Annotated in this window: 47 protein-coding genes and 1 tRNA gene; 30 read left to right on the top strand and 18 right to left on the bottom strand. The window is 57.8% G+C overall.

Annotated elements, in window-relative coordinates; translation table 11 throughout:
* Positions 1 to 239 precede the first annotated feature (239 nt).
* The 3 genes from VHB22_RS13250 to VHB22_RS13240 all read left to right on the top strand — a co-directional run bounded on the left by VHB22_RS13250 (position 240) and on the right by VHB22_RS13240 (position 4,748).
* The gene (locus VHB22_RS13250) at positions 240 to 2,855 is read left to right on the top strand and encodes a sel1 repeat family protein (RefSeq protein WP_325457457.1); all 2,616 of its coding nucleotides are present in this window, start codon (positions 240 to 242) and stop codon (positions 2,853 to 2,855) included.
* Positions 2,856 to 3,030: 175 nt separating this feature from the next.
* Complete coding sequence (locus VHB22_RS13245) at positions 3,031 to 3,954, top strand: sulfite exporter TauE/SafE family protein (protein ID WP_325457456.1); 924 nt, start codon at positions 3,031 to 3,033, stop codon at positions 3,952 to 3,954.
* Positions 3,951 to 4,748, top strand: a complete 798-nt coding sequence (locus VHB22_RS13240) for a TIGR02186 family protein (RefSeq protein WP_325457455.1) — start codon at positions 3,951 to 3,953, stop codon at positions 4,746 to 4,748. Before VHB22_RS13245 ends, VHB22_RS13240 begins: the two co-directional genes overlap by 4 nt.
* A gap of 4 nt (positions 4,749 to 4,752) precedes the next feature.
* Here the strand turns inward: VHB22_RS13240 and pdeM are convergent, their stop codons facing one another.
* The 4 genes from pdeM to VHB22_RS13220 form a co-directional block, all read right to left on the bottom strand.
* The gene (gene pdeM / locus VHB22_RS13235; protein ID WP_325457454.1) at positions 4,753 to 5,475 is read right to left on the bottom strand and encodes a ligase-associated DNA damage response endonuclease PdeM; all 723 of its coding nucleotides are present in this window, start codon (positions 5,473 to 5,475) and stop codon (positions 4,753 to 4,755) included.
* 2 nt (positions 5,476 to 5,477) lie between these two features.
* Complete coding sequence (locus tag VHB22_RS13230) at positions 5,478 to 8,042, bottom strand: ligase-associated DNA damage response DEXH box helicase (RefSeq protein ID WP_325457453.1); 2,565 nt, start codon at positions 8,040 to 8,042, stop codon at positions 5,478 to 5,480.
* Between the two features lie 84 nt (positions 8,043 to 8,126).
* Positions 8,127 to 9,215 (bottom strand): quinone-dependent dihydroorotate dehydrogenase, encoded by a 1,089-nt coding sequence (locus VHB22_RS13225; protein ID WP_325457533.1) that lies wholly within the window; start codon positions 9,213 to 9,215, stop codon positions 8,127 to 8,129.
* Positions 9,209 to 9,553, bottom strand: a complete 345-nt coding sequence (locus VHB22_RS13220; RefSeq protein WP_325457452.1) for a DUF952 domain-containing protein — start codon at positions 9,551 to 9,553, stop codon at positions 9,209 to 9,211. Before VHB22_RS13220 ends, VHB22_RS13225 begins: the two co-directional genes overlap by 7 nt.
* Before the next feature lie 204 nt (positions 9,554 to 9,757).
* On the opposite strand from VHB22_RS13220, the gene VHB22_RS13215 reads away from it, so the two are divergent.
* On the top strand, positions 9,758 to 11,533 hold the full coding sequence (locus VHB22_RS13215) for a DUF262 domain-containing HNH endonuclease family protein (protein ID WP_325457451.1): 1,776 nt from the start codon (positions 9,758 to 9,760) through the stop codon (positions 11,531 to 11,533).
* 11 nt (positions 11,534 to 11,544) lie between these two features.
* Here the strand turns inward: VHB22_RS13215 and VHB22_RS13210 are convergent, their stop codons facing one another.
* Both VHB22_RS13210 and VHB22_RS13205 read right to left on the bottom strand, forming a co-directional pair.
* Positions 11,545 to 13,197 carry a lysine--tRNA ligase gene (locus VHB22_RS13210; protein ID WP_325457450.1) on the bottom strand — a complete coding sequence of 551 codons (1,653 nt, stop codon included), beginning with the start codon at positions 13,195 to 13,197 and terminating at the stop codon, positions 11,545 to 11,547.
* 100 nt (positions 13,198 to 13,297) lie between these two features.
* Positions 13,298 to 13,951 (bottom strand): alpha/beta family hydrolase, encoded by a 654-nt coding sequence (locus VHB22_RS13205; protein WP_325457449.1) that lies wholly within the window; start codon positions 13,949 to 13,951, stop codon positions 13,298 to 13,300.
* 265 nt (positions 13,952 to 14,216) lie between these two features.
* Here VHB22_RS13205 and mepA point away from each other — a divergent pair, with 265 nt between their 5' ends.
* Entirely contained in the window at positions 14,217 to 15,584 is a 1,368-nt protein-coding gene (gene mepA, locus VHB22_RS13200) for a penicillin-insensitive murein endopeptidase (protein ID WP_325457448.1), read from the top strand.
* A 146-nt stretch (positions 15,585 to 15,730) separates the two neighbouring features.
* Here mepA and VHB22_RS13195 read toward each other — a convergent pair whose 3' ends face one another.
* Positions 15,731 to 16,228 (bottom strand): hypothetical protein, encoded by a 498-nt coding sequence (locus VHB22_RS13195; RefSeq protein ID WP_325457447.1) that lies wholly within the window; start codon positions 16,226 to 16,228, stop codon positions 15,731 to 15,733.
* 144 nt (positions 16,229 to 16,372) lie between these two features.
* Between VHB22_RS13195 and VHB22_RS13190 the strand changes: the two genes are divergently transcribed.
* Positions 16,373 to 16,462 (top strand) — tRNA-Ser (locus VHB22_RS13190).
* 312 nt (positions 16,463 to 16,774) lie between these two features.
* Here the strand turns inward: VHB22_RS13190 and VHB22_RS13185 are convergent.
* The 6 genes from VHB22_RS13185 to VHB22_RS13160 form a co-directional block, all read right to left on the bottom strand.
* A complete protein-coding gene (locus VHB22_RS13185; protein WP_325457446.1) occupies positions 16,775 to 17,422 on the bottom strand; it encodes a hypothetical protein in 648 nt (215 codons plus the stop codon).
* Between the two features lie 236 nt (positions 17,423 to 17,658).
* Complete coding sequence (locus VHB22_RS13180) at positions 17,659 to 19,125, bottom strand: efflux transporter outer membrane subunit (RefSeq protein ID WP_325457445.1); 1,467 nt, start codon at positions 19,123 to 19,125, stop codon at positions 17,659 to 17,661.
* A complete protein-coding gene (locus VHB22_RS13175) occupies positions 19,122 to 20,009 on the bottom strand; it encodes an efflux RND transporter periplasmic adaptor subunit (RefSeq protein WP_325457444.1) in 888 nt (295 codons plus the stop codon). The genes VHB22_RS13180 and VHB22_RS13175 overlap by 4 nt, the downstream gene beginning before the upstream one ends.
* A 5-nt stretch (positions 20,010 to 20,014) precedes the next feature.
* On the bottom strand, positions 20,015 to 20,245 hold the full coding sequence (locus tag VHB22_RS13170; protein ID WP_325457443.1) for a DUF1656 domain-containing protein: 231 nt from the start codon (positions 20,243 to 20,245) through the stop codon (positions 20,015 to 20,017).
* Positions 20,242 to 22,314, bottom strand: a complete 2,073-nt coding sequence (locus VHB22_RS13165; RefSeq protein WP_325457442.1) for an FUSC family protein — start codon at positions 22,312 to 22,314, stop codon at positions 20,242 to 20,244. The genes VHB22_RS13170 and VHB22_RS13165 overlap by 4 nt, the downstream gene beginning before the upstream one ends.
* Positions 22,315 to 22,483: 169 nt before the next feature.
* Entirely contained in the window at positions 22,484 to 23,332 is an 849-nt protein-coding gene (locus tag VHB22_RS13160) for a LysR family transcriptional regulator (protein ID WP_325457441.1), read from the bottom strand.
* Between the two features lie 433 nt (positions 23,333 to 23,765).
* Between VHB22_RS13160 and VHB22_RS13155 the strand changes: the two genes are divergently transcribed.
* The 5 genes from VHB22_RS13155 (at position 23,766) to VHB22_RS13135 (ending at position 30,204) form a co-directional block, all read left to right on the top strand.
* Positions 23,766 to 24,302 carry a hypothetical protein gene (locus VHB22_RS13155; protein WP_325457440.1) on the top strand — a complete coding sequence of 179 codons (537 nt, stop codon included), beginning with the start codon at positions 23,766 to 23,768 and terminating at the stop codon, positions 24,300 to 24,302.
* 61 nt (positions 24,303 to 24,363) lie between these two features.
* Positions 24,364 to 25,098: a fimbrial biogenesis chaperone gene (locus VHB22_RS13150; RefSeq protein ID WP_325457439.1), complete on the top strand. Its 735-nt coding sequence runs from the start codon at positions 24,364 to 24,366 to the stop codon at positions 25,096 to 25,098.
* A 250-nt stretch (positions 25,099 to 25,348) separates the two neighbouring features.
* Entirely contained in the window at positions 25,349 to 27,829 is a 2,481-nt protein-coding gene (locus VHB22_RS13145; RefSeq protein ID WP_325457438.1) for a fimbrial biogenesis outer membrane usher protein, read from the top strand.
* Positions 27,826 to 28,824 (top strand): hypothetical protein, encoded by a 999-nt coding sequence (locus VHB22_RS13140; protein ID WP_325457437.1) that lies wholly within the window; start codon positions 27,826 to 27,828, stop codon positions 28,822 to 28,824. The genes VHB22_RS13145 and VHB22_RS13140 overlap by 4 nt, the downstream gene beginning before the upstream one ends.
* 174 nt (positions 28,825 to 28,998) lie before the next feature.
* A complete protein-coding gene (locus VHB22_RS13135) occupies positions 28,999 to 30,204 on the top strand; it encodes a glycosyltransferase (RefSeq protein WP_325457436.1) in 1,206 nt (401 codons plus the stop codon).
* A 21-nt stretch (positions 30,205 to 30,225) separates the two neighbouring features.
* Here VHB22_RS13135 and VHB22_RS13130 read toward each other — a convergent pair whose 3' ends face one another.
* Positions 30,226 to 32,019, bottom strand: coding sequence for an AAA family ATPase (locus VHB22_RS13130; RefSeq protein WP_325457435.1), 1,794 nt, complete (start codon positions 32,017 to 32,019; stop codon positions 30,226 to 30,228).
* A 478-nt stretch (positions 32,020 to 32,497) separates the two neighbouring features.
* Between VHB22_RS13130 and VHB22_RS13125 the strand changes: the two genes are divergently transcribed.
* Positions 32,498 to 33,796 (top strand): polysaccharide biosynthesis/export family protein, encoded by a 1,299-nt coding sequence (locus tag VHB22_RS13125; RefSeq protein ID WP_325457434.1) that lies wholly within the window; start codon positions 32,498 to 32,500, stop codon positions 33,794 to 33,796.
* Positions 33,797 to 33,803: 7 nt separating this feature from the next.
* Positions 33,804 to 34,832, top strand: a complete 1,029-nt coding sequence (locus VHB22_RS13120; protein ID WP_325457433.1) for a glycosyltransferase family 2 protein — start codon at positions 33,804 to 33,806, stop codon at positions 34,830 to 34,832.
* Here VHB22_RS13120 and VHB22_RS13115 read toward each other — a convergent pair.
* The 3 genes from VHB22_RS13115 to VHB22_RS13105 are packed head-to-tail and all read right to left on the bottom strand — an operon-like array spanning position 34,807 to position 38,095.
* On the bottom strand, positions 34,807 to 36,282 hold the full coding sequence (locus VHB22_RS13115; protein ID WP_325457432.1) for a lipopolysaccharide biosynthesis protein: 1,476 nt from the start codon (positions 36,280 to 36,282) through the stop codon (positions 34,807 to 34,809). The genes VHB22_RS13120 and VHB22_RS13115 overlap by 26 nt on opposite strands.
* A gap of 47 nt (positions 36,283 to 36,329) precedes the next feature.
* A complete protein-coding gene (locus VHB22_RS13110; RefSeq protein WP_325457431.1) occupies positions 36,330 to 37,361 on the bottom strand; it encodes a phosphoribosyltransferase in 1,032 nt (343 codons plus the stop codon).
* Between the two features lie 20 nt (positions 37,362 to 37,381).
* Positions 37,382 to 38,095, bottom strand: a complete 714-nt coding sequence (locus VHB22_RS13105) for a sugar transferase (protein ID WP_325457430.1) — start codon at positions 38,093 to 38,095, stop codon at positions 37,382 to 37,384.
* Positions 38,096 to 38,389: 294 nt separating this feature from the next.
* Between VHB22_RS13105 and VHB22_RS13100 the strand changes: the two genes are divergently transcribed.
* The 7 genes from VHB22_RS13100 (at position 38,390) to VHB22_RS13070 (ending at position 46,505) form a co-directional block, all read left to right on the top strand.
* Positions 38,390 to 40,057, top strand: coding sequence for a GNVR domain-containing protein (locus tag VHB22_RS13100; protein ID WP_325457429.1), 1,668 nt, complete (start codon positions 38,390 to 38,392; stop codon positions 40,055 to 40,057).
* A gap of 28 nt (positions 40,058 to 40,085) precedes the next feature.
* Positions 40,086 to 41,936, top strand: coding sequence for a WecB/TagA/CpsF family glycosyltransferase (locus VHB22_RS13095; RefSeq protein ID WP_325457428.1), 1,851 nt, complete (start codon positions 40,086 to 40,088; stop codon positions 41,934 to 41,936).
* Positions 41,933 to 43,246, top strand: coding sequence for a polysaccharide biosynthesis protein GumE (locus tag VHB22_RS13090; protein ID WP_325457427.1), 1,314 nt, complete (start codon positions 41,933 to 41,935; stop codon positions 43,244 to 43,246). The genes VHB22_RS13095 and VHB22_RS13090 overlap by 4 nt, the downstream gene beginning before the upstream one ends.
* Positions 43,237 to 44,127 carry a glycosyltransferase family A protein gene (locus VHB22_RS13085; RefSeq protein WP_325457426.1) on the top strand — a complete coding sequence of 297 codons (891 nt, stop codon included), beginning with the start codon at positions 43,237 to 43,239 and terminating at the stop codon, positions 44,125 to 44,127. Before VHB22_RS13090 ends, VHB22_RS13085 begins: the two co-directional genes overlap by 10 nt.
* Positions 44,117 to 45,187 carry a glycoside hydrolase family 5 protein gene (locus tag VHB22_RS13080; RefSeq protein ID WP_325457425.1) on the top strand — a complete coding sequence of 357 codons (1,071 nt, stop codon included), beginning with the start codon at positions 44,117 to 44,119 and terminating at the stop codon, positions 45,185 to 45,187. The genes VHB22_RS13085 and VHB22_RS13080 overlap by 11 nt, the downstream gene beginning before the upstream one ends.
* Positions 45,188 to 45,271: 84 nt before the next feature.
* Complete coding sequence (locus VHB22_RS13075; RefSeq protein WP_325457424.1) at positions 45,272 to 46,033, top strand: class I SAM-dependent methyltransferase; 762 nt, start codon at positions 45,272 to 45,274, stop codon at positions 46,031 to 46,033.
* 208 nt (positions 46,034 to 46,241) lie between these two features.
* Complete coding sequence (locus tag VHB22_RS13070) at positions 46,242 to 46,505, top strand: hypothetical protein (RefSeq protein WP_325457423.1); 264 nt, start codon at positions 46,242 to 46,244, stop codon at positions 46,503 to 46,505.
* A 17-nt stretch (positions 46,506 to 46,522) separates the two neighbouring features.
* Here VHB22_RS13070 and VHB22_RS13065 read toward each other — a convergent pair whose 3' ends face one another.
* The gene (locus VHB22_RS13065) at positions 46,523 to 46,816 is read right to left on the bottom strand and encodes an MliC family protein (RefSeq protein ID WP_325457422.1); all 294 of its coding nucleotides are present in this window, start codon (positions 46,814 to 46,816) and stop codon (positions 46,523 to 46,525) included.
* A gap of 308 nt (positions 46,817 to 47,124) precedes the next feature.
* Between VHB22_RS13065 and VHB22_RS13060 the strand changes: the two genes are divergently transcribed.
* From VHB22_RS13060 to VHB22_RS13015, 10 genes are all read left to right on the top strand, one after another.
* On the top strand, positions 47,125 to 47,526 hold the full coding sequence (locus VHB22_RS13060; protein ID WP_325457421.1) for a response regulator: 402 nt from the start codon (positions 47,125 to 47,127) through the stop codon (positions 47,524 to 47,526).
* Between the two features lie 6 nt (positions 47,527 to 47,532).
* The gene (locus VHB22_RS13055) at positions 47,533 to 47,943 is read left to right on the top strand and encodes a response regulator (RefSeq protein WP_325457420.1); all 411 of its coding nucleotides are present in this window, start codon (positions 47,533 to 47,535) and stop codon (positions 47,941 to 47,943) included.
* Between the two features lie 377 nt (positions 47,944 to 48,320).
* Positions 48,321 to 48,443 carry a hypothetical protein gene (locus tag VHB22_RS13050; RefSeq protein ID WP_325457419.1) on the top strand — a complete coding sequence of 41 codons (123 nt, stop codon included), beginning with the start codon at positions 48,321 to 48,323 and terminating at the stop codon, positions 48,441 to 48,443.
* Between the two features lie 148 nt (positions 48,444 to 48,591).
* Entirely contained in the window at positions 48,592 to 48,921 is a 330-nt protein-coding gene (locus VHB22_RS13045; protein ID WP_325457418.1) for a hypothetical protein, read from the top strand.
* 87 nt (positions 48,922 to 49,008) lie between these two features.
* The gene (locus VHB22_RS13040) at positions 49,009 to 49,200 is read left to right on the top strand and encodes a CsbD family protein (RefSeq protein WP_325457417.1); all 192 of its coding nucleotides are present in this window, start codon (positions 49,009 to 49,011) and stop codon (positions 49,198 to 49,200) included.
* 68 nt (positions 49,201 to 49,268) lie between these two features.
* Entirely contained in the window at positions 49,269 to 49,469 is a 201-nt protein-coding gene (locus tag VHB22_RS13035) for an aa3-type cytochrome c oxidase subunit IV (RefSeq protein WP_325457416.1), read from the top strand.
* A gap of 460 nt (positions 49,470 to 49,929) precedes the next feature.
* The gene (locus VHB22_RS13030) at positions 49,930 to 50,298 is read left to right on the top strand and encodes a hypothetical protein (RefSeq protein ID WP_325457415.1); all 369 of its coding nucleotides are present in this window, start codon (positions 49,930 to 49,932) and stop codon (positions 50,296 to 50,298) included.
* Positions 50,282 to 52,090, top strand: a complete 1,809-nt coding sequence (locus tag VHB22_RS13025) for an ATP-binding protein (RefSeq protein WP_325457414.1) — start codon at positions 50,282 to 50,284, stop codon at positions 52,088 to 52,090. Before VHB22_RS13030 ends, VHB22_RS13025 begins: the two co-directional genes overlap by 17 nt.
* Before the next feature lie 1,102 nt (positions 52,091 to 53,192).
* The gene (locus tag VHB22_RS13020) at positions 53,193 to 56,357 is read left to right on the top strand and encodes a multidrug efflux RND transporter permease subunit (RefSeq protein WP_325457413.1); all 3,165 of its coding nucleotides are present in this window, start codon (positions 53,193 to 53,195) and stop codon (positions 56,355 to 56,357) included.
* 15 nt (positions 56,358 to 56,372) lie between these two features.
* The gene (locus tag VHB22_RS13015) at positions 56,373 to 57,572 is read left to right on the top strand and encodes an efflux RND transporter periplasmic adaptor subunit (RefSeq protein ID WP_325457412.1); all 1,200 of its coding nucleotides are present in this window, start codon (positions 56,373 to 56,375) and stop codon (positions 57,570 to 57,572) included.
* Positions 57,573 to 57,671: the final 99 nt, after the last annotated feature.

The raw sequence follows: 57,671 nt of genomic DNA, 5'->3' as shown, positions 1-57,671 counted from the left end.
CGTGCTTGCGCGGGATCGGGGCACATCGCGCGGGGTACGTGCCTTGGAAATGCGCCCTATCCTGCCTGAAGCCCAAGGTCTTAACGCGGTATTTACTGGCGTTCCTCAACGTACCCCAAACTGATTTGTGCTGCGTCTGACGAGATCGCGATTTTTCGCGCGGCACGGATGATCTCCAAATGTCCCCCGCTCGATCACGCGACTGCGCCGGACCGCCAGCGCCGGGCATCGAGGGGACTATGTCAAATCCGGAATTGAGCGCAAATGACGATGCTGGCGGCGCTTCGCCTGGCGCGTTCGGTCAAGAGGATGGCCAAAGCGAACTCAAAGCGCTCATCGATGCAATTGCCGATCAGCTTACCGACGCCGATCGCCGTCACAGCGCGACGCTTGACGAAATGCAAAATCGCATTTCGACGATGGAACATGAAACCGAAACGCTTCGACAGCATGTTCCAGAGCAATTTTCTTCCGCTTTCGATTTGATCGAATCTGGCGTTGCGGAACTCGCCAGACGGCTTGCAGGCTCGGAAGAGGATGCATCTACGAGTGCGTTGAACGCAAAAGCTTCGAACTCCGATGCGATTTCAAGTTCGTTTGAGGATACCGATCCGTGGGATCCTAATGCGGCTGTGGCTCTAACAGATCTCTATGAATCGGGCGCCGGCGACTTTGCTCCGGATTCGCCGCATCCGCGGCGCGCCGCCGGTTCGGCCACACGTGCGGATATCGATCCAGCGTGGCTCGAAAATCGTTTTGCGGAAATCGCCAAAGGGATCGAGCAATCGTTAGCGGAGATCCATCCCGAGCGGGGGTTCCGCGCTATCGGCGATCGGCTCGATCAATTCGAACAGCAGTTCAGCAAAATGTTCGAAGGGGTTGCCAAGCGCTCTGATCTCGATGCGGTACGCCTCATCGAATCGCACGTCGGAGAAGTGGTCAATCATCTCGTCGAAACGCACGATCAATTGACACGTCTCAATGTCATTGAGGAGCAGCTTGCCGGCATTACGCGAAGTCTTGCCGGGATGCCGAATGGTGCATCTGGCGCGCCGATGCCGTTTTCGGATGCGGAGCACAAAGATCCCGTCAGCGAGCTTCGTCCGCTTCTTGAACGTATGAGGTCGGAAAGCCGGAGCGGGGATGAAAATACTGCCGCGCTCCTCGATACGATGCAACAGGCGATGATCCGTCTCTTGGATCGCGTCGACGCGATCGAGATGGCGCAGCATATAAATTCTGATCCTTTCGCCGTGACGAGCCGTCGCGAGGGAACTCAGCCGGAAAATGATGCTTCGGAACGTCCTGCCCTTGAGGTCGACGAGGTCGGTGAAGTGAAAGATTTCGCCGAGCCAGCGAATGGCTTTGAGCAGCAACGCACCGACACGGCTTTTGCAGACGAAGACACAATCGAGCCGGTGAGTGGCGATAGCGAAAAGTTGCGACAGGATTTCATCGCACAAGCGCGGCGCGCCAAAATGAGGCTTTCGGCCGCCGTTGACGACGAAATCGTCATTACATCGCCGTCCGAATCCGACGGGTTCTCTATGTCGTCTTCGGAGGCTGCTCGCGGTTCGGAGGGTGGGCGCCCAATCCGTCCGGCTGCGGTGCGTTCGAAAGCTTCGGGCCCATCCGGACCATCTCCGCGCCTCGTGGTGCTTGCGGTCGCCGCGCTACTGGCGCTAAGCGGGCTATGGTACACGCTTGGTTGGGAGTCCCCTAAACCTGTAAGCGGCCATTCATCGTCACTTGCGCCTTCGCCATCGATATCCGGACCAGCGGCAAGTGCGCGGAGCGAAGGTGCCAAATCAGCGCCAGACCAGGACGGGCAGGCAAACGGCGGGCGGCAGCCAAAGGGATCGGCGCCGCGCGAAGAGGCGGCTCCGAAAGGCGACCAGCAAGGACAGTTGACGCCGAGCGATACGCATGCCGCCAAGACGACTTTGCCTATGATGGGTGTTGCGGTCGATCTCAACGAGCCGGTGACTAAAGCCAGCCTGCAAAAAGCCGAACGCCATCAGGCAATGGCAACTGTATCCGGCGAACTAGGTGACGCGGCCGCGCGGGAAAGCAATTCCTCGATCATTCCCGCTTCGATCGTTCCGACAGAAGCCGAAACGGAGGGCTCGGATGCATCAGCGGACCATCATGATTTGCCGCAACGGATGTCACGCAACGCTCCACTCGACATCCCTCCGGCGACCGTCGGGCCGCTGTCGCTGAGACTAGCCGCAGCCAAAGGCGATCCGTCTGCGGAATTCGAGGTAGGCGCGCGCATGGCCGAGGGGAAAGGTACGCCACAGAACTTCAAGGACGCTGCAAAATGGTACGCGCGTTCGGCTGATCGCGGCTTCGCGCAGGCGCAATATCGATTGGGTACATTATACGAACGTGGTCTGGGGCTAAAGCCGGACCGTAAGCTTGCCGCGGACTGGTATCGCCGCGCGGCGGATCAAGGAAACATCAAGGCGATGCATAACCTTGCCGTACTCAGCGCCAATAAGACCGATGAAGCCCCGGATTACACGACGGCGGCGCAATGGTTCGAGCGGGCGGCCGAGCGTGGTCTGGTCGACAGTGAATTTAACCTCGCAATCCTGTATGAGAACGGACTCGGGGTGAAGCGCGATCTCCGGCAAGCGTTCATGTGGCTATCTCTTGCGGCACGGAACAACGATCCGGCCGCCGTACGGAGGCGGGACATCCTTCGCGGGAAGCTTGCGGCTGATGACATTGCTGCCGCCGAACGCATGATTGCAAATTGGCGGCCTCTCCCGGTTGATCGCCGCGCCAATGACCCGCGCTTGGCAGGCGAAGAGTGGAAGAATAACCCGAAGAACGGTATCGCCGGTTAGCGGAATGCGAGGGTCGCGGGTTGAATGTTCGTCCTGGTTTTGCGTTAGGCTGGCAGTAGGATCGCGTCGAAGTTGACTTGTGCGGCTTGCGGTGCCGGGCGGTTTGGTGTCCCTTAGATGCAGTCTCCGTAACGCCGTCGCTTCCGCCGGCTACCCTGCCGATTAGAACCGCTTGATGACGCTCTATCTGCCGATTGCCGAAATGTCGGTTTCCGTGGCCGTCTTTCTCGCCCTCGGCGCGGCCGTTGGTTTTATCTCGGGACTTTTCGGCATCGGCGGCGGTTTTCTCTTGACGCCGCTTCTGACCTTTCTGGGCGTTCCGCCTGCGGTCGCGGTTGCGACGTGCAACGTTCACGTGGCAGCATCTTCGGTGTCAGGCGCGGTTGTCCATTATCGCCGAAAAAACATCGATGTAAAAATGGCGCTTGTCATGCTGTCGGCGGGACTGGTTGGTACCTCTCTCGGTGTAGAGGTGGTGCGTCTTCTGCGCAAAGCGGGGCTGTTCGAGTTTACCGTTTCGCTCGCTTACGTGACTTTTCTTGGCGTCGTCGGCACATTGACTTTAATCGAGGGGATCAATGCTTGGCGCCATGCGCAAACCGTCGGCGTCCATTCCCCGCGTAAATCCGGACGGCATAACTGGATGGACGGACTGCCATTCAAAATGCGTTTCGTGCGTTCCAAGCTGTACATCAGCATGGTACCGCCGATGGTGATCGGTATGTTCGTCGGATTCGTCTCGGCGATCATGGGGATCGGAGGCGGGTTCATTTTCATCCCGGCAATGATCTATATCCTGAGGATGCCGACGAGCGTCGTGGTCGGGACGTCGCTATTTCAAATCGTTTTCGTTGCGGCTTTCGCGACGGTCCTGCATGCGTGGCAAAACAAGACGGTCGACGTCGTGCTGGCCGCTATCCTGCTGGTCGGTGGTGTGATCGGGGCTCAATTCGGAACCTCCGCAGGAGAGAAATTGAGAAGCGATCATATGCGCATCCTTCTCGGTATGCTGGTGCTCATCGTGGCAGCGCGCATGGGATACGATCTGGTGGCGCCGCCGGCAGATCTCTATTCGCTTGCGCCTCTGAGGGGATCATGAGGCGCTTGCTCAGCTTGGCCCTTTTCGTGCCGCTGTTCTGCTTTGCTGGTACGGCTATTGCCGCCGATGCCAAGGAAAGTGTGGAGGCGGATGCATCGACGCGGCAGGTCGCCATCACGTCAAGCTTCACGGGTACCGAGATTCTGGTTTTCGGAGCGGTGGAGAACAGTGTGCAGCCGAGTGCGGGAGCGGGCACGTACGATGTTGTTGTCGTGGCCGAGGGAACGCCCGCGCCGGTTGTGGTTCGTCGAAAATCGAGGGTCGGCGGATTGTGGATCAATACGGCCTCAATGCGCTTTGCATCCCTTCCGAGCTATTATGCCATCGCTTCGACACGGCCGATTGACGAAATTGCCGATGCGGCGGTGCTTGATGCGAATGCTATCGGTTTTGAGCACGTCCGGATGGTCCCGGCATCGACTGGTGGGACCGCACCCACGGACGCCGATGAGGTTGCAGGATTTAAAAAGGCACTGATCCGTTTGAAGGAGAAGGAGCGTCTGTTCATAAAGTCCGATTTTGGCGTTGCGTTCATTGGCCGGAGTCTTTTTCGCGCAACAGTCGCTTTGCCGCCCAATGTTCCTGTGGGTCCATTGGCGGCACGTATCTATCTTTTCCGGGACGGCAAACTTCTCGGCCAATACAAGAGTAAAGTCACGCTCGAACGCGAAGGGGTCGAACGCTATATTCACGATGCTGCGCAGACACGGCCGTTGTTGTACGGTTTGGTGACTGTGTTCTTGGCAATTACTGCGGGACTGGCAGCAGCGTTCGCGTTTCCGCGATCCGTCTAGCCGCTCAATCGTCTTTCAACAGACGCGGGGCGACCGGATAAAGCCCTTCGTGGCCGAGCATCCAGACGGCGAGCCCGTCCATCCCGAACAAAGGCTCGAAGGCGAGATCGAGAATATTGAGACCGCCGGTGTATGCGCCGAACGCCGGCATCACGAGCCTGCGGCCGTTACCGACGAAGCAAGGCCGGCGCAGCGAGGTTCCGTGTAGCATAAGGCGCGCAGCCGGATGGAAGTGACCTGCGATTTCGTGAGTGACGGCTCCAGGACGCGGTTCGTGACGAAGTGCAATGCCCTCGACCACGATTTCCGGGACGACGTACCCCGCAAGCATACGATCAATCTTCGGATCGTGGTTTCCCGTGATCCAGATCCAATCGCGATCCTCCTGCAGCACGTGCAGGCTTTCGACATCGCTGCGGTCCATTCGTGCGGCGCCGTCGGGGTCGTGAAGGCTGTCGCCGAGTGCGATGACGGTTTCAGGATCGTAACGGTCGATCAAGGCGGCAAGTTTCGCGAGCGTCTCGCGCGTATCGTAGGGTGGCAGCATTTGACCGCGCGCGGCGAAGGCCGAACCCTTCTCAAGATGCAGATCAGCGACGATCAGCGCGCGCTCGGCGGGCCAATAGAGAGCGCCAGATTTGTGCGCTAGGAACGCCTTGCCGCAAATCGAGACGTGCTGGTCTGCGAAGTCATCGAGCCCCATACGCTCCGGCTTCAGCATTCCCATGCTCAGCAATCTCCAATCGCATCGTGTATGAGTACCTCGGCGGCTTCGCGCAGCAATGAGTCGTGAGCATGACCGGCGACGACCTCGCGACCGATCTCAAGCAGCACAGGCACCGACAAAGGCGATACGCGCGGCAACGATTGATGCCTGATTCGGTTCTTGACGCGCGCAAGAAAGTCTCCCAGCCGCCGAATGTCGAGCAATCCTGTTGCCGCGTCGGCCCAAGCGGCTTCGAGCAGGAGGTGGTTCGGATCGTGACGGCGCAGGACGTCATAAATAAGGTCGGTCGACATCGTCACTTGGCGGCCCGATTTGACCTTGCCAGGGTGCCGCCGCTCGATCAGCCCCGCGATCACGGCGGCCAAACGAAATGTGCGCTTCATCAGGTTGCTTTCGGCGAGCCATGCGTCGAGGTCGTCGCCGAGCATATCCTCATCGAATAGACTGCTGAGCGATAGGCGGCCTTGCGCGATCATGTCCGACATGTCGCCGACCGTCCAAAGCGCAAGGGCATAGTCGTTGGCGACGAAGCCGAGCGGTTGGGCGTCCGCCCTGTGCAGACGGCGTGTCAGAAGCATTCCGAGCGTCTGGTGCGCGAGCCGGCCTTCGAACGGGTAAGCGACAAGAAAGTGTCGACCAGCGCGAGGGAACGTCTCGATGAGGACTTCGTCCGTTGCCGGAAGCACCGAGCGCTCGCTTTGCAGGGTCAGCCAGTGGGCAACCGCAGGCGGCAGGCTTGGCCAATCGCGCGGATTGGCTAGCATCGCTCTGACGCGCGCGGCAAGATGTGTCGAAAGGGGGAATTTGTTGCCGCCATAGCTCGGCACCATCGGGTCCTGGGCCGAGGCACGGGACACAAAGACCTCGGTATCCCGCATACCTTCGAAACGAAGAACCTCGCCCGCGAAAACGAACGTCGCGCCGGGCGGCAGTTGCTCGGCGAAGTATTCATCGACTTCGCCAAGAACACGTCCGCCTTGCCGCGCACGTCCAGCCCCGCGGCGCGCCGAGACGAGGTGCACTTTGAGCATCGGGGAGTCAACGATCGTTCCGACGTTCAATCGGTACTGCTGGGCGATGCGCGGATTGGCGACGCGCAACTTGCCGTCGCCGGTTGGTTTGAGCTTGGCGAAGCGGTCATAGTTTTTGAGAGCGTAGCCGCCTGTCGAAACGAATTCGACGGCTCTGTCGAATTGGTTTCGACTTAGTCCGGCGTAGGGAAGCGCGGAGCGGATCTCGGAAAAAAGGGTCGCCGGATCGAACTGTGCTTGGCATGCCATCCCAAGAATATGCTGGGCGAGCACGTCGAGCGCACCCGAGCGCGACAGCACCGCGTCTTGCGCGCCAACTTCCGCCGCTTGTTGCGCGGCGCGGCATTCCAGAACCTCGAAGCGGTTTCCCGGCACGAGGATGCCGCGAGATGGTTCGTCCATGCGATGGTTGGCGCGGCCGATGCGCTGCAGGAAGCGGCTCGCGCCTTTCGGTGCGCCCAGATGGATGACGAGATCGACGTCGCCCCAGTCGATGCCGAGGTCCAGCGTCGACGTGGCGACGACGGCGCGAAGCTTGCCTGCGGCCATCGCGGATTCGACCTTTCTCCGCTGAAGTGCATCAAGCGAGCCGTGGTGAAGGCCAATAGGCAAATTGTCTTCGTTGATGCGCCAAAGCTCCTGAAACGCCACTTCGGCTTGTAAACGGGCGTTGACGAAAACGAGCGTCAGCTTATGGGCGCGAATGGCATTGTAGACCTCGTGCATGGCATAGCGTGCCGTGTGTCCCGACCAGGGGATTTCGTCCTCGACTTCGAGGATGCTGATGTCCGGCTTGGCCCCTCCCTCGACGGTCACGAGATCGGAGAGAAGCGTGGCCGTTTCCGGATGGGTTTGGGAAACGAGATAGCCGCGTAGTTCGCTTGGACGGGCGACAGTGGCCGATAGGCCGACGGTCATCACGTTCGGCGCGAGAGTCCTGAGGCGTGCGAGATCGAGAGCAAGCAAGTCGCCGCGCTTCGACGGGGCGAGTGCGTGCAGTTCGTCGAGAATGATCGTGTCAAGATCGGCGAAGAGATGCGGCGCGTCGGGGTGACTGAGGAGCAGTGCGACTTGCTCGGGCGTCGTCAGCAGGATTTGGGGCGGTTTGACGCGCTGGCGTTGACGGCGCGCGACGGACGTGTCGCCGGTGCGGGTTTCGGTGCGGATGTTGAGACCCATTTCCTCGATGGGTGCGATCAGGTTGCGTGCAACGTCGTTTGCGAGTGCCTTAAGCGGAGAAACGTAGAGCGTGAAAAGTCCGGCTCCTGCTTTCTTGCGCTTTTCTGTTCCAAGAGCGATAAGGCTCGGCAAAAAGCCTGCAAGCGTTTTACCTGCGCCTGTCGGAGCGATAAGGAGCGTCGAGCGGCGATGCTTGGCTGCTTCGAGAAGCGCCAACTGGTGTGCGCGCGGTTTCCATCCGCGACGCGCAAACCATGCTGCGATGACCGGTGGCAGGGTTTTCGACAGGTGAGCGGGCGGGCGCGGCTTGCGCTTTATTTTCTTCGGTGTCGTGAGCGTCATGCTCGATACTAACATTGCGACGCATGATCTCATGCGCCGTTGCAAGCGTGTTAGGCGTTCACAGGCTCTAGCGCAATCGAGGCATCGGTCTTAGAGGAGTTAGAGCGGCATCTCGGCCCATTGTCTGGCCTTCGATCCGCGCAAGGTAGCGATATTTGCGTACCCTCGCCGATGGATAGTGTCGGCGACATGGGCTTTGATTTCGCCAATCAATCCAGGTCCTGCGTAAACCAGACCCGTGTAAAGCTGCAACAGGCTCGCGCCGGCTTCGATTTTTTCGAGCGCTGTCTCTCCGTCGTCGATACCGCCAATGCCGATGAGGGGGATTTTGCCCTCCGTCGCTTCGTAAATGCGGGCCAGCATGATTGTCGATCGCCGGAAGAGGGGGCGCCCTGAGAGGCCGCCTGTTTCTTTGGCTTGGCTATCTTTTAGCCCATCGCGGGAAAGCGTCGTATTCGAGACTGCGATGCCATCGACGGCATGTGCGAGAAGCCGTTCACAGATGGCCGGAATGTCTTCCGTAGCGATGTCGGGCGCGATCTTGACGATGATCGGTCTTCGCGGCTCGCCTTTTGAGGCGCAGCGTTTTCTCGCTTCCATGATACGCGACAACAGTTCTTCGAGTGCCGCAGGCGCCTGGAGGTCGCGCAGGCCAGGCGTGTTCGGCGAAGAGATGTTGACGGTGAAATAACTCGCAACGGAATTAAACGCCTCAATGCCCATCACATAGTCGCCAGTCCGATCGCTGCTGTCCTTGTTAGCCCCGATGTTGACGCCTACGATGCCGGCTCTGTCTTGACGGGCGTTCAGGCGTGCGAGGGCGGCGTCGTGTCCGCCATTGTTGAAGCCGAGCCGATTGATCAAAGCGCGATCGTTCACGAGGCGGAAGATACGTGGCTTCGGATTGCCCGGCTGGGGGCGGGGTGTGACCGTCCCGATCTCGGCAAAGCCGCAACCCATTGCCAGCAAAGCATCCGGAACGCGCGCATCCTTGTCGTAGCCCGCGGCGACGCCAATCGGATTTGGAAAATCCAGACCGAATACCGTTTGCCGCAGAATGGGATTGGCCGTGCCAAGCTGCCGCGGATGGAGTCCCAACTCAAGAGCTCTTAGCGTTGCTTCGTGAGCATCCTCGGGACTGAGCGAGAAAAGCGCAGGCCGGGCAAAGCGATAAAGGGCGCTCAGCATTCGAGCCATTCGTCCTCGATGAAGGGGATACCGTCGGCGTCGAGAGTCAGTGCGCGCTCCCATATCGCTTTTGTCGTTGGAAGATTGCCATAGAGGTGCGGGAAGAGGTCGCCCCCGCGCGATGTTTCCCATCTGAGTTCAGGGCCAAGCTGTCCTTCTTGAAACGCAATGAGAACAAGGTCTGGCGCTCCTCTGAAATGCTTCTCTAAAGTTCCGCGAAGTTGCGACTTGGACGAAAGATGAATGAAGCCGTCGCGAACATCGTCCAACGAACCAGAATAATGTCCCTTCGCTACGGCGTCGCGCCAATCAGTGACTTTCGCAATTTTGAAGATCATACGGTCCATTCGAGAGAATGTGTTTTGACGAGGAGCCCCGAGCGCCTCATACGTTCGAAGTGCAAACGCCTGTAGCGTTGTTTCGGCATCGTTGCTATCACGACTGGATATCTGCACAACCATGTTTGGTGGTGGGGAGACAGGTGGACGAGCAGATTAGATCTCCGGCCACATCGCAGGGCAAGTGAAGAGGTCGACGCATACGTGTATCCTACCGCATCCCTAAGTATCTCCCAACTTCTCTCCGGGCCATACCTGCTGAACATTCCCATCTTCCAGCGTCCCTATTCCTGGGGCAGGGAGCAGGCGGAGCAGTTGCTCGACGATCTGATGGAGGCGGCGGGCGTCAGTGCCGATCGCGAGGCCGATCACGACTATTTTCTCGGGGCGGTCGTGCTGATGGATTCGCCGGGCGTTGAGACCACGAAGCTTTCGCCCAAAATGGCACAGCGCGAGTTCGGTATCATTGATGGGCAGCAGCGGCTCGTGACGTTGATGACGTTGCTAGCTGTACTACGGGATCTCGAAGTCGATTTGCGGACGTCCGTAGCGAAGCGCGTGCAGCGTATGCTGTTCGCCCAGCAGGGATCTCGATTCTTTCGTACTGAGCGGTTTCGCCTGCATTTAGCAGGCCGCGAGCGCGTCGTTTTCGAGACGCGTATTCTGCAACCTGGAAGTACGGCGATCGCAGCTGATTTCCCTGCCACGTCGGCTCAGGAGGCGACACTTCTCGACGTTAGGGATCAATTTCGCTCGACGCTGGCGGAGATGTCCGGGAGTGCCCGCAAGACGCTTGCGGAGTTCATCGCAGATCGCTGTTACGTCGTCGTCATCGTCGGAACCGATATCGATCGCTCGCATCAGATGTTCGTCGTCCTAAACGAGCGCGGCAAAAAATTGCAGCGCAACGATATTCTGAAATCGGACATTTTGAGCCGCTTGACGACCGGCGATATTGGCTGGGCGGCTCAAACGTGGGATGATACGAGCCTTGCGCTGGGTGAGAATTTCGAACCGTTCTTCGGTCACCTCCGGACGATCTTCGGGCATGGACGGATGCCGATCGTCGCGGGCGTGCGAAACATAATTCGCGACACGGGCGGTTCGGAGGCCTTCTTCAGGGATGTCTTTCTTCCCTATTCGAAGGCTTACGCGCTGATCCGCAGCTGTGGCTGGGGCACTCTGCCCGGCGGAATGTCTAGGACGCTCACTTATCTTAACCGACTGCCGGATGCGGATTGGGCGCCTGCGGCTATTCTGGTGCTTAGTCAATGGCGGCGGGATCCGGATCGGGCATCATTTCTTCTGAGTGAGATCGAGCGCCTCGCGATATTGACGCGACTGCTTTGCGCGGGTTCGGGCAAGCGTGCGCGCCGCTTCGCCGAACTGATCAAGGCGATCCGCGCGGGTGAATTGCTGGACACGACCCATCCGGTCCTGCAGGTGACGCGCGATGAAGTCCGCAGCATCGCCTTCCATCTCAGGGATCTGCATAAGCGCAACCCGAAAGTCTGCCGCCTTCTACTGATGCGACTGAGCGACGAGATGGGTGATTCCGCGTTGAACATCGATCCCGATCTGTACACGATCGAGCATGTGCTGCCACAGAGACCGGCCGCTTCGAGCGCATGGCGCCGGTCCGTTCCGAGTGCGGAGGAACGCGGCGAGATCGTCGATTGTCTCGGCAATCTCGTGCTGATCACACAGCAGGAGAACGACAAGGCGCGCAACGCCTCGTGGGACGAAAAGAAAAAGATTTATGGAACGACGGCATCGAGCGTTGCGCCTCTTCTCGCCATCACGCGAGACGTTCTTGGCGAGAGCGAATGGGGGCGCGCAGAGATCGATGCACGTGAGCAACGTCTTATTGGGCTGATCGAGACTCTCTGGCGCATCGATCTGAAATTACAACGTCCGGTTTCACGAAATGCGGGCAAGCTTCAGGAACAGCAGGCGAAGACCATGTCGCGAACCGCATAGACGATCGCGGCTCACGACGTGACAAGCCTTCCGTCGAGCGCTTTTCTGATGAGCGCGCGTGTTTCGGGAATACCGTAGAGGGCGATGAATGTCCCGAGCCGAGGTCCGCGTTGCTGACCTAAAAGAATTTCATAGATTGCCTGGAACCAGTCGAGCTTGACCCCAGGGCCGCCGCTGGGGCTGAGCTTCGCCGGATCTTGGTAGCGTGGAATGGCACGCGCAACGTCGAGCAGCGTGTTTTGGATTTTGTCAGCGTTTGCATCCGGCGGAAGAGCGGCCAGCGCACCGTCCAGACTCTTCAGTGCGGCAACCTCGACATCGTCCGGGGCGCGGAATTTTTTGGTCGGCTTGACGAACGAGTCGAAGTAGCGAATGGCACGATCCGATAGCCGATCGAGAATAGGATTTTTTTCCGGCGTTGCGCCGGGCGCATAGCGGCGAAGGAAACCCCAAAGCACGTCCTTGTTCTCGGCGTTGGAAACCGAAACGAGGTTCAAAAGCAAGCCGAACGTGATTGGCAGCTCAGGGCGCGGCGGTGCGCCGTCATGGATGTGCCAAACAGGATTATCAACTTGCTGCTTTGCATCTTGCTGAGGATACGCGGAAAGAAACTGCAGATATTCGTCGACCGCGCGGGGAATGACGTCGAAATAAAGCTTCTTCGCGCTCTTTGGCTTTTGGAACATGAAGAGCGACAGGCTTTCCGGCGGCGCATAGGTTAGCCATTCCTCGATGGTCAGACCGTTGCCTTTCGATTTGGAAATTTTCTCTCCGTTCTGGTCGAGAAATAGCTCGTAATTGAAGCCTTCGGGCGGTGTGCCGCCAAGAGCCTTGCAGACCTTGGATGATAACGTGACACTGTCGATCAGGTCCTTACCCGCCATTTCATAGTCGACGCCGAGCGCCGTCCAGCGCATCGCCCAGTCAGCCTTCCACTGGCATTTGACGCGCCCGCCGGTAACGGGTGTTTCGACTTTTTCGCCGGTTTCGGGATCGATGTAGGTGATCGTCCCGGCTTTCACGTTGCGGGCGACCATCGGCACCTGCAAGACCTTGCCGCTGCGAGGACAGACGGGAAGGAAGGGAGAGTATGTTGCTTGCCGCTCCGGTCCGAGCGTCGGCAAGATGATCTCCATGACCTTGTCGTAGACTGCGAGCATCTTCAGGAGCGTCGCATCGAACATGCCGGATGTGTAGCATTCGGTCGCCGAGAAAAATTCGTACTCGAAGGCGAAGCGATCGAGAAAATCGCGCAGCATTGCATTGTTATGGTGGGCGAAGCTTTCAAATTTGCCGAACGGGTCGGGCACGCGCGTCAGGGGTTTTTCGAGGTGCTTCTGCAGAATTTCCTGATTCGGGACGTTGGCCGGCACTTTGCGCAGCCCGTCCATATCATCCGAAAAGCAGATGAGCCGGGTCTTCCGTTTGCCATCCGTCAATAATTCGAAAGCGTGGCGCACCATTGTGGTGCGGGCAACCTCCCCGAACGTACCGATATGTGGCAGACCAGAAGGGCCATACCCGGTTTCAAACAGAACTGTTTTCTCCGCACCGCCGGGAAGTCGCTCTAAGCGTTTGATCAACCGCCGCGCTTCTTCAAAAGGCCAAGCCTTGGATTCGAGGCTGGCGGCGGCTTGCGCGGGGCTGAAGGCAAGAGGGGTCATTGATTTGCGATTGTCGTTTGCGGTTGCCGGAGGAAAAACTTTATTCTCCGTTGGGAGAATAAATTTAGCGGCGGCACCGTAGGTTGCGCCGGGAGATGCGTCAACGCAGCTCGGGAAGGCGCGCGATAAATGCCGCAACTGCATCGGCTGCCGCAGCGAGATTTCCCATTCGCGTAAAGCCCGATCGTCCGCGGGGGCCAAAATCATGGTCGCCGTCGCCGATCCAAGCGGTCTCGATTGCTTTCGGCAAAGAGAAAGCGTCGACCTCGTCCTTGTTTCCAAAAGGGTCACGCTCACCCTGGACGATGAGTGCGGGACAGGTGAGCGTTTCAAGATGCGCAGTGCGGAGCTTTTCCGGCGCTTTGGGCGGGTGAAAAGGGTAGCCCAGGCATACCAGTCCGGAGATCAGGTGCTCACGATAAAGCTCGTCCGCGATCAAGCTTGCGACGCGCCCGCCAAGTGATTTTCCACCGATGACGATCTTCGCATCGTTCTTCCGGTGCTTTGTCAACTCGTCCACGACATTGCGATACTCCGGCACCAGCGCTTCGGCTCTTGGCGGCGGACGTTTCGATCCATCTGCGCGCCGCGAAGCCATATAGGCAAATTCGAAGCCCGTGACGGCAATGCCGCGCGCGGCCAGTAATTCCATCATCACTTGGAAGAACGGGGAGGTAATGCCACTCCCGGCTCCGTGTGCGAGAATGAGATGACTGTGCGTGTTTTCTTCTTCCAATTTGATTGTGAATGTCAAAATGACCTTTCCTTGCTGTGTGCGGTGGACACGGATGGCGCGAAATCGCGAAACTGAACGCTGTTGGCTCGGCCATCGAATACAAAGCCGGGGCGTTCGAAAATTTTACGATTGGCAATTGTGGCTGCAGAATCTCGATTGGGGTCCGTCATTTCGGCTTTTTTTGCCACGCTTCGGCAACTTTACGAGCATGCAGTCGCGGGAGTCTGATTTTTGCCCGACTATGGGTTATAAGACCTCGGCTTAAGCAAATGTGGGAGCGGGCATGAGGGCCGAAAGGCTATTCGCGCTACTTTTTGCGCTGGGCTTGGCCGGGATCACCCCGCTCAGGTCCGATGTTCTGTCGCCGCCTGCCTTTGCCGAACCGGCTCCCGATCCCAAAAGCGTAGCGAAAACGAACGATCATAAATTACCGGATTTCGTTCCCGACGGGCGGCCTCTGACGTTTTCCGCCGAGAACAATTCGGCCTCGCCGGCGGCATCAGGTAAGGCGCGTTCGCCGGCGCCGGAAACGTCAGCGCGGACGATCAAAATCAAGACCGAGCCAATTCCGGACGCCGCAGGGGCCGAGACCTCCAGCCTCAAATCGGACGGCGCAACGTTGCCGAAATGGCCAGAGTTCGTCGGGGCAAAAAATCTTTTCGGTAAGGTCAAAAAACCCGCTCCGCTTTCCGCGCGCGCTATCGGATATTATTCGCGCGGGTGTCTTTCCGGCGCCGTGCCGTTGCCGATTGACGGACCGGCTTGGCAGGAAATGCGGCTTTCGCGCAATCGCAATTGGGGTCATCCGGTGCTAATCGCGCTGATCGAAAGGCTGGCGCTAGATGCGAAGAAGTACGATGGCTGGTCGGGCTTGCTTATGGGCGACATCGCACAGCCGCGCGGCGGGCCGATGGTATCGGGACACGCGAGCCACCAGGTTGGGCTCGACGCCGATGTTTGGCTCACGCCGATGCCGAAACGCCGGCTGACGCGGCAGGAACGCGAGACAATGGAGCCGCTCTCCATGCTCGATAGCACGGGGCTGGCGGTTAATCCCAAAACCTTTACGAGCAAGCAAGTCGCACTGATCAAACGCGCTGCGTCCTACTCTGAGGTCGAGCGCATTTTCGTTCATCCAGCGATAAAAAAAGCATTGTGCGAGGCCGCCGGTACAGATCGGAAGTGGCTCGGGAAAGTGAGGCCCTACTATGGGCACATCCACCATTTCCATCTGCGCATAAAATGCCCGCCCGGCTTTGCGGGTTGCCGTTCGCAGACGCCACCGACCGGCGACGACGGGTGCGGGAAAGAAGTCGATCAGTGGCTTGCAAGGGTCATTCCCGCAAAGTCGCCACCTCCGCCGCGGCCTCGTGTCGTGAACGTCCGGCCGCCCAGGCCGCCGATCATGCTTTCGGATCTGCCTGCGGAATGTCGTTCTCTCTTAGCGGCCGCGCCTGATCCGGTGTCCGTGCCGTCGGCAGCTCTGATGACGAAAGTTGCTGTCCGGAAGGCGCTGGCGAAGGCCGCGGCGGCGCGGGCTGCGTTTGCGAAGGTCGAAGGGATTCCGATCGTGCCGGCGAAAGCGGCGGCTGCGCATCCCGCTTTACGCCCACATCTCAATAAAACGACGGCCGCCGAAAAGGGCAAGTGAGCCTCGCGGCCGACGGGCGATCTTCATGACAGACGCGTGGTGCTTCGAATCCGCGCTTCGCCGTTTAGGCTGGGCGGGCAAGCCGCACGGTGTGGAGCATCGGCCAACCGAGATCGGGAGGGGCGGTTACAACGGAAGCCTGGAGTTCAGTAGTCGTTGGCAAATACGCGAACGCGCTGTCTCGGCCGTCCGAGAAATCCAGCTCCGACAGCCAAGAGGAAAAAAATCCACGATGCGGGCAGCGAGAGGATAGAGGTCAGGACCGGGTTCCAGGCGAATTCGCCAATCGAATGCTCGACAGAATGCTGAAAGGATATGACGAAGGCCGGCGCGAGTGTCTGAAGGTGGTGCAGAAGAGAGAGCGCGCCCCGGCTTGCCTCTCCGCTCGCTGGTCTGGAAATATCCGCCGCGAAGGACATCAGAGCACAAAGAGCGAAAAGCGCGGCGAGAAAGCGCAGCATCATGCGTGGGCGGGTATCGGGATTCACAAGGCCCAGCACGAAGGTCAGCAGGAACGATGTTACTGCAATACGGACGAGCCAATGATCGGGCCACTCGTGGGTGCTGTGCCAGGACCAGACCGCGGCAGAGGCGCACAGGAGGGACAGCAAAGCGAATGCTTTCAGGAGCCGGGAACTGGTCATGCTGCTGTTTGCTCTCCAACCGGCCCCTTTTTTGTGCTTTCGAGTGGCCAGGGTCAAGCTGTGCGGGGCATCACACGTTTCGATTTGAGCACATTGCACTTGGAGCCGCTATGCGTATAGTGCGCGCCGCTTCGCAAGAGCGTTGGAGAGATGGCCGAGTGGTTGAAGGCGCACGCCTGGAACGCGTGTAGGCTCGCAAGGGTCTCGTGGGTTCGAATCCCACTCTCTCCGCCATTTTTTGGCTCACGCGTCTGTGGGCGCTCCTCATCGGAAGCGTCTGTGCCGGTCACCCTCCTCCCGAGTCCTACGGGCTTACAGGTGAGTTCGAACTCAGTCCCTTCCTCTCCCCCGAATGATACGCAGAGACGTTGGTTCGATCCGGGCATAGGTGGAGAGAGGTGGGTGCTACCGTCACCTCTCTCCGGGCGGGACATAGGCAATTTTCGACGCAATGACTGTCCCGCCTATTCCTTAGGAATTTTCGATGGCGTGGCGGAGTGGTGATCTTCATGCGATTGCCGCCCCATCACTGACGCTTTCGCGTAATTAGGGAGTGCGCTCGATCTTGCCGCAGGCGATGGGGAGGGTGACTTGCGCCGGGATTTTTCCGAGCGAAGCTACCGAGTCCGCGAGCTTAGTATTCGGGAAAATTCCGTGGATATAAACGACACGCTTGTCGAGATCGAGTTCTGGATCCTTAAACGTCTTGGTGAAGGCTGCTTTCAATGCAGACAACGAAACCGTCTTTTCGTAATGATATGAGCCATCGGCTGAAGCCTTTGGATAGGTGTCGCGTACGATTTGCATGCTTGCGGGATCGTCGTGGAACGGCACCATCGTCGTTCCAGACATCGGTTCGGTCTCGATGAGGTCAATGATGCCATCGCCATTCGCGTCGGCCGTCGCCGTGGGGCAAGTTGCTGCGCGGTTGTTCTTGAAGCCGTGAAAGTGCTGCAAATGCATGATGCCGGGCGGCAAGCCCTTTGCGTCGATGGCAATCGTCAGCTCGTCTCCCTTGATCGAAAACGTCGCTTCTCCTGATGCATCGCTCCCCGTCACTTTGCTGTTCAGAGGGCCAAGATGGGCAACGTAGCCGGTAGCTGACGTATTGCCGCCCAAAGCCGTTCCTGCCGCGGCCATGGAGAGACATATCATCCCCATTGCAGTGAGCGCGCCTGCGAATTTCTTTTCCATTACGGTCCTCGCTATATGATCGTTCTTCGTTGGCGATTAAAGATGTACTATCGATACATCTTATTAGATGCTCAAATCACGATTTCGAGCGCTGAGCGAGGACCAACGTATTCGTTTGCAAATTCTGACTGTGACAAGCCGTGAGAGCTTCCCAGTCAAATTGCCGAAAGATCCCATTGGATGGAGTAAGTGTGTCAGTTGCAGGCGCGTAGCGCGGCTACAAAGATAATTCGCTATTATCGCGCCGGATCTGACGATGTTGTCCGCAGCGCCACTTGCGCCGGCGGAGGTGCCGTTTGCCACCCGCCGCCGAGTGCCAGGAAGATTGCGATCTGATCTACGTTCAGACGGGTCTTGGCTTCTGCGTATGCTTGTTCGGCCGCTGCGAGGCTGCGATCTGCATCGAGCGTGGCAAGTGCATCGATATTTCCGCCGCGCCAAAGTTTCCTCGCGTCGCGATCGACAACGGCGGCACGGTTTCGCGCGCGCTTGAGATTGTTCAGCCGGTCGAGATCATAAGCGTAGTTGGTGAGAGCGGTTTCCGTTTCGCGCAGCGCAACGAGAACGGTGCGATCGAATGCTGCCAAATCTGCCTTGGTCTGCGCCTTCGCGGCGGCGATCCGTGAGCGTGCCACGTTGCGGTTGACGTTCCAATTGATTGTGGGGCCGACGCCGAATCGATTGGTCAATGGAGAGAGCACATCGGAAACGCCGCCTTGCGATCCGATTGAAGCCGTCAGTTTGATGTCTGGATAAAGCTCTGCCGTCGCGACTCCGATCCGCGCCGTAGACGCCGCGAGTCGGCGTTCGGCAGCGCGAACATCTGGTCGTCTTCTCAGCAAATCCCGCCCGTTGCCGACGGGAAGCGGCGACGCGAGTTGCAGCGGTTCAGCACACGCAAGGAGGGTGCGATCGTAGCTCTCCGGTGGCTGTCCGATCAAGGTCGTCAGACGGTACGCGGCATTCAGCTGTCGTGCGTTGAGTAGAGGAATTCGCGCTTTAAGCTGTTCATATAGTCCCTCCTGACGATCGATGTCGAAACTTGCAGCGCGCCCGTGTGCGACGAGCGTGCGCGTCAATTCGATCGTCTTTTTCTGTACCCCCAGCGTTCGGCGCGCCGATTTCAGCTCGTTGCCGGCGTTGCAGATGTCGGCGTAAGCGCGCGTCGTGTCCGCGGCCACATTGATGCGGACCAGATCGTGAGCGGCAATAGCGGCTTGATCGTCCGCAGCCGCAGCCTCAATGCCGCGACGAATGCCGCCGAACAGATCGAGATCATAATTGAGCGAAATGCCGGTGTTGTAGATTTGGTGGTCCGGCGGCTTGGTATGGCTCAGGTAGGCTTCGGCGGATTGCTGCACATAGCTTGTGTCAAAGTTCGCGGCGCCGTTGATCTCTTTCGCCGTCTTGGCCTCGGCGAAGAGTGCGTGGGTGCGTTCCAGATTGGCTTCGGCAATACGCAAATCGGTATTTGCGGCAAAAGCCTGCTGCACATATCTCGTGAGTCTCTCGTCGTTATAAAGGCGCCACCATGGCCCGTCAGGCGTGGCTGTGGCTGTTCCGCTATGGCGCGAAACGAAATGACCTTGCGTTTCAGGCGCGTTGATCGTCGCCCGTTGGGGCAGATGGTAGTCCGGTCCAACCGGTGCGCAGCCTGCAATGAGCAGGACTAACAAGATGGCGAGCGCGTAGCGGCCGGTCACCACGGAAAGCTCCGGCGCACGGAAATGTCTCCCGGCCGCGGCAGGACTTCGACCGTCGCCGTTTGCCCTACGATCAAGCGGATACCATGGGGGACGGAATCGATAGCGATACGAACTGGGATGCGTTGCGCAAGTCGAACCCACGAAAATGACGGATTGACGTTCGCAAGTGCCGGTCCGTTATCGCTCCGCTCGCGATCTGCGACCCCTGCGGAAATGCTTTCGACGTGACCGTGGATAGGATCCGCGACACCCATCAGATGCGCGACAACGCGATCACCGATATGGATGGCCGGGACTTTCGTTTCCTCGAAATATCCTTCGATGCGGGTCGACTGTTTATAAACGAGCGCCGCGACCGTCGCCCCAGCGGACATATATACGCCGGCCTGAAGCGTCATGTTCGAGACGTAGCCGTCGACAGGAGCGCGCACGGCTGTACGTTCAAGATTGAGCTTCGCAAGGTCTCGTGCCGCGGTGGCTTTGGACAGTGCTGCCTTCAATTCTTCAACGCGTGCACCGCCGCGTTCAACAACCTCCGTTGCGACGAGAGTGGACATTGCGTGGTTGCGGCGGTCTTCGCGTTCGGCCTGCGCCAGAGATGCTTGCTGGCTTGCGACTTCTGCCTGCGCCTGCTCAAGTGCGAGTTCATAACGGGGCTGGTCCATGACGACGAGTACTTGTCCTTTGCTGACATACTCATTGTCGCGAACGCGTACTTCGGTAATCAGGCCGGCAACGTCGGTGGCAACGTGTACGATGTCAGCGCGAATCTTGCCGTCACGTGTGATGGGCTCGACTTGATAGCGATGCCAAAGGGTTTGCATCACCAGAAGAATGATGGCCACAAGAATAAGTGTGCCGAACGTCCGTGTCCATGCCATTGACGTCATCGTAGTGGAAGTTCCGCAGGTAGCACGTGGGCATCTGCCAACGTCGCGAGGCACCACCAGAAGACAGCGAAAAGTGCAAGGTCCAAAATGCCCGGATGCCAGTTGAGGCGCTGCAGCGGCAATCGGTGAAGAAACGGCCGCGTGAGATAGGCGATCAGCGCCGCGAGTGTCGCCCAAGCGAGGGCGGCGGGGACATAAACGCCAAAGATCTGAATTTCATCGATCATGCAATGGCAACTTTCCTTTCTTTTATGCCGGGGAAGAGATTGCAGCGCATACCGATGACGGCGAGCATCGCCTGGTGGCGGCGCGTCTCGTGCTCGATCGTCGGAATGATGGCGATGGCGTTATCGAGTGCCGTTAAGATGGAGAGATCGGCATCGAGATGCACACCCTGCCGTCGCCGCTTACGAAACAGATCGGCAAGCGCGCCGAGGAGTCTGTCGATGGCTTCCGTCGCACTCCCATGCGTGACCTCGGCAGCGCGCCGCAAATGAAGGATGTTCCGACCCAACCTGATATCGGCGAGCCCGTCGGTGGAGTGAATAACGTCGCTTTCGTCGACCATGGCTAGGCGACCGGCGATCTGTCCGAGCCGGTCGAGCGCGAGACCCGTCCAACGACCGAAATCCGGTTCGCCACGCTCTTTCGCAAGCATTTCGAGTTCGTACCATTGTGTACGAATGATGCGGCGCACGCTCCAGCCAACGGCAACGGAGCGGAAAATCCGGGTAACGGCGATCGTTATGATTATGCCCATGACTTGGGCGATGCCGGTATTGACGAAGACTTCGAAATCCGGCCGGAAGGCGTCGAGGAAGCCGAGGGCAACGATGAGGCACGAGAACATCGGGAGCGCGGCGCTTGAGCGCTCAGGATCGGCTTGGATATATCCGATGCCGATCAACGCCGGCGCGAGGGCGATGCTGAGCATGAAATAGCCGTCGACGCACGGAAGGACGACGAACATGTAGATCGCCGCGATTGGAAACGTGATCAGCGTCGCGAGGAGATAGCGGCCGATGACAGGCGCTGGATCTTCCTGGGTTGCGAAAGAACACGTGATCAAAGCCGCAAACGCCGCGGTGGCCGAGCCGGCGGGCCAGGCGAGGAGAATCCAAATGGCGCAATAAAGCATGATTGCTACCGCCGTGGCGGCGCCTGCTAAAACCGCCACCCCGGTGTTCCGTGCGATCGGCAGTGGTTTGTCCTCAAGACGAAGGCCTATGTAAGTGCCTGGAACGCCGTCCAGAAGGCCGGCAAGAAGCCGGGCATCGCGCATCGCCTCCACGAATTCTGCAGTGCGCTCGACGAGACTGGCCGATATCAGGGCGCGCCAACTAGATTCGCGACTATAAGCTTGCGATAATGCCCGTGCGCTCTCTGCGAGGCGCTTTCCTTCTGCTGCTTGCTCGTCGATGTCTTGCGAGTTTGTCCCGGTCAGCCAATTCCGGACATGCGTAACGAGCGCCAGAACATCGGGCGGTAGCCGCTCAGCAGCCCCAAGGAGATCGAGCCGTTGACCAGCCGCGGAGGCCAACGGAATGAGCGCCGCTAACCGTCGTTGCAGCGTGTGGACCAGGGTTCGCGTCCGTACGCCATTGGTCGTGTCGAACGGAAGATGATTTACGAGAATGCCAACCTCGGTCACATCGGCAGCTAAGCGTTGACGAGCCGCGTAGGTGAGATTTCGATGTCGGGAATCAAGCGCTCCATCACACCAGCTCGCGGCATGCTCCAGAAAGGCGTTCACGCGATCGCGGATGACCGATTTCACACTCCACGGTTGAAGCAGGCTATGGACGATCGTGACGCTTGCGATCGCAAGCGCCATCTCTTCGACGCGGGAAATGGCAGACGTGAAAATGTGTCCTGGATCGTCGAGGTAGGGAAAGCTGATAACGGCGGCACTAAAGCCTGCCATTTGAAATAGAAAGGCGCGTGGCGTTCGATCAAGTACGGCGAGATAGATACAGAACCCGGACCAGGATGCGAGGCAAAGCACAAGAAGTTCGGGCGAGTTCTGGAGATTTGGCACGGCGGCAATGGCGACGGCCGCACCAAGCAGAATTCCGGCGAGGCGATACCAAACTTTAGGCCGAAACGCACCGGACATGGGTTGAGCAGTGACGTAGACCGTCAAGATCGCCCACCACGGGCGGGGAAGGCACGCAGCAAACGCGATTCCCAACGTCAGTACGCATGCAAAATAGCTGCTAAGCGAAAAGAGTAATTTTTGGTCGTCGAAAAGAAAGAGGCGATATAGCCAGCGATGTGCTGGGTTCGATGACGACATGGATATTACGAACCTTGCGTCCGAAGTCATGCACGTACGAGGGCTTCGGGGAAGGCGCAGGAGATACAAGGATGCGCCCGGGGAGGCGTTCAGGTGACATAAAGCTTGGTGCGGCGCAAAAACATATTATTGCTGGATTTCAGCAAAAATTTTTCACCTAAAGCGTTCCCTAGAGGACGATCGAATTGGTGGCGGCCCGAAGTCCTTTCCGTACGCGCGCGAAAACGTTTTCGTCCGCTGCGGTGGAGTAGACGGCGTAGGCGGAGTAGGAAAATTCCGGACTGTTTGTCACAAGGGAAAGACGCCCGTCCTCCAGATATGGCCGTATGAAGCCGCGTCGAAAATATCCACTGCCCCCTACCGCAAGAATGTAATCGAGCGCCAGCGGGCCATAGCTTATGGCGACTGCATATGTTGCTGCCGCCGGGTATGCGGCGCGAAGCGCGTGGTCGACATCGTCACCCCAGCCAATGTGTACGTGCTCGGCAAACTCGGCATTGTTTGAACTGTTGCTTTGCGCCAGGACGAGTTTTTCCTCAAACAGCAATTCGGTGATCAGGCCGGTTCGTCGCGGGGCATCATAAAGGATTGCCACGTCAAGGACGCCATCCTGAATACTTTCGACGAGGCGATCGGCGCTATCGATGCGTACCGACAATGCATATTCCGGACAGTGCTGACGCATCCACTTGAGCCACTCAGGTACGAGGGGGCTGGAGATGCTGAGTTCGGCTCCGAGCGCGACCACGATTTCGCGTCCTTGCGGAAGCGCAATCGAGCGGATGGCTTGTTCCGACAGACAAACAAGACTGGTTGCGAAGCGTAGAAATTTCTGTCCCGGCAATGTCAATTGCGCCCCTGTCTTATGACGTACGAAAAGCGCTTGCCCTAGTTCCTGTTCGAGCACGCGGATCCGCGCGCTCACGGCTGTCTGCGTGATGTGGAGACTGGCGGCGGCATTGGCAAAGCTACCCGTCTTGACGATTTCGAGAAACGTCCTCGCCGCGTTGATATCCATCGATATTGCGTCTTGCAGCTTGAATGGAAGGGGAACGGAAAGTGTGTGCGGCCAGTCCGTCGGGCGCGTCAATAACTGGCAAGACCATGCGTCGACTTGACTGATCCATTGGATACACGATCAAGCCTTTCAAGGGCGAAGTTACAGGTTGTGGGCGGGCAAATCGCTTTGCTGCTTCAGGATTGCACCGGCGCTTTTGAAGCCGCGCTGCGATGCGATTCCGTTCGCTGCAGGACGGAATGTCCGATTCCCTTACGTGGTATTCGCGGCACGGCTTGTCTCAATGGCCGTGGCAGAGTTTAGTTCAGCCAGGTAGCATTAACTGATCATTAACCAAAGTGGTCAATCCTTCGATTCATCCAGTTTTTCCGCCTTTTTTTGTGGTGTCGCTTAGATTTCCGAGTGGACTCACTTAGGCACGGATGTCTGGCCCATGATCATTGCTGGAAGACTAGCCCTAGGGGCGATTTTCTGCATCGCGGTTACGGACGGTGCACTGGCGCAAGCGGCTCAACAGGAAATTCAAATTTCCGCGACCGTTACCAGCTCATGCACCATCAATGGAGCTTCGACCGGGGTGGTTGATACGGCGACCATCGGCATCGATGCCTCGGGCGATGTAATCGTCTCGCCGATCACGCCCACCAACGCACCTTACGCCAACGTCGTCTGCAACGCTCCTTCGACCATCCAGCTGCGATCAACCCAGGGAGCGGTCAAAACGGGCGCGACGGCAAGCGGCTTTACCAACATCATAGACTATCAAGCCTCTGCGACCTGGAATGGCCAAACGGCGACGATCGATACTGCAACGATCGCTTCGGCAACCGGGCAGGAAGATGGTACTGCCGAGCCCGTCTCAGCTGGCTCCGGGGACCTTGACGTTACGATTACTCCTGAAGCGAATTCTCAACCTTTGATCGGCGGAAGCTATTCGGACTCGCTGTTTGTGCTTCTTACTCCGCAGTAACAGCCGCTTTTAGCGCGTTTCGTCTTTTAAAAAACCAAAACCCGAATCTGTGAGGTACGCCATGTCGCTTCCTCGCGCAGGCTTCTTCGCGTTTTTTTCCTGTCTTTTTCTGGCATCCACAGCCAGCGCCATGACTGTGACGCCGACGCAAATTGAGATGACCTCGACCGGCCGGACCAGCCGCAGTGCGATTACGGTCGTCAACAACGGCACGGATCCGCTCGCTGTCGAACTCGTCGTCAAGACGGCCACGCTCGACGAAGCCGGAGTTCCGAAAACACGTCCTGCTGGTGATGATTTCTTGGTCATGCCACCTCAGGCGTTGATCGCTCCGGGAGCCACACAGAACTTCCGAATTCAATGGCTTGGTGAGCCTCTGCTCGACAAAAGCGAGACGTTTCTTATCTACGTCGATCAGATTCCGGTGAAACTGCCGAAGCGCGCTCGGGGTGTGCAAGTCGTGTTTGGCATGGGGGTGATGGTCAATGTTGCCCCACCGCGCGGAAAACCATCCTTGCAGGTTGTCAAAAGCGGTATCGTGACGGACGCACACGGGCGTCGGCATCCGACACTGACCGTTTTCAATCCGACCAACGTCCACGCACTGTTTCCCCAGTCTACAGTTCGAATATCGGGTGGCAGCTGGTCGTCGACTCTTTCGAGCGGTGAGCTTGCGCAGAGCATTGGCATTGGATTGGTCCAGCCGGGACACCGGCGGCGGTTCATATTGCCAATCACGTTGCCAGAGCGTGTGACCGCAGTGCAGTCGAGCCTCGAATTCAGGCCGAAGCCCTAGGCTATGTACCTTGTTCACAGGGGAACAGCACCGAGGGAAGGTCCGAAGTTGCGAAGCTCGTGTCGTTTGCCGGCTGTCATCGGCCAGTAAGGCGCATTCGACACCGCATTTCCGGATTGCATTTGCCGCAATCGGTGCGGCGGCGATTTGGTTATCGAGTTGTTCCGCATCCATCGCAGGAGTGGAATATGCGACGCCTGTTTCTAACCGTTTGAATACGACCGGCAAGCCAATCGATATGGATGTGCCCATGATGGATAGCGGGCAAGAGCTGGGCGACATCCCGATCCGCATCAATTCGGACGATTCGATATCAATCAATCGAAACGTGCTTACCCGCATACTTGCGCCGCGCCTCGATAGTTCGGCTCTCACCCGATTGGCGGCGATCGACGGAAATGCGCCATTCATTCGCATCGAGGACTTTGCGGCCGCCGGATTCGATATTCGGTTCGATCGGGCCTTGCAGGAACTCACGTTCAACGTGGCGGCCGATCAGCGAAAATCTGCCGATCTTTCTCTGTCGGGCAATCGCAGGTCTCCTGTCAGTTCTGTGTTGGCGCCCCCCGCTAAATTCTCGGGTTATGTCAATCTTTTCGCCAGTCTCGATCACGAATGGGAAGTACATAACGCCGAGGAGAATTTCGATTCCGCGACTAGCGGTCGATTGGAATTCGATTCCGCCATCCGTGCCGGGAATTTCGTATTCGAAAACACTGGCGTTCTGGCGGGAGACGTCGATGTCAATGTTTGCCCGACGGTAGCAGTCTGCTCCTACACACATTCGCCCGGCTTCAAGCGGCAAACGTCGCGTCTCATCTATGATATGCCGCCATCCCGCGTGCGCATGGAAGTGGGCGATGTCGAGCCGCTTGGAACAAGTTTTCAAACCACACCGGATTTGCTTGGCGCCTCTATCGAAAAGTCAGCTCGCAAGTTGAGTCCCGGCGATACCTTCGCGCCGACCGGAGGGGGGTCGTTTGTTATTGACCGGCCTTCCGATGTCGAAATTCGTATCAACGGTGTGGTCCAGCGCAGACTGAGGCTAAGGCCGGGCATCTACAACATTCGCGACCTGCCTTTGGTGACGGGCGCCAACGATGTCGATATCGATATCATCGACGATACAGGAAAAAAGCGTCGCGTTTCATTCACGTCCTTCTTCGATACGAGCCTGCTTGCGGAGGGGAAAAGCGAGTGGGGGCTTACCGCGGGTCTTCCCTCTTATCTACGCGACGAGGCGCGCGAGTACGTTTCAGATCTCTATATGGCTAGTGGCTTTTACCGTTACGGATTGCGAGACGACCTTGCGGGCGAACTCGATCTTCAGGCTGATAATCACGTGGCCATGGCCGGCGCGGGGATCATAACGGATTCGGGGTGGGGACTGGTCGGACTCCGAGGAGCCGCGTCTGTTAGCGATGCGGGCGCCGGGATAGCGGCAGGGCTCGACTGGAGTACCGTCAATTTCCATGGCCTGACGCAGTCTGGCGGCGAAAGCTTTCGGTTCGCCGCGGAATATCGCAGTCCGGGCTTCCATACGGCTGGAGATATCAACACAGCCGCCACCGGTATCATCTTTCCGCAATGGAACTACTGGCTCAATCTCAGCGCGATCTATTTTGCTCCACTCGGATACGACACGATGGCATCGCTTTCCGGCCGCTACCAGTTCGTCAATGATGAGGAGATGGGAAATACTTTGTTTGCCTCGGGCGACCGGTACGGCGTTGACGTCACGTTTTCAAGGCCGCTGACGGCGGCTCTGTCCGGCAGTCTTACTCTCGGTGTTTCCAACGAGTCTTATCTTTCGACGCTCGATCCGCGTGAGCCCTCCGGTTCGGAGTTTCGTATTGGGATGCGTTTATTCGGCCGACCGGACGAGCAAACCAATATCAGTGCAGGATACGATACGCTTAACGAACAATCTGATGTGTCGGCGTATCGCACGGCGGGCAATGGGATTGGCCGTTGGGATACGAGCATCGATATGCAGCAAAACGAATTCGACGATCGGGCGTCGGTGAATGGTACCATCGGTTACTACGGTAATCGTGCACAGGTCCGGCTCATTCACAATTCCGGTTTCGATGGTGTTTCTCTTTCTGATTTCAGAGTAGAGCCCGGACAACAGCGAACGACTCTGCAAGTTGGGACATCAATCGCTTTTGCCGATGGACATGTGGCTATTGGTGCGCCGATCACGGGCGATGCCTTTGCGATCGTCTATCCGCATGAAAGCATCGCCGATAAAACCGTAACGGTTGGTAGCGGTGATAATGTACGTGCGGTTGCCGATGAATGGGGTCCGGCGGTCGTGACGAATCTTCCGTCCTACGCGCCGTCCACCATTCCGGTCGATGTGGACGATCTGCCGGTCGGCTACAGTTTAGGCGCGGCTGCGTTTGATACGTTTGCGCCTTTGAAAGCTGGCTACGCACTAGAAGTTGGTTCAAGCTATTCGGTATCGGCATATGGAACATTGCTGCTTGCTGATGGCAAACCGGTATCGTTGCTGACCGGCACTGCCCACTCTGTCGAACATCCAGATAAGACTCTGACGATTTTCACGAACGCTGCGGGCCGGTTTGGCGCAGACGGTCTGGCGCCTGGGCGGTGGATCATCGAGATGGCCACCGATCCCTCGCCGGCGACGTTCGCCCTGACTGTGCCACCTCGGACCGAAGGGTTGTTCAAGGCGGGAACTCTTTATCCCACGGAGGGGAAATGAACTCATCGCGCATCAGCATCGTGTTCGCTTGGGCGGCGATTTTGTTCCTCATCACATCGGGCCAGGCGCGAGCGGTATGTGTCATAACGGGTGCGAGTGCCAGTCCGTTGACGGCCAGCACAGGCACGTATACGCCACCAAATCCATTGGGCGCGCAGGCCACCCCCATTACAATTCAATTGACATACCTGGCCCTTTTGGGAGGCACTTGTACGCTCGCTATGTCGTTTCACAGGGCCACGGTTCCCGCATCGATGGCTCTCGCCGGCGGTGGCTCGGCGTCTCTGCCGTATACGCTTCAATCGTCATCTTCGGGCGGCGACACATTGTTTTATACCGGCGGCACGCCTAACGCGTCGAACAGCTTGATTTACTCGTTCAATGCACCGGCTCTCGGCATTCCGGTCAATTCGAGTACGACCTTCATGATCTATGCCCTCGCACAGCCTGGCAATCCTCAACAGGCTGGCAGTTATCAAGACAGTGTCACGCTCGATTTATTCAACATCGCTCTCAACCTTTTAGTGACCCAAGTATCGAGCCAGGCCTTCCTCGTTACCGGCCAGGTAGCAAAATCGTGCACGATCGGAGGCGTGACGCATCCCTCTGCGGATATGGCAACAATTCCCATCACCGCAGACGGTTCAGTGAATACATCGTCTATCAACCGCTCTTATTCGAACGCCATTTGCAACACGCCGACCAACGTGCAGTTGACGTCCCAAAACGGAGCGGTGGTTACAGGCGGTTTGGGCAACGGTTTGCAGCGCCTGATTGACTACAATGCTTTAGCCACGTTCTCCGGCGCTACCGCATCTCTCAACACGGCGGCTGTACCGGGGGCGAGCGGACCTGAATCCGGCACAGTCGCATCCACCACAGGCAACACGCCGACGGGGACGCTCGGCGTATCGATTATGCCGCAGCTCAATACGCAGCCACTGGTTGCCGGCAGCTATTCAGACACGCTGACGATTACGTTGACACCTCAGTAAGTCATTTTTGCGCTTTAGCGTTACGTGTGCAGCTCCGTCGATCCGCGCTCTGAGATCCTGGAACGAGTTCATTGCGGCGGCGTTTTCTCCCTTAGGTCATGGCGTGACGGCGAGGGGGTACTGAGCTTGGATGCTTGCGGCGTTCAATCAACCGGCGATCAACGTAGGCGGCGCATGCGCATTTTGCTGGCGTGCGCAGCATATCCGCCTTGGGGTAAGGGCGGTGGCCCGGCGGCATCGGAGAGCATCGCGCGTGCATTGAGCGTGCGAGGCCATGCCGTACACGTGATTACGGTTGCTGATAACGATACGCAGGATAATCGTGACGGCATCGATGTTCGCACATTGCGGACGCTTAACGTCTACTGGGACTATTGGAAGCGAAACCCAGTTTACCAAAAGCTCGTTTGGCATGCTCTCGAAAACGGTAATCCTCGGGCTCTTCTCCGAATGCGTCGTGCCATTGCGAGCATAAGTCCCGATATCGTTGTCACGATCAGCTCCGAAAATATCAATGTTTCGACATGGCTTGCAGCGAAGACATTGGGGATTCCAACGGCCCATGCCGTGCAGAGTCATTTCCTGTTGTGCTGGCGAGGGACGATGTTTCGCGACGGGGCGAATTGCGCGCGACAGTGTGTGTCATGCCGCTGCGCATCCCTTGGCAAGAGATTGTCCTCACGCCTGGTCGACGGCGTCGTGGCTGAATCGGGGCACATGCTCGATCGTCACGTCGAAGCCGGTTACTTCGCCGGAGCAAAACGGAAAGTCATTCCAGCCGCCATCGATTGGCCCGTGCGGAGTACCCCGCGGCCCCACGAAAAAAAAGTCAGGGTCGGCTACATCGGCACAGTGACGCCCAACAAGGGCGTTGAAACGCTTGCCCTCTCGGCTGCGCGCCTCGGAGAACAAGCTTCTTTCGAATACGTGATCGCGGGAGATGGTCCCCCCTTATACGCTCAAAAATTGTCGGCGCTTTTTCCAAAGGGCCGCGCTCGATTCTGCGGTTGGATCGATCCTGCAGACTTCTATCCAGCAATCGATGTGCTCGTTGTGCCTTCCCTCTGGAGCGAGCCCTTTGGGCGCGTATGCATCGAGGCGTATGCACATGGCGTGGCGGTCGTGGCGGCGCGCTCGGGTGCCCTGCCCGAGATCGTCGAAGGCGGCAAGAGCGGTCTTACTTTCGAAGCCGGCGACGATGCCGGGTTAGCGGATTGTCTTCAGCTGCTGGAGCAGGACCGATCGCTTCTTACGCGTCTGCAATTGGGCGCGCTCGACCGAGTGAAGGACTACAGTCCGCAGCGGTTGGGGCTCGGCTTCGAGCAATTTCTTAGCGAGCTTTGCAGTGATCGTGCGGTATCGCCGACACAGCCACGTTAGCGACAACCGGGATGAAGGATCTCAGCGGCCGATTTCGGCTGTCGCGACTTTGTTGATGACGACGCCCAGGAGTCGCTCAACGACGACATCGCAACTAGCGAGCGCCTTATCGAGGTCTTCAACGGAAGAGCGCGCCCACTCGGTCACGAGAATGAAGACGCCTATCGCCGGTGCCGAAGCTCTTACGTCGACGCAATCAAGCAAGGATGGCAGGTCAATGATGATGGTATCGTAGGTCTGTCGCAGACCTTCGATGATGGATGACATCGCGGTGGAGCCGAGAAGCTCGGACGGATGCTCGGTTTTTGGACACGCTGTTTCGCCGACGAAATGCAAATTAGATTGATGCTCTATGATGCAATCGGCCACGCTGTGGCCGGTCAGAAGTGAAACTAGGCCATGCTGCTGTCGGGGCGTAAGGCTTTGAGTCAATGTCGAGCGGCGTAGATCGCCGTCGATCAGTAACGTAGGGCTGCCGCTTCGTGCCGAGAGCAGGGCAAGATTATAGGCGAGCGTTGTCTTACCGGCTCCGGAACGCGGAGACGTGATGCCAATCACATGGGCACGGTCGGCTTTTCCGTTTCTGTCCAGCGCCACCTTTATTCCTCGCAAGCTTTCGCCAGCCAACGGCAGAGGTCGAGCCGCGCCAAACAAGGTGACCGATTTATTGTCGTCGATCAGGCGCAGCGGGCCGCCGCGCGATAGAATTGGATAGCGCTTGATCCACGGTATGGTGCCGATAACCCGTACTCGGAGAGTGCGCTCGACATGCCGCGCCGAGCGGACGGGGCGGTCCACGTATTCGCGGGCGAAAGCGCCGGCAAGTCCTAACGCGCCGCCCGCAACGCTCGCAAGCAGCAGAATTAAACCGGTTTTCGGCGCACTTTTAGAAAGCGGAGGGGATGCCTCGGCCAGAACGCGCGCCTCGGTAACGGGAAAAGCCTGCTGCTGGATTTCAACGCTTTGGTTATATCGGTTCAGAAAGGTTTCGTACGTCGTCCGAGCGCTTTGTGCTGCGGACTCGAGTTCGCGCAGCCGTTGACCTAGAACCGCTTGTGAGATGCCGTTGGGAGCGGCGTCGGAGGCAGCGGGAATATCATTCATCGATTTGAAATCTGCGAGTGCCTTGGCGGCATCCGTCATGCGATCGTGGAGTTCGCGTATTCGCGCTTCGACCCAGTCGCTGGAGCGCTGGGCGATCTGCAGCTTCGCGCCAAGCTGATCTACGATGTAGGCTTCGGCAATGGCGTTAGCGATCGTGGCGGCTTTTTTGGGGTCCGTAGATGTGAAGGAGATCTCTGCTACGTAGCTGCGGCCTTGACGCTCAACGTGTAAAGCCTTCTGGAAATTAGCGGCCGCGATCTGGCGTTTGACATCCTTCGTCATCTCCTTCTTTGCGCCCGGAGCCCTGAAAAGCCCAACGATGTAAGATAGCAGCGAGCGTTTGGCGATGAATTCCGGGTCCTGCCACAGTTTTAGTTTGTCGATGACGGCAAGCGCGATTTTGTCTGACTTGAGCGTTTCGATCTGGCTCTCGACGACGACCATGTCGACGCTGGTGTCGGGCGTTCCTGCAGTTCCATAGGCCGGGGAACGCTTGGTGTCCGTCATGAGCTCCGTTGTGGCTGTATATTTCGGCGATGCCGTCGCCACGTAAATTATCGCAGGCGTCAGCACCGCGATGACGGCCCAAAAGATCATGCGCCGGTGCCAGCGGATGACGTTACGGATATCCGTGAGTGACCAGTGGGACTGTGGGTGTTGGCCCCGGATCTCAATTGCATGCCGGGCGAGGTCGGTAGGCACGTGGAGCATTGCGTTCCCCAACTAACAAGCGCCCAAGGCGCGCACACCTAAGCCCACCTCCGCGACCGAGTGAGCACGGCTTGGTGCGCCGGTTTCCGATTTTCCCGAAACCGAACCCTTGCTGCGTCGCAACCAAGCCGACAGTCCTAACTTCGCAATGCCGCACTGCGTTCCATGCTTTGTGGCCAACCTCTTGAGGAACTTAGGGAACGTACAGGTGTGCGTCGCGTTATTTCCGGGTGCATTGCGAAAAAACAAGTCGTTGGCAATGGAACGGGGGACCGTCGTGACGCATTCAACTGGGCGAGAAAGAGCCGATTGTGTTGGCGGAGCGGCCGCAAGTTCCGGCGTTGCGCTTCGCGGCGGGAGTAATGTTCCAGCACGGAATATCTGTGTGTCGTCATTCCTGCGGGTGCGCCTACTTGGCGCACATTTCCTAGCGCATCGCAGAGCGTTGCTTTTGCGGCAATTTGTATGCGCGTTCGTGATGGCGACGATCTACTCGGTGTCGCCATTGCCAGCATCTGCCGAGGAATATCGATTGGCACCCGGCGATACGATCGAGTTTTCGACGGTCGCAACTCCAGACTTGAAGACGCGTGCTACGATCCGGCTCGATGGGGCTGTGACCCTTCCACTCATTGGAGACGTCAACGTTGCCGGGCTGACGCTCGCGAAACTGCGCAGCAAGCTGCAAGACCTGCTGACTTCGAAGGTCTATCGCCGGAGGAGCGAAGATGGCCGGGAAATCCCCATCATGATCGCTCCCGATGAGATTGCGGTGACGGTAGTTGAATATAGGCCGATCTACGTCAACGGTGACGTCTCCAAACCCGGCGAACAGCAGTTTCGCCCGGGAATGACTGTTCGGCAGGCGATCGCGCTCGCCGGCGGCTACGACATCATGCACTTCCGTATGCAAAACCCATTTCTTGAGGAGGCTGATTTTCAGGCGGACTACAACGCGTTGTGGACCGAGTTCGCCAAGGAGCAAGCGGTTATCGGCCGACTTCACGCGGAACTCGATAATTCGGATACCATCGATCGCAAAGCGTTGCGGGAAACGCCGCTGCCCGAAGCGCTGACGAAGCGTATCGTTGACATTGAGCAACAGGAACTCGTCGCCCGTAACGCCTTGTATCGCAAGAACCGCGATTATTTGCAGGACGCCGTGAAAAAGGAAGACGCACGCATAGGTGTGCTCGCCGAACAGCAGAAACGCGAGAAGGAGGGCGTCGACGCCGACGTTTCCGAATACAATCGAGTCAACGGGCTCTTTGAAAAGCAGACACTGCCGATCACACGCCTCGTGGACGCGCGGCGTACCATCCTTTTCTCGTCGACGCGCTATTTGCAAACTATCGTCGAGAAAAGCAACGCCGAGCGCGGGCGCGATGAACTCCAGGTCAAGTTCGACAAGCTCCCCGATGAGCGCCGCAAAGAGGTTCTGGCCGATCTGCAGGACGCTAACGTCAAGCTTGCGACGACGCAGGCTCGTTTGCAGGCGGTGGGTGAAAAGCTGATCTACACGGGTCTTGTACGATCGCAGCTTGTGCGAGGTAAAAGCTCAGAACCCGATATCGTCATCCATCGCAGCCAAGGCGAGGCGATAACCGTCAGCCAGGATCATGAGCTTATGCCGGGCGACGTCGTGGATGTGGCTCTGCAGAAGCGAATGGTGGTCGGCAAGGATGCTTCATCCGACGCAGAGTCATCGGCGACCCCCGACGCGCAGCAGGATAAAAAGCTCGAACAGGCCGCTCCCCAAGCACCGAAAACCCAGTGAGCGTGACATGGAGAAACAGCTCGCAAGCGCCAGCTTTTCGGTGGTTATTCCAAGTTTCAATCGCGCCGCGACGATTGTGGAGGCGATCGAAAGTGTTTTACGGCAGACGGTTCCCGCAAAGGAGATCATTGTCGTTGACGATGGTTCGACAGATGACAGTTTGCATCGCATAGCGAGCATCGGGTCTCCGCTTGTCAAAGTCCTGGTGAACGCTCGAAATCTCGGAGCAACCGCGGCGCGGAATCGCGGCGCTAAAGCGGCAACCGGGGAGTGGCTTGCATTTCTCGACAGCGACGATTCCTGGCACCCGGAAAAGCTTTCTGCGGAGCGTGCGGCCATTGCGTCAGGTGGTGATGACGTCACGGCGATAGCTTCCAACCACGTGCTCGTTATTGATGGGCGCATTTCCGGGAATGCGACGCAGAAAGAACTCGTGCCGGATTTGGCATGTCGATTGCGGACCGAAAACTTTCTCGGAACGTGCTCTTGCATGACGATACGGCGGACGGCGTTCCTCGCCATCGGCGGGTTCAATGAACAGCTGAAGTCCTGTCAGGATTGGGATCTTTGGCTGCGCGCCGCGCGTGTGGGAACGGTGCTGATCTCGACGCCGGCTTACGTCTTTTATCGGTTCAATACGCGCGACAGTATCTCCGGCGACGGCCGCAAACGGCAATCCGGCCACGTCCATATCTGGAAATCTCATATCCGCGACGGACGTCATCTGGGAGGTGACCGTACTAGCCTGGCGCTGACGTTTGCCGATGTTTGCCTGAACCGCGGCAAACGGAAATCTTTCCGCAGGTTGTGCCGTTACGCGCTGCGAGTGGAGCCGCGCAGGTTTCGCCAGATCGGCGCCATGCTGATCCACGGCGGGATGGCGCCCGACTACATGAGCTATCGGCGCCGGATGGAGCGCTCGATTGAAGTCATGCAACGGGTGCGCCGCGGATTTGGCCGCAGCTGTCCGCGGTCGGAGATTGCGGCCGCGCCAGCAGTCAGAGTCTTGCCTATCGCGCGAAGCGCGCGCGAATAAATTCGGCGTTCTGGAAAAGATAGGCGCGCTTTTCCGGAAAAAGCAGCAGGAAGGTGACATAGACGGCATAGCTTGCGCTCACGAGGCATCCGCATGCCAGGATGTCAGGTGTCTTGATGAGTGGTTTGAGGGTAACCAGTACAGCTGCCGCCACCACCGTCGCTAGCGCATGCGGTAGCGCCATTATGTAGAGATCGCGTGTCGTCACCGGGCCCGCGCGTCCGGTCGCTGCCCAGATCACCGGAAGTCGGACCAGATAATCGGAAATCGTATACGCCGCGGCGACGCCGACCGGCCCCCAGTGCAAGCCTCCGACGAATGCCGCGACCGTCGTCACCGCTCCGAATAGACCGATCTGAAAGAAACCGCCGCCGCGCCCCTGGCTGATGTAGAGCCAGCCTATGGTCGAAGTCATGACTTGTTGCAGTCCGGCGATTCCGAGCCATGCAAATATCGGGGCTGAGCTTAGCCAGCGCTCGCCGAGTAGGATGCGAAAGACGTCCTCGGAATAAATCGTCGCGAACAGAATGGCCGGTTGGGTGCCGAGAAGGAGAATCGAAACGCACTCCATGTACGCGCGCTTGTATCGCTGTGGGTCGGGGAGGAGGCGCGACAGCATCGGGATCATGACGCGGCCGATGGGTGCGTGTATCTGGGAGAGCGGAAAAAGCAGCAAGCGGTACGCGCGGTCGTAGAAGCCTAGCGCGGTGTCGCCGAAAAATTTTCCGATAAGGAGTTTATCGGCATTGCGGGACAGGTAATTCGCCAGATTGAAGCCGGATACGCCGGAGCCGAAGCCGATCATTGCGCGCGTCTCGGGACCGAGGTCCGGTTTGCCTGGGCGAAATCCGCTGCGGATCCAGCAACCGACCAGTGTGACGAGTGCCGAGGCGCACGCCGCCGCGTAGAGCGCCCAGTAGCTGGCGAACTGCCATGCCAACCAAATTCCCACGACCAAGCTGGCAGCCATTGCAAGAGCATCGATCAGCGCAAGCTCTGCAAACCGCATATGGCGATTGAGCAGCGCGAAGGGAATAGCTTGAACACCGCCGGCTATGATTGGTGCGGCGAATGCAATCGTGAGGTCCTTCAATCTCGGCTCGTGGAAAAAACGCGCGATAGCGGGAGCGCAAACGGCCAGGAGCATTGCCAACAAACATGCAATGCAGGTCGCGATCCAAAATAGAGAGTTCAATTGCCCTTGGCTGATCTTATCGCGCTGAATAACGGCCTGTGTCGTTCCGAGATCCTGAATCATCGTAACGAGCGCCGTCACGGTTGCAGCCATGGCTATGAGACCGAAGTCTGACGGTGCCAACAAGCGAGCCGTGATAACCGTGAAGGCAAAACCCGCAGCCACCCGCCACGCCTGCGCCGCGCCCATGAAGAAGACATGCTTCGCCGCCTCGCCGCGCGTGCCGCTTGGAACGGGGTTCTGGATTTCGACCATCGATGCCGTTCCTCATATTGGCGAATTCTGTCTGATTTCGAGGCAGATCAGCCGCCGCGTCGACTGAATGTCTTGAGTGCTTGGTAGACCTCGGGACTAACCGCAGACTGGACTGCGCGTCCGACCATTTTTCGCGCGAGCGATTTTACCGTCGGTTCAGCCGCTTTATAGCGCGTGGGAAGGGTGCGAAGACGCTGCGCAAGCGCGACGCCGGACAGGGGTTCGGGAGTAAACAGCTCTTGCGAGCCGATCGATAGCACGGGCTTGCCGGCAAGGCGGCAAATGTCGCGTGCCTGCTCGCGTTCGCTTTCAATGAACAGCAACGCACCCGGCTTTCGTGCGTAGACCTCGGCTTTGAATGCTCCGTGCGCGCTCGATTTCAGGCGCGCCTCCCGCGTCGGCAGATCGAGCATGATCAGCTCGCCATACACAATGCCGCGGTTCCGAAGCCAAGACTCCGTTTCGTTTCGATATTTTTCGAGGCGGCTCGTTACCAACCAGCCGATCGGCCGCGTCGGCGTGTGAACGGGCGGCGCATTGAGAAGGAACCTGACGTAGTTCTCGCCGTCATCATTCTCCTGTTCCGTTGGATCAGTGCAAAGTACCCCGTCGATATCCACACAACAGCATTCGAGCATGTTGTGGTGCATGACGTTCCATTGGAACAGCCTCGGTTGCGGGACAACCTTGAGCGTAATATCGACGCCGTCGCAGCGAGACGACGTTCCGTAGACTACGCAAAAACTGAACGGAATTTCGGGGAACGCGGAAAGTAAGTGCTCTCGCGCCTCCCGTATCGATTGTCCGGTGTCGGCGCTATCGTCGATGACCAACACGCGGCGCGCCTTGTGGGGATCGCCTTCCAGCAAGTCTCGGCGGCGGGTTCGGCCCGAGCACAAGATGCGGCCTGCCAGAAAGCCTTCGACATCCGTGATGGGGACGTTCAGCGCGAGTGCCATAAGCGTTCCGGCAAGAAGACCGCTTCTTGGGATTCCCACGACGAGTTCGACGTCGCCAGGAATGAGAGGCAGACCTGCAATAACGTCGTCATTGAGATCGGCAACCGATCGATAATTCATCGAAGCCTCCTCGGTAGGCGCTAATTGCCGGTGCCGCGGAGCACTTCTGTTTTGAGGGTCGTCCAGAGGATGCGTAAGTCGAGCAGGAGCGACCAGTGTTCGACGTATGCAAGATCGTAGGCGATACGTGCCTTTGCGAATTTGGCATCTGCGGTGCTTCCCCGCAGCTCGTTGATTTGCGCCAGTCCGGTCAAACCAGGACGTACATGGTGGCGCTCGAAGTAGGATGGCACCAGGGCCTCATACATCATTCCGCCAGCGCGCATGCCAGGCACGTGCGGCCGGGGACCGACGAGAGACATATCACCTTGCAGAACATTTATAAGCTGGGGCAGTTCATCGATGTTAGTGCGGCGAAGAAACCGGCCGAGTGGCGTAACGCGAGGATCACCGTTCCGAGTCTGATTGACGCCAGAAGCGTCGGCAGCATGAGTAAACATCGTGCGGAACTTCAGGATGGTGAACTGCCCGTTGCCTAGTCCATAGCGCCGCTGGCGGAAGAACACCGGGCCCGCGGAAGTCATTTTGATTGCCAATGCGGTTGCTACGGACACCGGCGCCAGAACGAGCAGCAACACAGCAGAGATGAGAACATCCATTGCGCGTTTGAGCACAACGGAGACTCCGGCGCCGGGCGTCGCAGAATGACACAAGCCGACTGTGGTGTTGTGAGCAGACCCGGAAAAACTCTGTTGGCCTGACTCCAAACTTCGCCTTGCGACACTGACTGTCATCACTCGTCCCCTCTAACAACTATCGACGCAAACATCGCGTCGCTTGCCCTCGTACGCTGCGCCGCAAAGCTCAAACCTTGCACCGCGTCGAAAAGAAAAGTGAGGCTTCGCTCAAAGGTTCCGATCTGAGCCGTTTCGCCGCACTGCAGTATTTCGTAACCCGATTTTCGGGCTGGGGAATATCGCTTCCTACTTAGGCTCTTCGCTGGTGCAACAAATAGAGGGGAACTATCGCTCAAACGTTCAGTTGCGCAGCCGAGATTTCGCTTTGTCCTTATGCAAGGAGCGAACAAAATGGTGCACCGCAAGAGTGCGGAGCCGACCATTGGCCTAGCGCATGCGCCGTCGGTTTTTTTGGAAGCACTGAAATGGCGGAAGGGGATCGTTCTTGCCTGGTGTGCCCTTGGCCTTGCCGTGTCGGCAGCAATGCTCCTCTCGGTGCAACCGCGCTATATCGCGACGGCCGAGCTTCAGCTCGGCGTGTCTTCGGTCGGCGCAAGGACTGAGAGCGCACCGCTCGTTGAAAGTCAGATTGCGATCCTCAAGAGCGGCCGACTCGCTAAATCCGTCATCGACAAACGTGACTTATGGAAAGACGCCGAGCTTGCTTGTCGGGCGCGCGGGCTGCTTCAGCGCATTTTGAGCCTACCCGGATCTTCGTGCTCGGTGCCGCGCGGAACTGCAGTCGATCGCGACACCATTCTTGCCAACTTTCAAAATGATACCAGCGTCGTGCGCGCCGGGCGCAGCTTCGTGGCAGACGTCTCTTTCATCTCGGACGATCCGAAGAAAGCCGCGGCCGTGGCTAACGCACTTGCTGCGGCGTACGTCGCGTATCAGTCGGAGGTTGAAACGCGCGACGTCGAGCAAGCCGGCACGCGTCTCGCAGATCACCTCGCAGAGCTTCGCGAGAAGTCCGGAGCTGCTTCGGCGGCCGTCGACAAACTGAAAGGTAACCGCGCGGCCAGACAGGTGCCCTCCAGCGATCAGGTGCGGGCACTCGAGTCGAAATCGCAGGCGTACCAGGGGATCTACCAAACGCTTCTCGATCGTTACGCACGGTCCGTCGGCGAGCAAGCCTCTCCCGTCACAGAAGCGCGGATTATCAGCGAAGCAGAGCCGCCCAGCCACTGGAGCGAACCCGACATTCCTCTGGTGCTGTTATTAGGAGCCGGTGCCGGGCTATTGGTCGGCGTCGCCGTTGCCATGCGTAAAGAGCATGTTGCGCGTCCCGTTCGTTCACTCGAGCAGATCGAACGCGACATTGGCGTCCGGGCATTGGGGATCGTTCCACTGGTCCAGGGACGACGGCTGCTGCCCGCCTTGCATCAAGCTCCGCCGCTTCTGCTGCACGACCGCGGCGATGCTTTGCGCGGCGTCAAGATCGCCGTCAATGAGCTATGTGCTCGCGATACTCCCGAGACAACCGTGATCGGTGTCGTCTCCGCGTATCAGGGAGAAGGCAAATCGACTGTTGCGTTCAACCTCGCGGTTCTTGAGGTCGAAAGCAGGAGGCGCGTGCTGCTGGTCGATGCAAATCTGCATCGGCCATCGCTGGGATTGAGTTTGCCGCACGGAACGCTGCTTCCACCTTTGGAGGGACGCGCAGCGCTCTCCGACATGGTCACGCGAAGCGAGCTGGGCTTCGATTTTCTCGGTGAATGCTCTGGCGAACCTTCGATTCATCCCGCCGACCTCTTGGGCTCGCGCGCGATGCGAGATCTGATTCGCTCCGCGCGCGATCATTATGATTGCGTCGTCTGTGATCTCCCCAATGTCCTCGGCCACGCAGATGTGCAGGCGGCTGCCGATATCTTCGACGCTTTGATCATGGTCACCGAATGGGGCCGGACGCCGTCCGCTGCAGCGATGCGCGCCGCGCTGAAATCCACCGTGATCTCCGACCGCCTGGTGGGCGTCATCATCAATAAGGCGCCGCTCGGACAGAGCGCGATTGCCTAATCACGTCCTGCAGAGAGGAGAACCGGAAATGCGCGTTCTGCATGTCGTTCGTCAATTTCATCCCGCGATCGGCGGCCTCGAGGGGGTCGTGCATGACCTGAGTGTCGAGCAGAGGCGTGCCGGCATCGAGGCCGATGTGCTGACGCTCAATCGCGAATTCCGCGATACGCGCAACCGGCTTCAGGAGAGCGACGTGGTCGATGGCGTCCCTGTGCACCGCATCGGTTACATCGGATCGGCACGCTATCCGATCGCGCCAAAAGTTCTTTCGCATCTTAAGTCGTATGACCTTATCCATGTGCATGGCGTCGACTTTTTTTGCGACTACCTGGCGCTTACGGCACCGATCCATCGCAAGCCGCTTGTGCTGACGACGCATGGCGGCTTCTTCCACACGAGCTTCGCCCGCAAGCTCAAGCAAATCTATTTCCAAACAGTCACACGATGCGCGCTCTCATCCTACAAGCGCGTTTTCGCGTGTAGTGCATCCGATGCGGAAACGTTCCGCACTGTTGCCGCAGACCGTCTGAAGCATATCGACAACGGAGTCGATATCGAGAAGTTCGCCGCTGTGTCGTCTTCCGTATTCAAGCCGTCGTTTGGCTATTTCGGCCGGATTGCCTCTCACAAGGGGCTCGAACGCGCGATCGAGACGCTCGAAATTTTGAGGGCGCAGTTCCCCTCGGTAGAGCTGTGCGTGATTGGAAACGATGCGGACGGTACGCTCGGCCACTTGCGGATCAAATATGCTCCGCACTTGCGGAATGGTTGGCTAAAAATTGAGACTGGTCTTAGCGATGCATCCATCGCCCGCCGTTTGCGAGACTGCAGTTTCTTTATTAGCGCCTCAGAGTACGAAGGCTTCGGCCTTGCGCTTGTCGAAGCATTGTCCGCCGGCTTGGTGCCAATCGTCAGTCAGATCCCGAGCTTCAGGCAAATCATCGACGGGGCAGGCGTCGGACACGTTGTCGATTTTAGTGATTCGGCGCGTGCCGTGCGGGAAATTGCGCCAATCATTCAGCAAACGGCGACGCAATACGCAACGTTGCGTACGCGCGCGATGGAGTCGGTCAAGTCTTATGGGTGGCAGGGTGTCGAGCGACGATTTCGGGACGAATACGAGCAAATCCTTGGACTCAAACGGCGTACCATCCTGGGGGTCAACTTCGAGCCCATGCGACGTCCACAAGCCGTCGAGAAGATTGACGGTGCGTTCGATAGCGGCCGCATGCTGCGCATCGCATTTGCCAACGCGCATACGCTGACTTTGTCGAAGAATAATTCAGCTTTTCGCAAAGCGCTCACTCGCTTTCTTGTGCTCAATGACGGCGTGGGTGTCGATCTTGCAAGCCGTCTCAAGTTCGGCATAACTTTTCCCGATAATCTCAACGGCACAGATTTCGTGCCTTATTATCTGAGCCACACGCAGCACCGGCTTCGGATTTTTCTCGTTGGCTCGCGGCCAGAGGTGGTCAACGAGGCGGCACGGCGCTTTGCGGTGACTTGGCCGCAGCATCAGGTCATCGGCGCGTGCGATGGCTATTTTCGTAACGAGCAACACATCGAAAGTGTTTGTCGCGTCATCAAGGATATGAGAGCCGATCTGCTTTTGGTCGGACTCGGCAATCCTCTGCAGGAAATGTGGATTGCCGACCGCGCCGCGGCCACAGGAGCGCGAGTGCAGATGGGGGTCGGCGCGCTTTTCGATTTCGTATCAGGGCAGGTGCCACGGGCTCCGGTGTGGGTGAGGGGTCTGCGCTGCGAGTGGATGTATCGGTTGATGCGTGAACCGCGTCGGATGTTCTCCCGTTATATTCTCGGTGGCGTTATGTTCATGGGGTACGTGCTGGGCGACCGGAGAACAAGGCTTTCTCCATGATACGGTCCGTCGGCAGCGACTATCCGTTCACTTATCAGTCCGTCGCCGCTCCTGCCGACGACGTCAACTTCCGCATTATGCCAGCGCTCATTCTGGTCGCTAGCATGAGCTTCAATGTGGTTCTGGCGTTTGTCAACGGGCACGTCATGGGCGTGCCAACCGCGCTCGTCATCGGAGCTCAAGCATCTTTGACTGCCGCAGCGTTTGGTCTCGCGCTCTTGGCGTGGAAGCCGCAAATGGAACCGTCGCTGGTGCTGATCGTGATATTGGGCCTGTTTGCCGTCTTTCGCGGTCTTTTTATGGCGCAGCCGGATCCGAAGCTGTTGAGCGACGTGGCGACCATTCCAATCTTCATGATGCTCGGCATGGCGTTCGATCAGCGCGGCCTCGGGCGCGCGGTGCTCGCTCTGCATACGATTGTTTTCGTCGTCTTTCTGGTCGAGGTTCTGGCGCCGCACGTCTATTCGGATCTGTTGCAAATCCAGGATTATTACATCAAGACACGAGGGAATAAGCTCGACCAGTTTTACAATACCAATTCCGAATTGTTCATCAGTGCGACGCGTCCCGATGCGCGTCTCTTTTCGTTTGTGGATTGGCCGCGATCTTCGTCGATCTTTCTTGAGCCGGTGTCCCTCGGAAATTATTGCAGCATCATCGTCGTGTTCGCTTGTTCATGTTTCAGCCGTCTCGGCTGGCCGTCTGTTGCCTATCTGATCATCACGTCCGGAGCCATGCTCGTCGGCTGCGACGGCCGTCTTGCAACGGCGACATGCGTTCTGATCATTATCGTTTGTGCGATCGCGCCATTGCTGCCGTCGCGATCGGCGGTTCTTTATCTACCCGTGACCGTTGCCTTTGTCTTCGCGCTTGTCATCGGCGCCGGTTTGAAATCAGGTACGGACGATTTTCCCGGCCGTCTCGCTTATACCGTCGAGCTTCTGCAGAGCTACGACGTTTCGGAGTACCTCGGTCTTTCCAACGAACTCATCGGAAAGGCCATGGATGCCGGTGTCGCCTATCTCATCACGACCCAGTCGCTTCCGGGGCTGCTTTTGATTTGGGCATACATTGGATGGGGCGGGCGAGAGGATACGCCTGAGCAGGTGCGTTTCACGCACGGGCTGTCGCTCTATCTGGCTCTGTCGATGATGGTCAGCTACTCGTTTTTGTCGATCAAGACAGGCGCTTTGCTGTGGTTCATCCAGGGTGCCTTGCAGTCCACCTCCGCACGCTGGGAAACCGGGAGATTTGCAGATCAGGATGAAAGGCAGATCCTAACAGCAAGGGAGAAAAGCTTATGGGCGTGATGATCTCGCTTATCGTCTGCACGCTGGGCCGCGAAGCTTCGTTGCGCCGTCTGCTCACCTCGCTGTCGGAGCAGACCTACAGTCCGTATGAAATCATCGTAGCGGATCAAAATCCGATTGGATACCTCGATCTTCTGCTCGACGCTTATCCGTCCCTTCCAATTATTCGCGTCCGATCCGAGAAAGGTCTTTCACGCGGGCGCAACGTTGGACTGAAGCGCGCCTCGGGAACCATCATCGGCTTTCCCGATGATGATTGCTGGTACGATCGCCACGTTCTTCCGTTCGTCGACGATTTCTTCGCATCCAATCCCGAGATCGATTTGCTCTCCGGGCGCACACTCGATGCGGATGGCAACGACAGCGTCAATCGTTATGCGCCCGAGAGCGGGCCGATTACGCGCGCGAACGTCTTTGCCACGGGGAACTCCAATACGATCTTCATCCGGCGCGAGGCGGCCAACGCGGTACAGGGATTCGACGAGACGCTCGGCGTCGGCGCGAGCACACCGTTTCAGGCTGGGGAGGAGAGCGATTTCCTGCTGCGGTGTTTGGACCGTGGCCATCGCGGCTTCTATGACCGAACGTTCACCGTTCGCCATGATCAAGTCCACGAATCCGCCGAGCGATTGCATACCTACTCCGTTGGCTTCGGCCGCGTGGCACGCCTGCACAATCTCGGGCCGTCGTTATTTCTCGCGCGCAACGTCCGCACCGTGCTCGGCGGTTGCCTCCGGATGGCCAAGGGCGATTTCGAAGGGGCACGGCAGCGCTACATCTGTTTGACGGGATCCATGCGCGGCTACGTGGCGCCATTGCCCGTTGAGTCGACGCGCCCGGCGGCTGACGCTTCGACGAGAGGAGCACCGGATGGGACATAAAGCAACGCGCCGGTCTGTCGTGTGTGGCGGGCTCGCGCTCACGCTTGGCAGTGCTGCGCAGATCCGTCGTGCGCAAGGCGCAAGCAGGCGCAAGCTCGCCTTTGCGGGAGTTAATCTTGCCGGCGCAGAGTTCGGCAACGTTCCGGGGCGATACGGTTTCGACTACGCCTATCCGACACCAGCAAATATCGACTATTTCGCGAGGCTTGGATTCAACCTCATTCGCCTACCCTTCCGTTGGGAGAGATTGCAGCCAAGGCTCGGCGCGGCGCTCGCGCTCGGAGAGCAAGCAAGGCTGACTGGCGTTGTGGAGTACGCGCGCGCGCAAGGTCTATCGGTCATTCTCGATCCTCACAATTACGCGCGCCGCCGCGTCGAGGACGATCATTGGGCCGCCGACCATTTCATCGGCGCGAATATGGTACCGGTCGAAGCCTTCGCAGATTTCTGGGAACGTCTCGCCGAGACCTACAAATCCAATCCGCGTGCCATCTTCGGTCTCATGAATGAGCCCGCTGGGATAAGCGTAGATGCCTGGCTTCCTGCGGCCAATGCCGCCGTTGCAAGCATTCGGAAGACGGGTGCAGAAAACCTCATTTTGGTGCCAGGCGTCGCCTATACCGGCGCTCATTCGTGGTTATCGTCCGGCAATACTCGGATGCGGGAGATCGCAGATCCCGCCAACAGGTTCGCGTTCGAGGTGCATCAGTATCTCGATCAGGATTCGTCGGGAACCAAACCCAACGCCGTGAGCGCGACGATCGGATCCGAACGTATCGGGAAGTTCCAAGATTGGGCCAGGGAGAATCGCTTCACCGCTGTGCTTGGCGAGTTCGGTGCGGCCGACAACACCCTTTCATTGGCGGCTTTGGACGATTTGTGCCGGACGATGGAGGCTAATTCGGACGTTTGGCTCGGCTGGACCGCCTGGGCGGCAGGACCCCGGTGGCCGGACAATTACATGTTCAACCTCAACCCATACAAAGATGGCCGAACACGAAAGCAGACCCAGATTCTTGCGGAGTATGCGAAGCGCATTGGCCGTGTCGATAAAGGTTGACACCCTTTGTTTGCGCAACGTCTGCCGGCGTTACTTTTAGCGGCCGGCGACGCGCCGAGCGTCGATCAACACAAGGAGCGAAGAATGTCGTCGTCAATTGTCAAGCAACTGGCCATAGCCACCGTAGGCAGGGACGTCGGTATGGAAATTCGCCGCCATGTCCAGAATTGGTCGCGTCCGGTTGGACGGTTCGGCTACAGGTTGAACAGAGCCGTCGCGGCGCCTCTGCACAGAGTGGTGCTTAATCCCGTAAATCGGGCGCGCTATCGCGGACGCCAAAATCGCCGGCTGGAAATAGGACCCGGTCATGACGTCCTCGAAGGATTTGAGACGCTGGACGTGACGACGAGGCGCAACGTGACGTATGTCGGCAACGCGTTGCGACTGCCGCTTCCTTCCGATGCGTTTGCCGTGGTCTACGCGAGCCATATCATTGAGCATATTCCTTGGTATCAGGTCGCTGGGGCAATCCGCGAATGGGTTCGCGTTCTGAAACCCGGGGGCGTTCTGCAGATTTGGACTCCAAATGGGCTTCGCATCGCCAAGGCGTTCGTCGACGCCGAGGAAAGCGGATCGCAGGACTTTTATCGTGACGGGTGGTGGCGTTTCAATTCCGAGCGCGATGCCTGCAAATGGGCCTCTGGACGCTTCTATTCTTATGGAGACGGCAGCGGGCGAAGCCACCCGAATTGGCACATGTCCCTGTTTTCGCCTCGTTACCTTTGCGGACTTCTTGAGGACGCGGGGCTTACAGACGTCAGGGAAATGGACCACAGCGAAGTGCGCGGCCACGATCACGGCTGGATCAATCTTGGTGTGTGCGGCACGAAACGGAGTATCTCGTAACGATTGACGGAAGCGGGTGCTGAGGGCGATTGTTGCGCGGCGCGTCGCTGCAGGTGGCGGCATATTGGGGCCGTCTTCAAAGCTCATAAGTTTGTCCGACGTTCCTTGGCGTACACGTATTGCCAAACGGAAGATGGTTTCGCCGGTCTTATCCGTACGCTAATCTTCGCTGCACAGGGTATTGGCAACTCAGCAGTGAGCTAAGAACATGGACACTTACAGCAAGTTTGTGCAGACGATCATTGCGGTCGCGCTCGTTTGGCTTTGCGTTCGTCCAATGCTTGAAAGCAATCCGGTCGACGCTCAGACAATAACGAACGTTCGCGTCGTGGATTTCGATATCCGCAGGCCAATACCTGTCGTCAGCGATGGAACGTTTCCGGTAAATATCGTTGGATCAGCTGGTCCACTCGCGGTCAAATTGTCGGGCCCGCTGCCGTTGCCGATCGTGACCCGATGGGCGCCGCAGTAAACGCTGGGTACTAACGCTCAACGCTTGCAGGTTGTGACGTTTCCGGCCTGCCTCAGCGTCGCCTGCGAACCTTTGGCCCAAAATTCGGTGACTCCACCAGCGTATCTTGCGCCGTCCGCGGATATAACCTGTGGCAGGCTTATGCGTTCGTTCGACTTCAGGAATATGAGTTCGACAGAGCCGAGCCCTTGCTTCGGCACGACAAACGTTGCGTCAAGGCGGGTATTGTCATCGCAGATATATTCTTCGGCAACGGCCTGGGACATGGGAATCGCCGCTAGCACCATTGTCGTCGTCAGATGCGCCTTCATCGTGCTCTCCTTGCGCCTCGGCATCGATGGGCAGCGGAGTGCCGCCCGTCGATCGATCGTTCAAACGTTCATCCTAGTATGGCAGTTCCTGAACTTATCCGGCAGACGGATAATTACTCGCCCGGTGCGAAGACCGCCAAACGGTCAATGGGAGGCTTGCACCGATAGGAGGTAGCTATCGCCCGGACGGCGGTTTCGAGGGCAAAGCGTGGGTTGACGACGTTTGTTAATCCCTGCTCTTGATGGAACAACAGCGAAGTGTTCGGCATTTCAGCTAGAAATGTCGAGGGGAGGCAGTTATCCAGCAGGTGTCGTTCAGCGATCAAGAGACAACAGGTCAAACCATTCTCGTCGTGGAAGACGAAGTGATGTTGCGACTTGATCTCAGCCAACAGCTCCGCCAAGGGGGCTTTGACGTTATCGAGGCCGACGGTGCAGACGAAGCCGTCGCCTTATTGGAAAACACCCATATTGATGCCGTCGTGACGGACATTCGGATGCCTGGTGACATCGATGGCCGCGATCTCGTCGTATGGGTTCGCCGCAAGATTGCGAAAGCCAAAATCGTGGTCGTTTCCGCTTACGTCGATCCAACCTGGAACTTGCCTGCAGATGTAATTTTGCCGAAACCTGTGCGCATAGAAAAGCTGCTGCAGACGCTGCGACAGATATTGCCGCCTGGGGAACATACCGGTCCCGGGGGAAGTTAGGCCGTCATGGTTGATCCTGGCAAACAAAGCAGCGTGAACACGGTTCTTGTTGTCGAAGATGAAGTTCTGGTTCGCATGCCGATCGCGCAATATCTCCGTGAGTGCGGCTATCGCGTGATCGAGGCCGCCAACGTGGATGAGGCCTTTACGGTTCTTCAGAACGTGCACCTCCGCATCGATGTGGTGTTTACAGCGGCTGAGTTCGCAGAAGGGCAGGACGGGTTTGCGTTGGTGAGATGGCTTCGCGAGCATCGTGTGAACGTCAAAGTGGTCATGGCTGGAACAGCGAAGCGGGCTGCCAACATCGCGGGAACGCTGTGTGAGGAAGGGCCGATGCTCCGAAAGCCGTACCACAGTTCGACTGTGGAAAAATTAATTCGCAGGCTCATGGCGAACAAGGAAAGCGACCGTCGCTGAAACTGCATTGAGCAATGGGGAAAGGGCATCCTGCGTCGCTGAAAGATGCGTTGCAAGTGATCGCTCGGCCAATTCCACTAAATGACGGCGCACCAAAAATCAGGCGCGAAAGCGTAATTGTAAACGCCGGGTTGCGCGCTCCTCGTGGCGGCTGATGGAGAGTATAAAGCGACGCCCCGGCCAGGGGGAGCCGGGGCGCCGGAAACTTCCACGGCGTGAGGGGAATGCACTCGGGAAGTGCCGCCGTAGTATTTGCAATACGTATGAGGCCTCTGCCGGTTCCCGAGGTATCCGCACTATTTCAATAATGATAGCCAAGACGGTGCAACGAATTCACGTCTCCGGCGTTTGGGGAATGACATCCTGGAGTGTTCCCCGTGACTTATGGCTTGATTGCTCTCGTTCATGCGATCCCCGCGATCGCCAGCGCCATCATTCTTCCCTTGCTCGCCATTTTCGGCGTGGCCTATTTGATTACAGGCGCCTGGAAACTGCCCTAAGGGCGTATTCCTCCTATTTCGTTTTTTCATCGAGACACCTCACGGGCTTGGGGATGAGTGCGTCTGAATGTTGACAAGCTCCTAGTTCGTACGCTGTCTATTCCTTGCGCGTACATCCTGTGCGGGCGGGATAGCGAGGGAGAGTAGCATGAATTGGAGAATTTGTGGTTTTATCGTCCTGGGCCTGGGGTTGGTTTCGAGTGCGACCGACGCCGACGCGAGATGGCGGCGTTACGATAATTGCAAGGCACCTCTTGATGGCGTGGCCACGGGAAAGGGGCTTCTGGGTCTTGGTAGCGAGAGGGCGCGGGAAGCGGCTCGCGATAATTGGGAAGCGTCCGCCGAGGACCTCTATGGCCGTGCTTATGCCAACCTCAACCGCGCCATCAATGTTCGATGGGATTGCAAGAAAGGCGCAGTCGTCACAGCCAAATGCGTGGTTACAGCGCAGCCCTGTGCGGCGCGTATCAGTGGCTGATGATTTTTGATCCGTCCTGCGGCGGGTTCTGGAACTTGCAGACAAGACGATGCGTTGAGGTAGGCTTACCTCAATGGAGGTTTCGTCATGGGTAGCAACACGGATAGGATAAAAGGGGCGGTCGATACGGCCGTCGGCAAAGCCAAGGAGAAAGTGGGCCATGCCATCGGCTCGGATAAGCTCCAAGCCAAAGGCGTCGCTCAAATTCTTAAGGGAAAGGCGGAGACCGGAATGGGAAAGGCCAAGTCCGGTCTCAAGAAAGGTATCGACAGGATCTAGGCCCATTGATGCATTAATGGATCCTTGTGCGCGCAAGGATCCATTTTCAAATGAGACAGGAGATCGTCATGGCCGCTCTTACGTCGTTTGGTATCCTGGAACGAGAAGGCGAACTCCGAGGTGCATCGGAGCCTTCCGGATATGTTCCGGATCGCGCGGATTTCGACGAACACATCCGCACGTACCGTGCATTCAAGAAAATCCTCCTGATTGCCATAGCGCATATTGCGGTTTTGCTGGCGCTCATGGGCTTTTTTTTGGTCGGATGAGCCTCGGCGCCGTCTTCTTGATTGGGGAATTGGCGTGGTTGAGTTGCTGTTAGCAAGAAGCAGTGCTCTTTGCGAAAATCTTATGCAGTTCAATTGCGGCGTTCGATGGGGCGCGGGTCGCGTCGCTTCGTTGCGTCCGGGCGTGGGGGAACCGGTCCGGGTACGCTGAAGATGAAACATCTCCTTTGGTGCGACGCGCCTTTCAAAAAGGCCTTGGACTATTATCGAACAGAAACGAACCGAGCGGCTTTCCTTGAAATTACGGGATGCCCTGCATTCAGGCGACTATGGCGTTACGATTTCTCGGAGCCCGTGGCGCGGTTCGAGCAATTGTGATGCGGGGTTTAAGCCGGCAGTAACCTAGACAAGGGATCTTTTTATTGTTTTTGGCCTCTGGAGCGCGGACTTAAGTTTTACCCCCCAATATGTGAACGCAGCACATTTTGATGATAAACTTTCGATGTTCGAATCTCTCGACTCCTTCGATGGCCAGATTTTTGATAGCCGGAATCTCCTTCGAATGCAGGGCTATCTTGATCCTGCGAGCTTTCGGGAGATCATTGAGGATTTTAAGTCTGCTCTGGAAGGACGGTTGCGAGACCTCGACCGGTTGGACGGTTCGCGGTCCGATGTTGCCAGTGTCTGCCACGATCTTCTGAATTTCGCCGGAACTCTCGGCCTTTTTGAATTGAAGGCCGCCACCGAACGGTGGTCTGCATCTGCGGATAGCGGAGAGCAATCCTTTGAGCGTGCCATCGCAGACGTTCGCGTTGCTGGCGATCGCGCCCTCGCAGTTCTTAAAGATTATCTCCATGCTCCAAATTGCTAATTACCGGCTCGACCGCGAGCAACTCGTGGCGCTCGCCCAGGCAACGCCTTATGCGATGCTTGGCTACGCAATTAACGTCTTGCTTGCCTGCATGGCATTCTGGGGTAATGTTTCGAGCCTGGAACTTGGGCTCTGGACAGCCTTTTCGCTTGTAGTCTGCGGGACAGTCGTCGCTCGTGCGCGCATGAAGCCACGAGATCGCCAATCGTTCAGCAAAGGCCGAGATGCGGGTCCGGCTATTCTCTTCTCAATTCTGCTTGCCCTGCCGTGGTCGTTCCTGGCAACGCGCTGGCTTGGTGCGGTTTCTGGAAATGACTTGGTGGTCTTATTGGCACTCGCCGTCGGCATGGCGGCGAGCGGGAGTATCCTGCTCGCTCCTGTACCAATCGCCGCCATCGTTTATGCCGCGACGATTCTCGTGCCGGTCGCCGTCAAGTTTCTCGTTCTCGGTGGTCGCGAGAATGTCGTTCTCGCCGGGCTTGCGGTCAGCTTTCTGTTCTTTCTCATCGTGTTGATTGCGGTTACGGGAAGGATGTTTTTAGAGCGCTTGGATGCGGTTCGTAAGGCAAAGCAGGCTTATGACAAGGCGCAGCGCGCGACCGATGCGAAGTCCGAATTCTTCGCGACTATGAGCCACGAGATACGCACTCCGCTCAATAGCGTCATCGGTTATACGAGCCTTGTCTTGGCGCGGCGAAATTTGCGTGATGAGGATGCTCGTGATCTTGCGGTTGTGCGCGACGCCGGCCGCGCGTTGTTGTCTGTCGTCAATGACATTCTGGATTTTTCGGCTCTCGAAGCGGGCCGGCTGAAACTCGTGCGAGGCGCCGTTCTTTTAAGACCGATCGTCGAGAGCTGCCTGGCGTTGATACTTGTTGAGGCGCGAAAGAAGGGGTTGTCTCTGAATTGCGAGATCGATCGTGCCTTGGATGACTTGCCCATTTACGCCGATGGTCAGAGAATTCGGCAGGTTCTGCTCAATCTCATCGGAAACGCGGTAAAGTTCACAGCGCAAGGGTCTGTCACGGTAGAGGTCAACTGTCGAAAGCGGTCACCTCAATCGGTCACGGTTCATTTCTCGGTGCGGGATACGGGGCCGGGCATTCCTTCAGCGTCTATTCCCGATCTTTTCAAACGATTCAGCCAACTTGATAGCAGCCGCGAACGCCGATTTGGCGGTTCCGGTCTGGGACTCGCCATTTGCAAGCGCATCGTTGAGGCCAAGGGCGGAACGATCGGAGTTGAAAGCCAACTCGGAGTTGGTTCCATGTTCTGGTTCGAGATCGCTTTCGCTTTGAGCAAGGTCAAGCCGGCCGATACGCCGGCTGTGATGGAGGTTGTTTTGCCTAAGGCCGAGAGCAAACACATTCTTATTGTCGACGATGTCGAACCCAACAGGCGATTGACTGCGACTGTTCTCAAGAGCGTTGGACATCGCGTCACAACAGCGGCAAGCGGGCAAGAAGCGATCGCGCGAGTTTCTGCGGCCGACTACGATCTTGTGTTGATGGATGTGCAGATGCCCGGGATGAGCGGGCTCGCGGCGACCAAGAATATTAAACGTCTCGGCGGGAAACGAGCGTCTATTCCGATAATCGGAATGACGGCGAATATATTCCCGGATGATATCGCAAACTGCTATGCGGCCGGCATGGTCGGACATCTCGGTAAGCCGTTCGAATTCGACGAGCTTATCCGCTGCGTCGAAGCAGCGCTGGATGTCGATCAAGCTCCGGAGAGTGCTTCATCGAGGGAACAAAGTTTTCCGGAAGATTCTGCCTGTGTGGGTTGAGACGTGACGCTCTTTTCCAAGGCGGTTCTGCCTGGGAAATGCGATCACGCTTGGCGCGTGCCGGACTTCATTCGGCGATACAAGACAACGGCGACACTCAACAGTAACGCCAGGGCGGCCACCGCACCGTTCGCATTAATTTCAGGAGCTGGAGAGTGTCCGCCGTGACCGTGCCCGCCTCCAAAACAATTCCAGAGGGCGATACAAAAATCGTAGAACGCATGCATGCTGTCAGTCCGAGCTGATTTTAGAGACTTCACAGCTAGATTTGTTTCGTTGTGGCATCAACCGTTGCGGTTTGTTTGGGTTAACGATACGGCGAATGCGGTCTGCTGCACGGGGCCAACTTTCACGCGGATCATCCGCGAGTCATCCGCCGATTACCACCTGGGGCCTACATAAGGCGGTTGCTCGCGCGCGTCGGCGCAATATTCTCCGTTCCAGTATTTGTATTCACCGCAATTCGCGGGTCGTGGCGGCGGCAGCCATTCAGGAACAGGATCGAAGGCGGGGGGCGGTGCATATTCGTATCGATGCGGCAGGGGCGGATCATCGATCCCATCGTCGTAAAATTCATAGGATCGCCGGGAATTGACGGGGGTGGCGAGACGAAAAGTCTTTTCTTCTGCAGTTCGAAGAAGAGGCAGCGCGGCATTCGCGAAACCTGACGACGAGCAAATGCCGGTTGCCGTGAGACAGGCGAAGATTATTGCTGCATTTCGCACAACTCGTTCCCGACATCACTTGCCAATTTTCGGCAATCTAATGGTCGAGTTCGGCGGCGGGTATTCCCGCGCTGATAAATCGGTTAACCCTTTCTTCCCGCCGCTCCGAAACTTGGAGTTTGCTATCTGGCTGTGAGGCGCGGAGGACACAGTACAGTCCTCGCGATTTGCCTGAGGCTTGCCAATCTTCCAGCGGTCTCCGACATCGCTCCATTGAGGGCAAGTTAGGACACTCTTGGACGCTGCTTCGGCTCCGACTTTCCGGGAAGCATTTTGAAATTTCCGGTCGGTTCGCGAGTGGGAGGCTTGCGCGCGGGTTTGTGCTCAGCCCATAAGGTCCGCGACGAAGTCCGGGGGATTAAGGTTCGTATCGGTCAATGGTCAATTTCTTCATTCATCGGCCGATTTTTGCCTCGGCAATCGCCGTCATCATGGTGCTGGCCGGGACGATCTGTTACTTCCTGCTACCGGTCGCTCAGCTTCCAGATGTAACGCCGCCGCAGGTTGTCGTTAGCGCGATTTATCCGGGCGCGAGCGCGCAGGTTGTCGCCGACACGGTTACGACACCGCTTGAGCAGCAGATAAATGGCGTCGAGGGCATGACGTATATGTCCTCGTCGAGCTCGAATGACGGGTCGTCGACGATCACGATTACGTTCGACGTGGGATATCCGCTCAGTATCGCGGCTGTCGATGTGCAGAACCGCGTCGCGCAGGCAGCATCATCGTTGCCGCCGATCGTCAATCAGGCCGGCGTCACGATCAGAAAGCAGAACCCGAATTTCGTTTTGATCGTCAACCTGATTTCTCCGGACCATTCGGTCGATCCGGTGGCGCTCAGCAATTATGCGTATTTGCAAATTGTCGATCCGCTCAAGCGTCTGCAGGGTGTCGGCGATGTCCAGATTTTCGGCGAGCGCCGCTATTCGATGCGCATTTGGCTCGATCCCGACAAGCTTTCGCAACTCGGCGTCACGGCGGTCGATGTGCAAAACGCCGTTGCCGAGCAGAACATCCAAGTCGCCGCGGGTAAGATCGGTCAATCTCCTGCTCCGCCGGGAACGCCCTTCGAGCTACAGGTGAATGCCACGGGGCGTCTCAGCAGCCCCGAGGAATTCGGCAATATCGTTCTCCGTTCGAATCCGTCGACGGGCGCTATCATTCGCCTTCGCGATGTCGCACGTATCGAACTCGGCGCCTTGCAGTATTCTTCGACTGCGTTCTTTGGTGAGGATCCGTCCGTGGTGCTTGGCGTCTTTCAGATGCCTGGTTCCAACGCTCTCGACCTGCAGAAACGTGTCCTGGATAAGATGCAGGAACTATCAAAGCGATTTCCGAAAGGGATTGCTTACGCGATGCATTACGATACGACACGCTTCGTATCGGCTGCGATGCGCGATGTGGTTTTTACGCTGACCGAAGCGCTACTGCTCGTCGTATTGGTCGTCTATATCTTTCTGCAAAGTTGGCGCACCACGATCATTCCGACGATTGCCATTCCGGTCTCCCTGATTGCCACTCTGGTCGTGATGCATCTGCTGGGCTTTTCGCTGAACATGCTCAGTCTTCTCGGCATGGTTCTCGCTATTGGCCTTGTTGTGGACGACGCGATTGTCGTCGTCGAGAATGTCGAAAGGCAGCTCGAAGAAGGTCTCGAACCGATGCCGGCGGCCTTGAAGGCCATGTCTGAGGTGACCGGCCCGATCATCGCCACAACCGCCGTTTTAATGGCCGTCTTCATACCGGTTGCTTTTATTCCCGGCGTTTCGGGGCGTCTTTACAATCAGTTCGCATTGACGGTGGCCATCTCGGTCGGAATATCGGCATTCAATTCGTTGACGCTTAGTCCGGCGTTGGCGGCAGCGTTTCTGAAACCACGAACGCATACGCCGTTTTTTCTGTTTCGCTGGTTCAATGCCGGATTCGGTTGGCTCTCGCATGCTTACGCCGAGCTTGTCCGGTTCCTGATTCGTATACGCTGGATGATGATTGCGCTTTTCGCTGGTGTGCTCGGGCTGACCTATACGGTCTCGCAGCGTATTCCATCGACGTTTTTGCCGGTCGAAGACCAAGGTTACTTCTTCGTCGTCATCCAATTGCCGGATGGCGCCTCGCTGCAACGCACCGACGAGGTGGCTAAGAAAGTTCGTGCTATTCTTCAGGCGACGCCTGGAATCGACACTGTCGGCTCGATTAGCGGCCTGAACTTTCTGACCAACGCGGCGCAATCGAGCGCGGCGGTTGAGTTCGCAATCCTGAAACCTTGGGATGAGCGGCCACCCGAACAGAATGCGTCCCGTATCGTCGCGAATGTTCGCGGCAAGCTGCTGCAAATTCCGGAAGCGATCGTATTGAGTTTCGATCCGCCGTCGATTCCAGGTCTGGGCACCACCGGCGGTTTCGAATTCCAGGTCGAAGACCTAACGGGACGCGGAAGTCAGGCATTGAATGAAGTCACCCAGGCGCTTCTTGCCGAGGCTCGCAAGCAGCCCGAACTTGAGGCCCAGCAGTTGTTCACGTCGTTTTCGACCTCCACGCCGCAGTTCGACTATGATCTGGACCGGTCGAAGGCCAAACTGTTGGGGCTCAGTTTGCCTGACGTGTTCAATACGCTCCAGATTTATTTGGGGTCACTCTACGTCAATGACTTCAATCTTTTTGGCCGTACGTTTCGAGTGACCATCCAAGCCGATAAAGGGGCTCGCGCGACCGCGTCCGACCTATCGCGGCTGTATGTTCGCAACGCCTCCGGCGGAATGGTGCCGTTGAGCACGCTTGGCAAGCTCAAACCGATTGTGGGTCCCGAGACAGTTCCCCATTACAACAATTACGAGTCGGCATTGGTCAATGGCGGTCCGGCACCGGGATACAGCACCGGACAGGCCATAACTGCGATGGAGCGGGCGGCGGCGAAGGCACTGCCGCGAGATTTCGGATATGAGTGGACCGGCATCACTTATCAGGAACTGAAGGCGGGTTCGATTGCCATCGTCGTTTTTGCGTTGGCAACGGTTTTTGTATTCCTCATTCTTGCGGCTCAGTATGAAAGCTGGTCGATGCCCTTCATGGTCTTGCTCGCGGTGCCGCTTGCTTTATTCGGCGCGCTACTTGCGATCTGGGTACGCGGCATGCAGATCGACGTCTATTCGCAGATCGGATTCGTCATGCTCATCGGCTTGTCGGCAAAGAATGCGATTTTGATCGTCGAGTTTGCCAAGCGGCGGCGGGAGGAGGGATTGTCTATCGTTGAGGCTGCGATGGAGGCAGGCCGTCTCCGATTGCGTCCGATTCTCATGACCGCTTTTGCGTTCATTTTGGGCGTCGTGCCATTGATGCTGGCAACGGGTGCTGGCGCCGCAAGTCGTCAGTCGATCGGTACAACTGTTTTTGGCGGTATGCTTGCCGCTACGATATTGACGCTTTTATTCGTGCCGGTCTTTTACGCCACGATCGAGCGCATTCGTGAGGGCCGGGACGACCGGGATAAGGCATCGCGGGGCCGCGAGGGTCATTCGGACTCCAATCCGGTTGCAGCAGAATAATCGAGGCAGATGCTCATGCGTATTCGGAAATTTGCTTTGGCCGCGCTCGTACTTATCGCCGGCAGCGCGGTGACTTTCGATTTCTGGCCACAGATTTCGAGCAAGCTCGAAACGGCCGAAAAGGAATTGGCGCAGAAACCTTCTGCACCTGCCGCTGCGCCACCCTTTGCTATGCCTGTTCCCGTTACGCACATCGTGAAGAAAACCGTCCCCGTCTATCTGGAATATTCAGCGCGTACGGAATCTATTCGAAACATAACGCTTCAGGCTCGCGTTTCCGGCTATGTCGAGGAGCAGCATGTTCCCGATGGCGCCGATGTTGCTGCGGGCACGCTGCTTTATACGATCGATCCGCGAGATTATCAGGCGGCACTAGATCAGGCGAAGGCGCAGAAGCTCAGGGATGAGGCCGCGCGTGATTACGCAAAATCCAATCTCAATCGCGGAACGGCGCTTGCGAAAGACGGTTGGTTGGCGAAGGATACCTTCGATCAAAGGACGAGCGCGCTTCATCAAGCCGAAGCTTCGCTTATACTCGATGACGCGTTGATCCGCACCGCGGAGCTCAATCTCGGGTATACACGCATCGTTGCCCCATTCGCCGGCAGACTCGGAAAGAATCTTGCTCCTGTGGGCACGTTGATCAGCGTCGCGGGCGCACCACTGAATACTCTCGTTCAGCTCGATCCGATTTACGTTACGTTCAATCCGAGCGAGACGAATCTCGCTTCTATCGAAAAGGTTCGATTGAGTGGCTCTGTCGCCGCAGAGGTGTTTGTGCCGGGTGAGATGCAGGCGCGCTACAAAGGCAAGGTGACGTTTGTTGACAATGCTGTCGACCAGCAGACGGGAACGGTGGTTGCTCGCGCGACGATCGGAAACAAGGATTTTTCTCTTCTTCCCGGTCAGTATGTGCGGGTCAAGCTGAAGGTCGGCGAAGAGGCCGATGCTTTAATGGTGCCTCGGACGGCGCTTGGCTCCAGTCAGCTCGGAAAATATCTTTATATTGTCGACAAGGACAACAAAGCGGAGCAGCGCCTCGTTACAACGGGTCCCATCGATGGAGATCTTGTCAGCGTCGTCGGGCCCAACGAAAGCGATCTTGTGATCACCGGCAATCTTCAGAAAATTGCTCCGGGCGTACCTGTGCAGCCACTGCCTCCATCGCCCGTCGCGAGTGAAGCCAGCGGTGCTAAGCAGGCGGCCGAATTTTGATCTCGAACACGTCTCGCACGATACATTTACGCGTTCTCGTAAGCTGGGGATAAGTACCCCGTTGACCGCAAGGATCGTGGCGGGACTAGTTATTTCGCG

This window comes from Hyphomicrobium sp. (genome assembly GCF_035548195.1).
Lineage (GTDB): Bacteria > Pseudomonadota > Alphaproteobacteria > Rhizobiales > Hyphomicrobiaceae > Hyphomicrobium_B.
The sequence above is the reverse complement of the archived record's forward strand: the minus strand, read 5'-3'. Positions and strand labels throughout refer to the sequence as shown.

Bases quoted from the DNA above. Each gene is read 5' to 3' on its own strand.
- VHB22_RS13250 (WP_325457457.1), top strand. From the start codon at position 240: ATGTCAAATCCGGAATTGAGCGCAAATGACGATGCTGGCGGCGCTTCG.
- VHB22_RS13245 (WP_325457456.1), top strand. From the start codon at position 3,031: ATGACGCTCTATCTGCCGATTGCCGAAATGTCGGTTTCCGTGGCCGTC.
- VHB22_RS13240 (WP_325457455.1), top strand. From the start codon at position 3,951: ATGAGGCGCTTGCTCAGCTTGGCCCTTTTCGTGCCGCTGTTCTGCTTT.
- pdeM (WP_325457454.1), bottom strand. From the start codon at position 5,475: ATGGGAATGCTGAAGCCGGAGCGTATGGGGCTCGATGACTTCGCAGAC.
- VHB22_RS13230 (WP_325457453.1), bottom strand. From the start codon at position 8,042: ATGTTAGTATCGAGCATGACGCTCACGACACCGAAGAAAATAAAGCGC.
- VHB22_RS13225 (WP_325457533.1), bottom strand. From the start codon at position 9,215: ATGCTGAGCGCCCTTTATCGCTTTGCCCGGCCTGCGCTTTTCTCGCTC.
- VHB22_RS13220 (WP_325457452.1), bottom strand. From the start codon at position 9,553: ATGATCTTCAAAATTGCGAAAGTCACTGATTGGCGCGACGCCGTAGCG.
- VHB22_RS13210 (WP_325457450.1), bottom strand. From the start codon at position 13,197: ATGACCCCTCTTGCCTTCAGCCCCGCGCAAGCCGCCGCCAGCCTCGAA.
- mepA (WP_325457448.1), top strand. From the start codon at position 14,217: ATGAGGGCCGAAAGGCTATTCGCGCTACTTTTTGCGCTGGGCTTGGCC.
- VHB22_RS13195 (WP_325457447.1), bottom strand. From the start codon at position 16,228: ATGACCAGTTCCCGGCTCCTGAAAGCATTCGCTTTGCTGTCCCTCCTG.
- VHB22_RS13185 (WP_325457446.1), bottom strand. From the start codon at position 17,422: ATGGAAAAGAAATTCGCAGGCGCGCTCACTGCAATGGGGATGATATGT.
- VHB22_RS13175 (WP_325457444.1), bottom strand. From the start codon at position 20,009: ATGGCATGGACACGGACGTTCGGCACACTTATTCTTGTGGCCATCATT.
- VHB22_RS13170 (WP_325457443.1), bottom strand. From the start codon at position 20,245: ATGATCGATGAAATTCAGATCTTTGGCGTTTATGTCCCCGCCGCCCTC.
- VHB22_RS13165 (WP_325457442.1), bottom strand. From the start codon at position 22,314: ATGTCGTCATCGAACCCAGCACATCGCTGGCTATATCGCCTCTTTCTT.
- VHB22_RS13160 (WP_325457441.1), bottom strand. From the start codon at position 23,332: ATGGATATCAACGCGGCGAGGACGTTTCTCGAAATCGTCAAGACGGGT.
- VHB22_RS13155 (WP_325457440.1), top strand. From the start codon at position 23,766: ATGATCATTGCTGGAAGACTAGCCCTAGGGGCGATTTTCTGCATCGCG.
- VHB22_RS13150 (WP_325457439.1), top strand. From the start codon at position 24,364: ATGTCGCTTCCTCGCGCAGGCTTCTTCGCGTTTTTTTCCTGTCTTTTT.
- VHB22_RS13145 (WP_325457438.1), top strand. From the start codon at position 25,349: ATGATGGATAGCGGGCAAGAGCTGGGCGACATCCCGATCCGCATCAAT.
- VHB22_RS13140 (WP_325457437.1), top strand. From the start codon at position 27,826: ATGAACTCATCGCGCATCAGCATCGTGTTCGCTTGGGCGGCGATTTTG.
- VHB22_RS13135 (WP_325457436.1), top strand. From the start codon at position 28,999: ATGCGCATTTTGCTGGCGTGCGCAGCATATCCGCCTTGGGGTAAGGGC.
- VHB22_RS13130 (WP_325457435.1), bottom strand. From the start codon at position 32,019: ATGCTCCACGTGCCTACCGACCTCGCCCGGCATGCAATTGAGATCCGG.
- VHB22_RS13125 (WP_325457434.1), top strand. From the start codon at position 32,498: ATGGCGACGATCTACTCGGTGTCGCCATTGCCAGCATCTGCCGAGGAA.
- VHB22_RS13120 (WP_325457433.1), top strand. From the start codon at position 33,804: ATGGAGAAACAGCTCGCAAGCGCCAGCTTTTCGGTGGTTATTCCAAGT.
- VHB22_RS13115 (WP_325457432.1), bottom strand. From the start codon at position 36,282: ATGGTCGAAATCCAGAACCCCGTTCCAAGCGGCACGCGCGGCGAGGCG.
- VHB22_RS13110 (WP_325457431.1), bottom strand. From the start codon at position 37,361: ATGAATTATCGATCGGTTGCCGATCTCAATGACGACGTTATTGCAGGT.
- VHB22_RS13105 (WP_325457430.1), bottom strand. From the start codon at position 38,095: ATGACAGTCAGTGTCGCAAGGCGAAGTTTGGAGTCAGGCCAACAGAGT.
- VHB22_RS13100 (WP_325457429.1), top strand. From the start codon at position 38,390: ATGGTGCACCGCAAGAGTGCGGAGCCGACCATTGGCCTAGCGCATGCG.
- VHB22_RS13095 (WP_325457428.1), top strand. From the start codon at position 40,086: ATGCGCGTTCTGCATGTCGTTCGTCAATTTCATCCCGCGATCGGCGGC.
- VHB22_RS13090 (WP_325457427.1), top strand. From the start codon at position 41,933: ATGATACGGTCCGTCGGCAGCGACTATCCGTTCACTTATCAGTCCGTC.
- VHB22_RS13085 (WP_325457426.1), top strand. From the start codon at position 43,237: ATGGGCGTGATGATCTCGCTTATCGTCTGCACGCTGGGCCGCGAAGCT.
- VHB22_RS13080 (WP_325457425.1), top strand. From the start codon at position 44,117: ATGGGACATAAAGCAACGCGCCGGTCTGTCGTGTGTGGCGGGCTCGCG.
- VHB22_RS13075 (WP_325457424.1), top strand. From the start codon at position 45,272: ATGTCGTCGTCAATTGTCAAGCAACTGGCCATAGCCACCGTAGGCAGG.
- VHB22_RS13070 (WP_325457423.1), top strand. From the start codon at position 46,242: ATGGACACTTACAGCAAGTTTGTGCAGACGATCATTGCGGTCGCGCTC.
- VHB22_RS13065 (WP_325457422.1), bottom strand. From the start codon at position 46,816: ATGAAGGCGCATCTGACGACGACAATGGTGCTAGCGGCGATTCCCATG.
- VHB22_RS13055 (WP_325457420.1), top strand. From the start codon at position 47,533: ATGGTTGATCCTGGCAAACAAAGCAGCGTGAACACGGTTCTTGTTGTC.
- VHB22_RS13045 (WP_325457418.1), top strand. From the start codon at position 48,592: ATGAATTGGAGAATTTGTGGTTTTATCGTCCTGGGCCTGGGGTTGGTT.
- VHB22_RS13040 (WP_325457417.1), top strand. From the start codon at position 49,009: ATGGGTAGCAACACGGATAGGATAAAAGGGGCGGTCGATACGGCCGTC.
- VHB22_RS13035 (WP_325457416.1), top strand. From the start codon at position 49,269: ATGGCCGCTCTTACGTCGTTTGGTATCCTGGAACGAGAAGGCGAACTC.
- VHB22_RS13030 (WP_325457415.1), top strand. From the start codon at position 49,930: ATGTTCGAATCTCTCGACTCCTTCGATGGCCAGATTTTTGATAGCCGG.
- VHB22_RS13025 (WP_325457414.1), top strand. From the start codon at position 50,282: ATGCTCCAAATTGCTAATTACCGGCTCGACCGCGAGCAACTCGTGGCG.
- VHB22_RS13020 (WP_325457413.1), top strand. From the start codon at position 53,193: ATGGTCAATTTCTTCATTCATCGGCCGATTTTTGCCTCGGCAATCGCC.
- VHB22_RS13015 (WP_325457412.1), top strand. From the start codon at position 56,373: ATGCGTATTCGGAAATTTGCTTTGGCCGCGCTCGTACTTATCGCCGGC.